This is a genomic window from Corynebacterium sp. HMSC06G04, assembly GCF_001807365.1.
Taxonomy (GTDB): Bacteria; Actinomycetota; Actinomycetes; order Mycobacteriales; family Mycobacteriaceae; genus Corynebacterium; species Corynebacterium simulans.
The window spans coordinates 171130-227259 of the sequence record NZ_KV788598.1 but is presented as its reverse complement, the minus strand read 5'-3'; the positions used below and the strand labels follow the sequence as shown (position 1 = coordinate 227259).

General features: G+C 60.3%; 56 protein-coding genes and 1 pseudogene (2 of these 57 cut by a window edge). 18 read left to right on the top strand and 39 right to left on the bottom strand.

Annotated features, from left to right (window positions below):
* Positions 1-423, bottom strand: the 5' portion of a protein-coding gene (gene nrdR / locus HMPREF3158_RS02910) for a transcriptional regulator NrdR (protein ID WP_062038664.1). The gene continues 36 nt to the left of window position 1, outside the view; 423 of the gene's 459 nt are visible here — the first part of the coding sequence; it begins with the start codon at positions 421-423; its stop codon lies off the left edge, out of view.
* Between the two features lie 240 nt (positions 424-663).
* Positions 664-1059: a hypothetical protein gene (locus HMPREF3158_RS02905; protein ID WP_062038661.1), complete on the bottom strand. Its 396-nt coding sequence runs from the start codon at positions 1057-1059 to the stop codon at positions 664-666.
* A gap of 292 nt (positions 1060-1351) precedes the next feature.
* Here HMPREF3158_RS02905 and lexA point away from each other — a divergent pair, with 292 nt between their 5' ends.
* Positions 1352-2071 (top strand): transcriptional repressor LexA, encoded by a 720-nt coding sequence (gene lexA, locus HMPREF3158_RS02900; RefSeq protein ID WP_062038658.1) that lies wholly within the window; start codon positions 1352-1354, stop codon positions 2069-2071.
* Positions 2072-2381: 310 nt separating this feature from the next.
* Positions 2382-3167: a DeoR/GlpR family DNA-binding transcription regulator gene (locus tag HMPREF3158_RS02895; protein ID WP_062038655.1), complete on the top strand. Its 786-nt coding sequence runs from the start codon at positions 2382-2384 to the stop codon at positions 3165-3167.
* A gap of 51 nt (positions 3168-3218) precedes the next feature.
* On the opposite strand, the gene ptsP is transcribed toward HMPREF3158_RS02895, so the two are convergent.
* Complete coding sequence (ptsP, locus tag HMPREF3158_RS02890; RefSeq protein WP_062038652.1) at positions 3219-4904, bottom strand: phosphoenolpyruvate--protein phosphotransferase; 1686 nt, start codon at positions 4902-4904, stop codon at positions 3219-3221.
* Positions 4905-5105: 201 nt separating this feature from the next.
* On the opposite strand from ptsP, the gene HMPREF3158_RS02885 reads away from it, so the two are divergent.
* From HMPREF3158_RS02885 to HMPREF3158_RS02875, 3 genes are read left to right on the top strand one after another with little or no spacing between them, the layout of a single operon-like run.
* On the top strand, positions 5106-6068 hold the full coding sequence (locus HMPREF3158_RS02885) for a 1-phosphofructokinase family hexose kinase (RefSeq protein ID WP_062038649.1): 963 nt from the start codon (positions 5106-5108) through the stop codon (positions 6066-6068).
* Positions 6069-6109: 41 nt separating this feature from the next.
* A complete protein-coding gene (locus HMPREF3158_RS02880; protein WP_070497243.1) occupies positions 6110-8215 on the top strand; it encodes a PTS fructose transporter subunit IIABC in 2106 nt (701 codons plus the stop codon).
* A 51-nt stretch (positions 8216-8266) separates the two neighbouring features.
* Positions 8267-8536 (top strand): HPr family phosphocarrier protein, encoded by a 270-nt coding sequence (locus HMPREF3158_RS02875; protein WP_061923017.1) that lies wholly within the window; start codon positions 8267-8269, stop codon positions 8534-8536.
* 89 nt (positions 8537-8625) lie between these two features.
* On the opposite strand, the gene HMPREF3158_RS02870 is transcribed toward HMPREF3158_RS02875, so the two are convergent.
* From HMPREF3158_RS02870 to hflX, 3 genes are all read right to left on the bottom strand, one after another.
* On the bottom strand, positions 8626-9624 hold the full coding sequence (locus tag HMPREF3158_RS02870) for an HNH endonuclease signature motif containing protein (RefSeq protein WP_070497241.1): 999 nt from the start codon (positions 9622-9624) through the stop codon (positions 8626-8628).
* A 114-nt stretch (positions 9625-9738) separates the two neighbouring features.
* Positions 9739-11019 (bottom strand): uracil-xanthine permease family protein, encoded by a 1281-nt coding sequence (locus HMPREF3158_RS02865; RefSeq protein ID WP_070497239.1) that lies wholly within the window; start codon positions 11017-11019, stop codon positions 9739-9741.
* A 30-nt stretch (positions 11020-11049) separates the two neighbouring features.
* Positions 11050-12504, bottom strand: coding sequence for a GTPase HflX (gene hflX / locus HMPREF3158_RS02860; protein ID WP_062038634.1), 1455 nt, complete (start codon positions 12502-12504; stop codon positions 11050-11052).
* A gap of 79 nt (positions 12505-12583) precedes the next feature.
* Here hflX and HMPREF3158_RS02855 point away from each other — a divergent pair, with 79 nt between their 5' ends.
* Positions 12584-13360, top strand: a complete 777-nt coding sequence (locus tag HMPREF3158_RS02855; protein WP_062038631.1) for a hypothetical protein — start codon at positions 12584-12586, stop codon at positions 13358-13360.
* 22 nt (positions 13361-13382) lie between these two features.
* Entirely contained in the window at positions 13383-13898 is a 516-nt protein-coding gene (locus tag HMPREF3158_RS02850; protein ID WP_062038628.1) for a hypothetical protein, read from the top strand.
* Here the strand turns inward: HMPREF3158_RS02850 and dapF are convergent.
* Genes dapF through HMPREF3158_RS02835 form a run of 3 tightly spaced genes read right to left on the bottom strand, consistent with a single transcriptional unit; the run spans position 13895 to position 16223 of the window.
* A complete protein-coding gene (gene dapF, locus HMPREF3158_RS02845; RefSeq protein ID WP_061923034.1) occupies positions 13895-14725 on the bottom strand; it encodes a diaminopimelate epimerase in 831 nt (276 codons plus the stop codon). The genes HMPREF3158_RS02850 and dapF overlap by 4 nt on opposite strands.
* On the bottom strand, positions 14722-15624 hold the full coding sequence (gene miaA / locus HMPREF3158_RS02840) for a tRNA (adenosine(37)-N6)-dimethylallyltransferase MiaA (RefSeq protein ID WP_062038625.1): 903 nt from the start codon (positions 15622-15624) through the stop codon (positions 14722-14724). Before miaA ends, dapF begins: the two co-directional genes overlap by 4 nt.
* Positions 15618-16223: a hypothetical protein gene (locus HMPREF3158_RS02835; RefSeq protein ID WP_062038622.1), complete on the bottom strand. Its 606-nt coding sequence runs from the start codon at positions 16221-16223 to the stop codon at positions 15618-15620. The genes miaA and HMPREF3158_RS02835 overlap by 7 nt, the downstream gene beginning before the upstream one ends.
* A gap of 97 nt (positions 16224-16320) precedes the next feature.
* Here HMPREF3158_RS02835 and HMPREF3158_RS02830 point away from each other — a divergent pair, with 97 nt between their 5' ends.
* Both HMPREF3158_RS02830 and HMPREF3158_RS02825 read left to right on the top strand, forming a co-directional pair.
* Positions 16321-17628, top strand: coding sequence for a DUF349 domain-containing protein (locus HMPREF3158_RS02830; protein ID WP_062038620.1), 1308 nt, complete (start codon positions 16321-16323; stop codon positions 17626-17628).
* Positions 17618-18718: a GNAT family N-acetyltransferase gene (locus HMPREF3158_RS02825; protein ID WP_235591266.1), complete on the top strand. Its 1101-nt coding sequence runs from the start codon at positions 17618-17620 to the stop codon at positions 18716-18718. Before HMPREF3158_RS02830 ends, HMPREF3158_RS02825 begins: the two co-directional genes overlap by 11 nt.
* Positions 18719-18727: 9 nt before the next feature.
* Here HMPREF3158_RS02825 and HMPREF3158_RS02820 read toward each other — a convergent pair whose 3' ends face one another.
* From HMPREF3158_RS02820 to HMPREF3158_RS02800, 5 genes are all read right to left on the bottom strand, one after another.
* Complete coding sequence (locus tag HMPREF3158_RS02820) at positions 18728-19321, bottom strand: Rv2732c family membrane protein (RefSeq protein WP_070497237.1); 594 nt, start codon at positions 19319-19321, stop codon at positions 18728-18730.
* An 11-nt stretch (positions 19322-19332) separates the two neighbouring features.
* On the bottom strand, positions 19333-20853 hold the full coding sequence (gene miaB, locus HMPREF3158_RS02815) for a tRNA (N6-isopentenyl adenosine(37)-C2)-methylthiotransferase MiaB (RefSeq protein ID WP_082787701.1): 1521 nt from the start codon (positions 20851-20853) through the stop codon (positions 19333-19335).
* 41 nt (positions 20854-20894) lie between these two features.
* The gene (gene recX / locus HMPREF3158_RS02810) at positions 20895-21491 is read right to left on the bottom strand and encodes a recombination regulator RecX (RefSeq protein ID WP_062038613.1); all 597 of its coding nucleotides are present in this window, start codon (positions 21489-21491) and stop codon (positions 20895-20897) included.
* Positions 21492-22625, bottom strand: coding sequence for a recombinase RecA (gene recA / locus HMPREF3158_RS02805; RefSeq protein ID WP_061923051.1), 1134 nt, complete (start codon positions 22623-22625; stop codon positions 21492-21494).
* 210 nt (positions 22626-22835) lie between these two features.
* Positions 22836-23051, bottom strand: coding sequence for a DUF3046 domain-containing protein (locus tag HMPREF3158_RS02800; protein ID WP_062038610.1), 216 nt, complete (start codon positions 23049-23051; stop codon positions 22836-22838).
* Between the two features lie 117 nt (positions 23052-23168).
* Here HMPREF3158_RS02800 and HMPREF3158_RS02795 point away from each other — a divergent pair, with 117 nt between their 5' ends.
* The 3 genes from HMPREF3158_RS02795 to HMPREF3158_RS02785 are packed head-to-tail and all read left to right on the top strand — an operon-like array spanning position 23169 to position 25064.
* A complete protein-coding gene (locus HMPREF3158_RS02795; protein ID WP_062038607.1) occupies positions 23169-23741 on the top strand; it encodes a biotin transporter BioY in 573 nt (190 codons plus the stop codon).
* Positions 23742-24434 carry an energy-coupling factor ABC transporter ATP-binding protein gene (locus tag HMPREF3158_RS02790; RefSeq protein WP_062038604.1) on the top strand — a complete coding sequence of 231 codons (693 nt, stop codon included), beginning with the start codon at positions 23742-23744 and terminating at the stop codon, positions 24432-24434.
* Between the two features lie 15 nt (positions 24435-24449).
* Positions 24450-25064, top strand: coding sequence for an energy-coupling factor transporter transmembrane component T family protein (locus HMPREF3158_RS02785; RefSeq protein WP_061923066.1), 615 nt, complete (start codon positions 24450-24452; stop codon positions 25062-25064).
* A gap of 74 nt (positions 25065-25138) precedes the next feature.
* On the opposite strand, the gene HMPREF3158_RS02780 is transcribed toward HMPREF3158_RS02785, so the two are convergent.
* From HMPREF3158_RS02780 to pgsA, 4 genes are all read right to left on the bottom strand, one after another.
* Entirely contained in the window at positions 25139-26002 is an 864-nt protein-coding gene (locus HMPREF3158_RS02780; RefSeq protein ID WP_061923070.1) for a PspA/IM30 family protein, read from the bottom strand.
* 134 nt (positions 26003-26136) lie between these two features.
* Positions 26137-26496: a helix-turn-helix domain-containing protein gene (locus HMPREF3158_RS02775; RefSeq protein ID WP_061923073.1), complete on the bottom strand. Its 360-nt coding sequence runs from the start codon at positions 26494-26496 to the stop codon at positions 26137-26139.
* 44 nt (positions 26497-26540) lie between these two features.
* Positions 26541-27014, bottom strand: a complete 474-nt coding sequence (locus HMPREF3158_RS02770; RefSeq protein WP_062038601.1) for a CinA family protein — start codon at positions 27012-27014, stop codon at positions 26541-26543.
* The gene (gene pgsA / locus HMPREF3158_RS02765; RefSeq protein WP_070497235.1) at positions 27014-27595 is read right to left on the bottom strand and encodes a CDP-diacylglycerol--glycerol-3-phosphate 3-phosphatidyltransferase; all 582 of its coding nucleotides are present in this window, start codon (positions 27593-27595) and stop codon (positions 27014-27016) included. Before pgsA ends, HMPREF3158_RS02770 begins: the two co-directional genes overlap by 1 nt.
* A 67-nt stretch (positions 27596-27662) precedes the next feature.
* On the opposite strand from pgsA, the gene HMPREF3158_RS02760 reads away from it, so the two are divergent.
* Positions 27663-27956 (top strand): YciI family protein, encoded by a 294-nt coding sequence (locus tag HMPREF3158_RS02760; protein WP_062038595.1) that lies wholly within the window; start codon positions 27663-27665, stop codon positions 27954-27956.
* 3 nt (positions 27957-27959) lie between these two features.
* Here HMPREF3158_RS02760 and HMPREF3158_RS02755 read toward each other — a convergent pair whose 3' ends face one another.
* The 7 genes from HMPREF3158_RS02755 to dapB all read right to left on the bottom strand — a co-directional run bounded on the left by HMPREF3158_RS02755 (position 27960) and on the right by dapB (position 38172).
* The gene (locus tag HMPREF3158_RS02755; RefSeq protein ID WP_070497233.1) at positions 27960-29078 is read right to left on the bottom strand and encodes a TerC family protein; all 1119 of its coding nucleotides are present in this window, start codon (positions 29076-29078) and stop codon (positions 27960-27962) included.
* A gap of 219 nt (positions 29079-29297) precedes the next feature.
* Complete coding sequence (locus HMPREF3158_RS02750) at positions 29298-32687, bottom strand: FtsK/SpoIIIE family DNA translocase (RefSeq protein WP_083291029.1); 3390 nt, start codon at positions 32685-32687, stop codon at positions 29298-29300.
* Between the two features lie 133 nt (positions 32688-32820).
* Positions 32821-33459, bottom strand: coding sequence for a TIGR03085 family metal-binding protein (locus HMPREF3158_RS02745; RefSeq protein ID WP_062038586.1), 639 nt, complete (start codon positions 33457-33459; stop codon positions 32821-32823).
* A 79-nt stretch (positions 33460-33538) separates the two neighbouring features.
* The gene (locus HMPREF3158_RS02740) at positions 33539-35644 is read right to left on the bottom strand and encodes a ribonuclease J (RefSeq protein WP_083291028.1); all 2106 of its coding nucleotides are present in this window, start codon (positions 35642-35644) and stop codon (positions 33539-33541) included.
* Positions 35645-35646: 2 nt separating this feature from the next.
* Positions 35647-36555, bottom strand: coding sequence for a 4-hydroxy-tetrahydrodipicolinate synthase (dapA, locus tag HMPREF3158_RS02735; protein WP_070497231.1), 909 nt, complete (start codon positions 36553-36555; stop codon positions 35647-35649).
* An 87-nt stretch (positions 36556-36642) separates the two neighbouring features.
* On the bottom strand, positions 36643-37392 hold the full coding sequence (gene thyX, locus HMPREF3158_RS02730) for an FAD-dependent thymidylate synthase (RefSeq protein ID WP_070497230.1): 750 nt from the start codon (positions 37390-37392) through the stop codon (positions 36643-36645).
* 33 nt (positions 37393-37425) lie between these two features.
* Positions 37426-38172 (bottom strand): 4-hydroxy-tetrahydrodipicolinate reductase, encoded by a 747-nt coding sequence (gene dapB, locus HMPREF3158_RS02725; protein ID WP_070497227.1) that lies wholly within the window; start codon positions 38170-38172, stop codon positions 37426-37428.
* Positions 38173-38333: 161 nt separating this feature from the next.
* Here dapB and HMPREF3158_RS02720 point away from each other — a divergent pair, with 161 nt between their 5' ends.
* Positions 38334-38720 carry a VOC family protein gene (locus HMPREF3158_RS02720; protein WP_235597107.1) on the top strand — a complete coding sequence of 129 codons (387 nt, stop codon included), beginning with the start codon at positions 38334-38336 and terminating at the stop codon, positions 38718-38720.
* Between the two features lie 157 nt (positions 38721-38877).
* Here HMPREF3158_RS02720 and HMPREF3158_RS02715 read toward each other — a convergent pair whose 3' ends face one another.
* Positions 38878-41118, bottom strand: coding sequence for a polyribonucleotide nucleotidyltransferase (locus HMPREF3158_RS02715; protein ID WP_061923106.1), 2241 nt, complete (start codon positions 41116-41118; stop codon positions 38878-38880).
* A gap of 261 nt (positions 41119-41379) precedes the next feature.
* Between HMPREF3158_RS02715 and HMPREF3158_RS02710 the strand changes: the two genes are divergently transcribed.
* Together HMPREF3158_RS02710 and HMPREF3158_RS02705 are read left to right on the top strand one after the other, a co-directional pair.
* Positions 41380-42096, top strand: a complete 717-nt coding sequence (locus HMPREF3158_RS02710) for an ATP-binding cassette domain-containing protein (protein ID WP_049191761.1) — start codon at positions 41380-41382, stop codon at positions 42094-42096.
* Complete coding sequence (locus HMPREF3158_RS02705; protein ID WP_049191763.1) at positions 42096-42884, top strand: ABC transporter permease; 789 nt, start codon at positions 42096-42098, stop codon at positions 42882-42884. Before HMPREF3158_RS02710 ends, HMPREF3158_RS02705 begins: the two co-directional genes overlap by 1 nt.
* Before the next feature lie 195 nt (positions 42885-43079).
* Here the strand turns inward: HMPREF3158_RS02705 and HMPREF3158_RS02700 are convergent.
* Positions 43080-43280: pseudogene (locus HMPREF3158_RS02700) on the bottom strand (hypothetical protein); the annotation flags it as partial.
* Positions 43281-43436: 156 nt separating this feature from the next.
* On the opposite strand from HMPREF3158_RS02700, the gene HMPREF3158_RS02695 reads away from it, so the two are divergent.
* Entirely contained in the window at positions 43437-43949 is a 513-nt protein-coding gene (locus HMPREF3158_RS02695) for a CPBP family intramembrane glutamic endopeptidase (protein ID WP_061923112.1), read from the top strand.
* A gap of 13 nt (positions 43950-43962) precedes the next feature.
* Here HMPREF3158_RS02695 and HMPREF3158_RS02690 read toward each other — a convergent pair whose 3' ends face one another.
* The 4 genes from HMPREF3158_RS02690 to HMPREF3158_RS02675 all read right to left on the bottom strand — a co-directional run bounded on the left by HMPREF3158_RS02690 (position 43963) and on the right by HMPREF3158_RS02675 (position 46782).
* Positions 43963-44277 carry a DUF4288 domain-containing protein gene (locus HMPREF3158_RS02690; RefSeq protein WP_061923115.1) on the bottom strand — a complete coding sequence of 105 codons (315 nt, stop codon included), beginning with the start codon at positions 44275-44277 and terminating at the stop codon, positions 43963-43965.
* Between the two features lie 109 nt (positions 44278-44386).
* Complete coding sequence (gene rpsO, locus HMPREF3158_RS02685; protein ID WP_005528980.1) at positions 44387-44656, bottom strand: 30S ribosomal protein S15; 270 nt, start codon at positions 44654-44656, stop codon at positions 44387-44389.
* Positions 44657-44823: 167 nt separating this feature from the next.
* Entirely contained in the window at positions 44824-45756 is a 933-nt protein-coding gene (locus HMPREF3158_RS02680; protein ID WP_061923117.1) for a nucleoside hydrolase, read from the bottom strand.
* Positions 45757-46782 (bottom strand): bifunctional riboflavin kinase/FAD synthetase, encoded by a 1026-nt coding sequence (locus HMPREF3158_RS02675; protein WP_070497225.1) that lies wholly within the window; start codon positions 46780-46782, stop codon positions 45757-45759. It lies immediately after the preceding gene.
* Positions 46783-46819: 37 nt separating this feature from the next.
* On the opposite strand from HMPREF3158_RS02675, the gene truB reads away from it, so the two are divergent.
* A complete protein-coding gene (gene truB / locus HMPREF3158_RS02670; RefSeq protein ID WP_062038554.1) occupies positions 46820-47713 on the top strand; it encodes a tRNA pseudouridine(55) synthase TruB in 894 nt (297 codons plus the stop codon).
* Positions 47714-47757: 44 nt separating this feature from the next.
* Here the strand turns inward: truB and HMPREF3158_RS02665 are convergent, their stop codons facing one another.
* From HMPREF3158_RS02665 to nusA, 8 genes are all read right to left on the bottom strand, one after another.
* Entirely contained in the window at positions 47758-48426 is a 669-nt protein-coding gene (locus HMPREF3158_RS02665; RefSeq protein ID WP_062038550.1) for a 4'-phosphopantetheinyl transferase family protein, read from the bottom strand.
* A complete protein-coding gene (locus HMPREF3158_RS02660; RefSeq protein WP_070497224.1) occupies positions 48426-49253 on the bottom strand; it encodes a metallophosphoesterase family protein in 828 nt (275 codons plus the stop codon). Before HMPREF3158_RS02660 ends, HMPREF3158_RS02665 begins: the two co-directional genes overlap by 1 nt.
* Positions 49254-49283: 30 nt before the next feature.
* Positions 49284-50558, bottom strand: coding sequence for an MATE family efflux transporter (locus HMPREF3158_RS02655; protein WP_061923129.1), 1275 nt, complete (start codon positions 50556-50558; stop codon positions 49284-49286).
* Positions 50559-50635: 77 nt separating this feature from the next.
* On the bottom strand, positions 50636-51628 hold the full coding sequence (locus tag HMPREF3158_RS02650) for a DHH family phosphoesterase (RefSeq protein WP_061923132.1): 993 nt from the start codon (positions 51626-51628) through the stop codon (positions 50636-50638).
* 1 nt (position 51629) lies between these two features.
* Entirely contained in the window at positions 51630-52073 is a 444-nt protein-coding gene (gene rbfA / locus HMPREF3158_RS02645) for a 30S ribosome-binding factor RbfA (RefSeq protein ID WP_061923135.1), read from the bottom strand.
* Positions 52074-52419: 346 nt separating this feature from the next.
* Complete coding sequence (infB, locus tag HMPREF3158_RS02640; RefSeq protein ID WP_070497222.1) at positions 52420-55269, bottom strand: translation initiation factor IF-2; 2850 nt, start codon at positions 55267-55269, stop codon at positions 52420-52422.
* A 164-nt stretch (positions 55270-55433) separates the two neighbouring features.
* A complete protein-coding gene (locus HMPREF3158_RS12395) occupies positions 55434-55745 on the bottom strand; it encodes a YlxR family protein (RefSeq protein WP_082778614.1) in 312 nt (103 codons plus the stop codon).
* Positions 55746-55875: 130 nt separating this feature from the next.
* Positions 55876-56130, bottom strand: the final stretch of a protein-coding gene (nusA, locus tag HMPREF3158_RS02635) for a transcription termination factor NusA (RefSeq protein ID WP_061923138.1). The gene runs 762 nt beyond the window's last position; only the last 255 of its 1017 coding nucleotides appear in the window; its start codon lies off the right edge, out of view — the gene reads right to left on this strand; its stop codon occupies positions 55876-55878.

Sequence of the window (56130 nt, the reverse complement as noted above, 5' to 3'; positions counted from 1 at the left end):
AATTTCGGATTCGAAATCGTCGGCGCTTTCGAAGGACTTGTAAACGGACGCGAAGCGCAGGTAGGCCACCTCATCAAGGTCACGCAGCGGCTCGAGGATTGCAAGGCCAATGTCGTTGGCATTGACCTGGGAGGAACCGTGGCTGCGCACGGTCTCCTCTACTTCTTGGGCTAGCTTTTTCAAAGCGTCGTCGCTGACGTCGCGTCCCTGGCAAGCGCGACGGACGCCGCGGATTAGCTTGTCGCGGCTGAACGGCTCCGCCAGACCGTTGCGCTTAACCACCAAAAGAACCGCCTTTTCCATCGTGGTGAAACGGCCTTTGCAGGAGGCGCACTCGCGCCGACGGCGGATGGCGGTGCCGGCGTCGACTACACGAGAGTCGATGACTCGCGACTGTTCATAATGACAAAACGGGCAGTACACCGCACGGTTCCTTTCACTTTCACGTCATCCACCTCCCACACGTGGAAGGCAGGCGTTAAGACCGCATTTAGTGTACTGCCCAAACAACTGGGGATGCCATTTTCCGGCCGGCATCCAAGCCGAGTGATTACTTTCCCACACCAACACTGCCGCACGCCCACAGAACCGCACGCCACAAGCGCTGCCTAGCCAAACGCGCGACGGCAGCTAACGCGCGACGGGGTTAGCGTGCAGCGGCGGCTAGTGCGTAACGCCTGCCTGAACCACTTGGGCGTTCTCGGTGTGGACAGCACCAGTGTCAGCAGTCAAGCCTCCGAATACAGTTCCGATGAACACTGCTGCACCAAAGACAGCGCCCAACAGATAATTCGCACGATTCGATTGCGCACGCGAATATTCTTGCTCGCCATGACCAGCGGATTCAGAATTCGCGCAGCGGCGGATAGGGGCTCCGTATGTTCGATTATCCACGCTAAGGGTTCGAACATCGTGGGGTGTTGCGGTTACCCCAGCGCGACGGGCATCGTAGACATCCGCATCCCAAACAGAGGCTGCCGGCACGACGCGAGCGCGGTACGCGCGGCGAGCATTAGTGGAAGTAACATAGGTGGATGCGGTGTTGAGTGCGATAGCCATTGTGAGATTCTCCAGTGTTTGTGTGTTGCGATTAACTGATGGTTGCAGAGTACTTTTCTGCTGCGACATGTTCGAAAAGTTTCATCGATAATCCGTTCGAATTAGTTGCTATGTTCGATTTATAACAACTTTTCGAAAGTTTGTCCACACCTCCGGCAAATTTCTCGAACATTTGTCCCCCACGTGGTAGAAAAGAAGGGAAGCTTTTCGAAAATTCGAGCAACCCAAGTTCGAACAACCCAAGCCGCGACGGAAGCCGCGCGGCAACTTCCACCCCCGCCGAGGAGAAACTGTGCCACGCAAGCCAGCTAAAAATTCCGCTAAGCCCGACATCAACTCCCTTTCGCCGCGCCAACGCCGCATCCTCGACGTCATTCACGACGCAGTCATGCTCCGCGGCTACCCGCCAAGCATCCGCGAAATCGGCGACGCTGCCGGCCTCCAGTCCACCTCTTCTGTGGCCTATCAGCTCAAGCAACTAGAAGAAAAAGGCTTCCTGCGCCGCGACCCAAACAAGCCCCGCGCCGTCGATGTACGCCACCTCAATGAGGAAGAGCCCAAGAAGCCAGGGCGCAAGGCCTCACCCAAGGAAGAACCGCAGCAGTCTGTCGACGCCACCCCAGAGGACGCTTCCGCAGTTTCCTATATTCCGGTGGTCGGCCGCATTGCCGCAGGTTCGCCGATTACCGCCGAAGAAAACATCGACACCTACTTTCCCATGCCAGATGACGTAGTTGGCAACGGCGAACTATACATGCTCCAGGTTGTGGGAGACTCCATGCAGGACGCAGGCATCCTCAACGGTGACTGGGTCATCGTTCGTTCGCAGTCGGTGGCCGAGGAAGGCGAGTTTGTCGCCGCGCTTCTCGACGGCGAGGAAGCCACCGTCAAGGAATTCCACCGGGATTCCTCGGGTGTGTGGCTCCTGCCCCACAACGATGCTTACTCCCCAATCAAGGGTGACGATGCAGAAATCATGGGCAAGGTAGTTTCGGTGTTCCGCAAGCTCTAACCACCCACTTCCGCTGCTTCAACGCCGGCCAACGGATGCCCGAAAATACCCCCTTTTATGCGTAATTTTCCGGTTGTCCATTGGCCGGCGTTTAAAGTCACATTTTGCAAATCTGCAGCTAAAGAAAATTTCGGCGTCCGCATGCAAGATTAGCGATATGTGAAACTCTTTGTTTCGTTCCGATTCGTAGGGATTTCTGGAAAACTAGAGGCAAGCCAGTATTATTCCGGCAACAGCTTCCGCTTTACCCCCAATAGACGGAGGCTGTCTAGCCCCCACCCCGTTCCTGGGCAGATCTTTGGAGGACCCTATGTACGCAGAGGAGCGTCGCCGTCAGATCGCCTCCCTCACCGCAGTTGAGGGACGCGTCAACGTCACCGAGCTTTCCGAGCGCTTCGACGTCACCGCTGAAACCATTCGTCGCGATCTCGCGGTCCTAGACCGCGAAGGCGTTGTGCACCGCGTGCATGGCGGCGCTGTGGCCTCTCAGTCCTTCCAAACCGCAGAGCTGACCCTCGACACTCGGCAACGTTCCGCTACCGGCGCCAAGATTGCCATCGCACGCGCCGCCATGCAGTTCCTCCCAGACGCCGGCGGCAGCGTCTTCCTCGACGCGGGTACTACCACCAATGCCCTGGCAGACCTCATCGGTCAACAATTCGCCGCAGGGCAATTTTCGATAGTTTCCAATAGCTTGCCCATCTCGCTTTCCTTGGCAAGCAACGGCGTTCCCGACGTTCAGCTGCTCGGCGGCACCGTCCGCGCCATAACCCAGGCAGTCGTGGGCGATACTGCACTGCGCACCATGGCGCTCATGCGTGCCGACGTCGCCTTCATCGGCACCAATGCGCTCACCCTCGACCACGGCCTGTCTACCGCAGATTCCCAAGAGGCAGCCATCAAGTCCGCTTTTGTCACCAACGCCCACAAGGTCGTGGTCCTCTGCGATTCCTCGAAACTCGGTAACGATTATTTGGTCAGCTTCGCCTCCATCGCGGATATCGACGTCGTCATCACCGATGCCGCCGCACCAGAAAGCTTCATCGAGGCGCTTCGCGAGCGCGAAATCGAAGTAGTCATCGCCGCCGATAAGTAGCATCGGCACATACAAAGATAGCCCCGCCAAAAGCGGGGCTATCTTTATGTTTTAGAACTCGTCCAACAAAGCGAGCGCTGCCGCTCGGGCTTCGGATGGGCCCTCGGCGTTGATGGCGGCGTCGGCAAGCTTTTGGCACTGCTCGAACGTCAGCTCCGCAAGCTGTGCGCCCACGCCGGCGACAGCCGTGGAAGCCGCCGACAGGGAGTTCACGCCCAAGCCAGTCAGCACGCAGGCAAGCAGCGGATCCGCTGCCGCCTCGCCGCATACGCCAACCGGAACATTGTTATCCTGGCCCACCACGCAGGTGTGCTGGATAAGGCGCAGCACTGCCGGCTGCCATGGATCAGTAAGATATGCCAGCTGCGGGGAAAGACGATCCGCCGCCATGGTGTACTGCGTCAAGTCATTGGTACCAATGGAGACGAAGTCTAGATGCGGCATGATGGTATCGGCCATCAAAGCCGCCGCTGGAACCTCAATCATGGCGCCCGCAGTAAGGCCACGCTCGCGACAAAGACCCGCGAACCACTTCGCCTCAACGGCGGTAGCGACCATCGGCGCCATAACCCACGTCGGGGCATCGTCGCCACGGTCTGCGGAAGCCTGCGCAATGGCATCCAGCTGGCGAGTCAACAGCGCCTCGTTATCGCGTGCGATACGCAGACCACGCACGCCAAGCGCAGGGTTTTCCTCGGAAGACATGGTGGCATAAGAAATCGGCTTATCTGAACCCGCATCCAAGGTACGAACAACCACCTTGGAAGACGAGAAGGCGTTAAAGACCTTCCCATAGATGCGCGCCTGCTCATCCACCGTCGGCTCCTCGCTCGCAGAGAGGAAGGAAAGCTCAGTGCGGTAAAGACCAATGCCCTCCGCCTGGGAATCCGACGCGATACGCGCCGCGTTGCCGTCCGCGACGTTGGCCAAAAGCTGCACGCGATGGCCATCCTTAGTTTGCGCCGGGCCACGCCACTGCGCCACTCGCACAGCCTTCTCGCGGTATTCCTCTACCGCCCGCAAAGACTCCTCGCGGTCTGCACCCAAGTTCACCGCGCCAATAGAGCCGTCCACGAACACGAGCGCGCCGGCCTCAATGTCACGCAGCTCCGCGCCCACGGCCACGATGCATGGAATGTCCAGCTGGCGAGCGATAATCGCCGTGTGGCTCGTCGGGCCACCGAGCTCGGTGACCAAAGCCTTGATGTGTGCGGTGTCGAGGGTTGCGGTATCGGCGGGCGCGAGGTCATCAGCAAGCAGCACTGCTTCTCCGGTGACCATCGGCAGACCTGGCTCCTGCTCGCCACGCAGCTGCGCAATAACGCGGTCGCGCACGTCCTTTAGGTCCGTCGTGCGCTCGGCCATCACACCGCCTGCTGCTTCAAACATGGTGACAAACTTCTCAGTCGCGCTCGCGGTTGCGTACTCCGCCGGCCGGCCTGCACGGATGGACTTGCGCACCGCCTTGTGCCAGCCGCGGTCCTTGACCATGCCGGCGGTAGCGCCCAGCACCTCAGCCGCCTGGCCTTCTGCGCCGGCCGCACGCTGCTCGAGGCGGCTTGCCACGATATCGACAGCCTCTAGGAATCGGTCATACTCGCCGTCGCGCTTTTCTTCATCGATTAGCTCCCCAGCAGTTGGCAGTTCTGGACGAGGACGCACCCACACGGCCTCGGCGTATGCGACACCGGCAACGACGCCAGTGCCCTTGATGGTTGATTGAGATTCGTTTTCCATCACACATTCCTTTGGGAGGGGATTTGCTCTCCCCCTAGATCATCACAGATCGGGCGAAAAAGCAACGAATACCACACTCTTTTGATTGACTTTCGGACATAACCAGACAACAATCAACAGGGAGCAGAAATCTGCGCTCGACCACCGTCCAGCTAGCTTTCTCCCAATATACGCAAACTGCGAAAGGGACGAGTCTCCACAATGATTCTCACATTGACCCCCAACCCCAGTATTGACGCCACCCTAAACCTCCAAGAAGCCATCAATCCTGGCGCAGTTCACCGCGCCAGCCTGGTTTCGCAGGTCGCAGGCGGCAAAGGCGTCAACGTCACGCACGCGGTGCACCTTGCCGGCGAGAAATCCGTCGCTCTTCTGCCCGCACGCAAGGGCGATCACTTCCTTACCTTGATGGAAGACGGCAACATTCCCTTCGATGCCGTATCTATGCCTGGTTCTGTCCGAACCAACACCACCATCACCGAGCCAGGTGGCCGCACCACCAAGGTCAACGGCCCTGGCCCTGAGCTCGACGAGACAGTCCAGTCTGCCATTTCCTCCTCACTGGCCGCGCTTTCCATCGGCGCGGAATGGGTGGTGCTTGCGGGTTCCCTGCCCAAGGGCGTTCCCACGCATTGGTACGCCACGCTTGTCGACGCCATCCGCTCCGCCGCGCCCCAAGCACGCATCGCCGTCGACACTTCCGACGCCCCGATGGTCGCCCTTGCAGAGCGCCTCAACGAGTCCGCACCGAATCTACTCAAGCCCAATGGGCTTGAACTCGGCCAGCTCACCGATACTGACGGAAATGCACTCGAGGCCGCCGCGGAACAGGGCGACTACTCAGGCGTCGTCGAAGCCGCGCGCGTAGTGGTTGGTCGTGGCGTCGATGAGGTTCTCGTCACTTTGGGCGGTGCTGGCGCAGTTCTCGTTACTGCAGATGGCGCTTGGGCTGCTACCCCACCTCCTACGGCTGTCGCATCCACCGTCGGCGCGGGTGATTCCGCACTTGCCGGCTATATTTTGGCCCGCCGCGCAGGGAAGGACTTTGCGGAAGCTTTGCGCCAATCCGTGGCCTACGGTTCTGCGGCTGCGGCTCTGCCCGGCACCCAGCTGCCAAAGCCTGCACAAGTCAATATCTCAGAAACTAAAGTTTTAAGCCTTTAACCGCGTTTAACTACAACTTTGATCATTAAAGGAGTGCCCTCATGGCATCCAATCTCATCACGACAGACTTGGTCGCGTTGGACGCCGATTTCGGCGACAGTGTCGAATCTGTCATCACTAACCTTGCCACCCTGGTGCACGAGACGGGGCGCGCGACCTCCGCCGAGGGTCTCGCCCAACCGGCCATCGACCGCGAGGCCAAGGCTGGCACCGGCGTGCCCGGAGGCGTTGCTATTCCACACTGCCGCTCTGAGGTCGTAACCGAGCCAACGCTGGCCTTCGCGCGACTTTCCCGCGGTGTCGATTTCTCCGGTCCCGACGGCGACGCCAAGTTGGTCTTCCTCATCGCTGCCCCCGCCGGTGGCGGTAAGGCACACCTAAAGATCCTTTCCAAGTTGGCCCGCGCACTGGTCAAGAAGGACTTCCTAGAGGCGCTGCGTACTGCGGCGACCAAGGATGAAATCGTCAAGCTGGTGCTGGATGTGGTCAACGCGGAAAAGCCAAAGAAGCCCGCGAATTCTGCTTCCGCGGCGTCAACTTCCGCCGCTACGGCGGCGTCCGCTACCGCAACACCAACTACCGAGAACGCAGCCACCAACATCGTCGCGGTCACCGCCTGCCCCACCGGCATTGCGCATACCTACATGGCTGCCGACGCCCTGACCCAAACCGCGGCAGAGCGCACCGACATAAACCTCACCGTCGAGACCCAAGGCTCCTCGAATAACACCTCCGTCTCGCAATCGGTGATCGACGCCGCTGACGCCGTCATTTTCGCCACCGACGTCGGAGTCCGTGAACGCGAACGCTTCGTCGGCAAGCCCGTCATCGAATCCGGCGTCAAGCGCGCCATCAACGAGCCTGGCGTCATGCTCGATGCGGCGGTCGCCGCTGCCAAGAACCCGAATGCGCGGCGCGTGGCGGGAACGGCGACATCGGAAAGCGCGTCAGGAAGCGCATCAGGCAGCGGAGAAGAAGGCGAAGCACTCGGCTGGGGCAAGCGCATCCAGCAGGCGATCATGACCGGCGTGTCCTACATGGTGCCTTTCGTGGCCGCGGGCGGCCTTTTGCTCGCCCTCGGCTTCCTCTTCGGCGGATACGACATGGCCAACGGTTGGCAGGCGATTTCCACCAACTACTCGTTGACCAACCTGCCCGGCCACCAAGTTGAGGTCGACGGCGCGATGATGACCTTCGACCGCTCCGGCTTCCTGCTCTATATCGGTGCGGTGCTCTTTGCCATCGGCCAAGCAGCCATGGGCTTTATCGTTGCGGCACTGTCGGGCTATATCGCCTTCGCTTTTGCCGGCCGCCCGGGCATCGCTCCTGGTTTCGCCGGCGGCGCCATCGCCGTCACCCTCGGCGCGGGCTTCATCGGTGGCCTGGTCACCGGTCTTATCGCGGGGCTTATCGCCATGTGGATCGGCAACTGGAAGGTCCCCCGCTGGATCGGTTCCCTGATGCCGGTTGTCATCATTCCGCTGCTGACCAGCCTTATCACCGGTCTGCTGATGTACCTGCTGCTCGGAGCTCCGCTGGCCGCAATTATGGAAGGCCTGCAGAACTGGCTTTCTTCCATGTCCGGCTCGTCTGCCGTGCTGCTGGGCATCATCCTCGGGCTGATGATGTGCTTCGACCTGGGCGGCCCCGTCAATAAGGCGGCCTACCTGTTTGCCACCGCCGGCCTTTCCACCGGCGACCAGGCCTCCATGGAGATCATGGCTGCCGTCATGGCCTCCGGCATGGTTCCGCCGATTGCGCTATCGATTGCGACCTTCCTGCGCAAGAACCTGTTTACCCCGGCGGAGCAGGAAAACGGCAAGTCCGCGTGGCTACTCGGCCTCTCCTTCGTCTCGGAGGGCGCCATCCCATTCGCTGCCGCTGACCCATTGCGCGTCATCCCAGCGATGATGCTCGGTGGCGCCACCACCGGTGCACTGTCGATGGCCCTGAGCGTCGGTTCGCGTGCCCCACACGGCGGCATCTTTGTCTTCTTTGCCATCGACCCGGCCTGGGCTTATGTCGTGGCTATCGCGGCGGGCGTCGTGGTTTCCGCGCTGGCGGTCATTGCGCTGAAGCAGTTCTGGCCGAACAAGACCGTCGAGGAAGCAGCCGCCAAGGCGGAGGCTGCCAAGGCCGAGGCATAACGCGTACACTTGTTAACACGAAATCTCACATAGTCGAAAGGACTTATCATCATGGCATCTAAGACCGTAAAGGTTGGCTCTTCCGTCGGACTGCATGCACGTCCTGCGTCCATCATCGCAGACGCTGCAGAGGCTTATGACGAAGACATTCTGCTGACCCTCGTCGGCAGCGATGACGACGAAGAAACCGACGCAGCTTCCTCCCTGATGATCATGGCCTTGGGCGCTGAGCAGGGTGACGAAGTTACCGTTACCTCCGAGAATGCAGAAGCAGTCGAGAAGATCGCCGCTCTCATCGAGCAGGACCTCGACGCTTCCTAGCGTTAGCTTTAAAAGACTCCCGAGCTTTAAAGCTTGGGAGTCCTTTTTAAGTTTTGGGCATGCCAAAGCGCCCGCGCGTGGCGGGGGCTCTAGCTCACCGGCGAAGCCCACGGCGGCAACCAGGTGATTTTTCCGCGAATGCGAGCTAGCTTTCCACGGGAAGTTTTCGGCGAACTTCCAGGCGGAGAGTCGTCATTTATTCCGTTGTGATACGCACAGCAGGTTACGAGGTTTCCGATGTTCGTATCGCCTCCCCTAGCCCAAGCGGTGAGGTGATGGGCCTGCGCACTATCCGCCGGGTGATTACAGCCCGGCCACGCGCACGTGGGATTTTCGGCCGCGGCCAGCAGGCGCTGCTTTTCATTAGCAAACCGCCGCGTGCGATAAAGATTGACCGGCCCTTCATAAGGATGCACGAGGCTGACCAATCCATGCGCGGAAAGCACGCGGGAGACGAAATCCGCGCCAGAAATGCTCGCGCCGTTGGTCATGCGAAGCAGGATTTCCTCTCCGCCGCCTTGCGCGATTTCCACGAACTCATCCAGAGTGATGACGACGTGGGAGCCCGCCACCGGCTTGTGCGCACCGGAAAAGAATCCCTCATAAAAGGATTGGACGGGCGCTTCCGGTTTTAAGGCAGAGAAGATATCGGCAATCATGTCCTGCTTGCCGGTAACGGTCAGGGACCACAGCGCTTGGCGACGCCGCGTAATCCGCACCCCTTCCTGTGGTTGCTTGGCGTATTCTTTCGCCATCGCGCGGGCTTTTGCCTTCAGCTTGTCCGCGGGAAGGGTGCTGGCGCAGAGTGCTTCCCGTACTTTCCACTTATCGCGTTGGCGTGGGATGCGGGAAATGTAGCCTTCGATCATCGTCAGCGTGGACAGGCTATGCTCTGAGCGCTGCGCGTTGCGCTGGCGGCGCGAAGAGGAGGTGGGGCCAAAATAGATGCCCGCCAGATAGATAAGCTCGCGGGCCTGTAAGTTCGACGCGCCGAGCTGCACGAGCTGTGCTTCGCTGCGCCCGTGGGCGCCGGCAAGAATGGCCATGCCTGGCGCCTGGGCTGCGAGGAAGTCTGCTAGTGCGTTCATGGTTTTTGAGCCTAAAAAGCCCTCACCAAACCCCACAAGAGGCAATTTTTTTGCCTGTGGATAACTTCGCCGAATTCACCCCGAAAAGGGGCAAGATTGGTGACGTATCCCCTTTTAGTACTTGGCGCCCTTGCCCTCACCAAGGGTTTCGTAGAGCCACTTCGCCGCAGGGTAGACCACAATGACGCCGATGGAGCCCCAAGCGATGCCCTCGAGGGAAACGGAACCCACGTTCAACGTCAGGTTGCCGATACCCGCAATCAACGCCACCGCAGCACAGGTCAGGTTCACCGGATTGTTGAAGTTGACCTTGTTATCCATCCAGATGCGGATGCCCAGCATGCCGATGAGGCCGTAAAGTACGAGGGTCGCCCCGCCCAGCACACCGGTGGGGATGGTGAAAATCAGCGCGCCGAACTTCGGGATGAAGGCCAAGCAGATGGCGAAGACCGCAGCCACCCAGTAGGCCGCCGTGGAGTACACGCGAGTCGCGGCCATAACGCCGATGTTCTCGGCATAAGTTGTGGTGCCGGAACCGCCGAAGCCGCCGGCGATGGCGGTGCCGAGGCCGTCGGCGATAAGCGCGTCGCCAGCTAGGTCATCGAGGTCGCGCTTCGTCATCTCAGACACGGCCTTAACGTGGCCAATGTTTTCTGCAATCAGCACCACCAGCACTGGCAGCGCAACGGCGATGGCGGAGAACTTAAACTCCGGCGAGTGGAACTGCGGGAAGCCAATCCAGGCAGCATCGCGGATGGTCTGCGCGGTTCCTTCCGCCAGGTTTCCGGTAAGCGCCGCAAAGACCCAGCCCACGACGACACCGATGAGGATGCCCAAGCGGGAGACCATGCCGCGCCCGCCCACGGTTGCCAGGACGATAGCAGCCAGGGTAATCGCTGCAACGAGCGGCTGGGTCTGGAAGTTCGTCGTGGCCGCCGGCGCCAAGTTCAGGCCGATGAGCGCCACGATGGAACCGGTCACGGCCGGCGGCATCACCGCGTCCAGCACACGGCGCCCCGCAGCTTTCACCACGAAACCGACGGCCATCAACACTGCACCGGTCACCAAAATGGAACCGGCCTGCGCGCTGATGCCATACTGCTGCGACGCCGTCAGCGGTGCGATGAAGGCAAAAGAAGAGCCCAGGTAGGAAGGCAGGCGATTGCGGGTAATCAACAGGAACAAAATAGTGCTGATGCCCGAGAACAGCAGCGTCGTATTAACCGGGAAACCGGTCAAGGTGGGAACCAGCAACGTGGCGCCAAACATAGCCACCACGTGCTGCATGCCGATGCCGATAGTGCGGCCCCAGCTCAAGCGTTCTTCAGGCGCTACTACCGCGCCAGGTGCAATATTCTTACCATCGCCGTGCAGGCGCCAACCAAAAGTACTCACGAGCCTTCATTATGGCCCACCAGCGGCGTTTTAGGAAACTTCTTCCGCAACGTACTCCGCCAATTCGTGGGCAATGGAGGCAGGCAGGCGGACGTCGACAAGCGTGCCCTCCCCTGTGTACTCCTCGCCCAAAACAGTGCCTTCGGCATGCACACGGGAGACAACATCGCCGCGGGTAAAAGGCACCAGCAAACGCACGTGCGCATCGCGGGAGTTGAGAAAAAGCTCAACACGCGAGGTCAGCTCATCAATGCCCTCGCCGGTGTGCGCGGATACGTAGACCACGTTCTCGCGGTCGAGCACGTGGCGAATCTCAGCAAGCACCAGCGGATCGGCCTTATCGATCTTGTTGATGACGATAATCTCCGGCGGCGCCTGCTCGCCTGTTTCCTGCACGATGTCGTAGATGACCTTGTTGACAGCCTCGATCTGTTTCAGCGGGAACGGGTCGGAGCCATCGACCACGTGCAGCATGATATCTGCAGCCAAGACCTCCTCGAGGGTGGACTTGAAGGCCTCCACCAGCTGCGTGGGCAGGTGGCGCACGAAGCCGACGGTGTCGGTGAAGACGACTTGGCGGCCGTCGGCAAGCTCTGCGCGGCGGGTGGTTGGGTCAAGGGTGGCGAAAAGCGCGTTTTCCACCAGCACGCCTGCGCCGGTCATCGCGTTGATGAGGGAAGACTTGCCCGCGTTGGTGTAGCCGGCGATGGCAATTTGCGCGATTGTCGACGCCTGACGCTTCGAGCGTTTGATATCACGTGCGGTTTTCATTCCGCGCAGCTCTTTACGCAGGCGCGCCATCTCGGAGCGGATGCGGCGCCGGTCGGACTCAATCTTGGTCTCGCCGGGGCCGCGCAAGCCGACGCCGCCGTTAGAGCCCGCGCGGCCACCCGCCTGGCGCGAGAGGTTGCCGCCCCAACCGCGGGTATGGGTATAGAGGTATTCCAGCTGTGCAAGCGAGACCTGCGCCTTACCCTCTTTGGACTTCGCGTGTTGGGCGAAGATATCCAGAATCAGCATGGTGCGGTCAATGACCTTGGTGTTGAGCTCGCGCTCTAGGGCGGAAAGCTGGCCGGGCTGCAGTTCGCCGTCGCAGATGACGGTGTCGGCGCCGGTGGCTTCGACGATTTCTTTGAGTTCCTGGACCTTGCCACGGCCGATGTAGGTGCCAGGGTCGGGCTTTTCGCGCTTTTGGTAAATCGCTTCCACGACTTCGGCGCCGGCGGTCTCGGTCAGCGCGGCAAGCTCGGCCATGGTGGCCTCTACTTCGGCGACGGTGCCTTCGGTCCATACGCCCACGAGTACGACCTGCTCGAGGCGCAGCTTGCGGTACTCCACCTCATAGCCGTCGGTGGTGTCCTCAGCGCGGATGGTGGTGGAAACGCGGCGAAAGGCATTGCGCTCGGCTAGGTCGAGGTCGCCCGTGGTGGGCTGGAATTCCTCACCAAAAGCCTGCGCGAGAAGTTCTTCGTGATTTTCGTTCATGTTGCTTTTATTCTTGCACGTCGCAGGCTTAAAACCCCAATTTTTAGTAGCTAAAGTCTGCGGAGATACAATAGCCACTATGACCGAAACTTCCCCCGCCTCCACTGCCAATACTGAGATGCAGGCAATTGGCCTGAACTTTGTGCGTTGGCAAGACGCCGTTGAGGCAGCCATTTCCACCAACCAGCTCACCGTCACCGGCGAGATCCGCGACGGTCAGCTCATCCAATTCGCGGACCCGTCCGGTGCGCAGATCAATATCCTCGCGGTCGAGCCTTTTGCCACCTACATCGGTTTCGATTCCGTAACGCAGGGCTTTGCGCATGTGTCCATGGTCAACGACGTGCTGGCTTTCATGGAAATCCTGGACCCATTCGGCACCGTTCTCGCACAGGCCACCGCTAACCTCGCGCAGGGTCCGCTGCTGGCAGACGAAGAAACCCAGCCGTGGCAGCAGGTAGGCCTTAGCGTCATGGGCTTCGGCGTGAAACGCTATGCCTCCGCCGCAGACTACGAGGCGGAGTTTGATACTTACCCGGCGGCCTTCGAGTCTGAAGGCGCAGAGATTGTCGCGAAGGGTTCCGGCGCAGCGGCGCCTACCCCGGGCTGCCGATTCGCCGCCCGCGTGATGGAATCCGAGTGGCGCGAAAACCAGCTTACCGGCGAAAAGTTCATGCACCTGGTCATGGACGGCGTCTTCCCGTTCGACCTCTGCTTACCGGCCAGCTTCGGTAAGCTTCCCGCCAAGGATGAAGTTCTGGCTGGAACTGGTATGCTGACGGCTTCAATCGAAATGCCCACCGGCGGCTGCGGCTCCGACGGCGGCTGCTCCTGCGGTTCTGGCGGATGCCACTAAATAAAACGAAGAAGGGCCAGGTATGGACTCGACAGGGCGTCATATGCTCGCCGTCACCCTCGCGGTGGTGGCAGCCGTTGCGCTCATCGTGACCCTGAAACTGCCTGGCCTTTTCATTTCGCTCTTGGTGGCAGGCGCCATATGGCTTTTCGCCTCTGCACGTCCCGACGCCTCCGAGCACGCCGCCCTGCGCACCTCCATCGATCTTTCCGCGGACGATATCCGCGACGTGATCGCTGAATTCGACGCCTTCTGCAATTCGCAAAATACCGATGCCATTGCAGACCGCACTTTGCACCGCCCCGCGCTGCTGGATCTGGATTGCACGGATCCCACCATCGAGGCCTTCCGCTACGAATTAAACGGCGCCAAGCGATTTTTAAGCCGCTTGGACATCCGCGTATACCGCACAGACATCGAAACCGACGAGCTGGAATCCCTCTTAAGGGTTACCGATGACCGCGCCACCGAGCTGCGCGAGACCTGGCTCGCCGCCCGCCGCGCGGCCCTTTCCCTCGGCACGCACTACAAAGACTAAAGCGCGGTCTCGCCAGTTGCCACGATGCGCGAAGGGCCGGTAAGACGCGAGTCTTCGTCAAAGATCTCCACTTCCACCGTGCCGCCGGGAACATGGACGCTGACGGTGCCGGTGCCGTAGCCGGCGTCGGCAAGCGCGGCGCATGCGGCCGCCACGGTGCCGGTGCCGCAAGAGCGGGTCTCTCCGACGCCGCGTTCGAAGACACGCATGGAAACGGCGCCTTCAGCAAGCTGAGTCAGCACCTCAACGTTGACTCCCTCGGGAAAGAAGGACTCATCGAAAGTCGGCTGCTCGAAGGTCATCTCGGCCAGGCCTTCTGCCGAAAGCCCCGGGATGACCGCTGCCAGGTGCGGATTGCCCACGTCGACACCGAGGCCCGCAAAGCTCTCGCCTGCCATCGACGCCGTGGAAACTCCGGTTACCCGCGCAGCACCCATCTCCACGCTAACCTGCGCCTCGAACTCATCGAAGGAATGCACCGTCACCGTTTTCGCACCGGCACGGGTGCCGACGGTGAAGGTATCGGCCTGCACCAAGCCGCGGGAGCGCACCCAGTGGGCAAAGACGCGAGTGCCGTTGCCACACATTTCGGCGACGGAACCATCGGCGTTGCGGTAGTCCATGAACCAATCCTCGTCCGCGATGCCGTCTGCGAGCGGCTCCCTCAGCGCTCCCGCGCGGACCACGCGCAGCAGGCCATCGCCGCCGATTCCGGCGCGGCGATCGCACAGGCGCTGCACGCGCTCGGGGCTAAGCTCTAGCTGGCCGTCATGGTCTTCGATAATGACGAAATCGTTTTCCGTACCGTGTCCCTTGGCAAATTTCATGCCTCAATAATACGCAGCGCCTGCCCACGAGTATCGGCGGCCGCATTCAGCCAGTTGATGCGCTTGTCGCGGTTAAACCAAGAGCGTTGGCGGCGCACGTAGCGCCGCGTTCCGGTAATCGTGCGCTCTATGGCTTCGTCCCAGGTCAGTTCTCCTCGCTGAGCTTGGAATACCTGCGCATAGCCGATGGCGCGGCCGGCAGTGGAATCTTCTACGAGGCCTTGTGTTTGCAGGCGCTCGACCTCCGTTACGAGCCCGCGTTCGAACATGCGTCGGCTGCGCAGCTCGATGCGCGGGTTGAGCCAATCTGCTTGCGTGCGCAGGCCCAGCAGCAGCATGTTCCAGCGCGGCGGCGCGTCCTTCGGCGGCTGGCTGGCCTTGAAGGGTTTGCCGGTTAGCTCGATGACCTCCAGCGCACGGACGGTGCGCCGCGGGTCTTTGTCCTCGATGATGGCGGCCGCGGCCGGATCTACTTCTGCAAGCTCCGCGTGCAGCTTATCGACGCCGATTTCCACCCTCCGCTGCTCATACTTCGCGCGAACTGCAGGGTCGGTGGGTGGAAACTGCCAGTCGTCGACGAGCGCCTGGACATAGAGCATCGAGCCACCCACGAGGATGGGCGTTTTGCCGCGGGCCATGATCGCCTCGACGTCGGCAATGGCGTCTGCCTGATAGCGCGCGACGGAGGCCTTCTCCGTGACCTCCCAGACGTCAAGCTGGTGGTGCGGGATGCCCTCGCGTTCTTCCATCGTGAGCTTCGCCGTGCCGATGTCCATGCCGCGGTAGAGCTGCATGGAATCGACGTTGACAACCTCGCCGTCTAGCTCATGCGCGAGCTGCACGCCCAAGTCACTTTTACCCGAACCCGTAGGCCCTACGACTGCGATTGGTCTTAGCATTGCCACCCCGCCACGTATCGTCCAACGCCCAGCGTCGAATCCGCCGCGCGCAGTTCCGCTTTTACCGGCCGCAGCGCCGCGAGCTCTGCCCACAGAGCAGTCTCTTCGACGCCGGCGGCCCGCAGCTTTTCTTCATCGCAGCTTTCGTCCGCGCCCGCTAGCAGGGATTCGCACCACTGGGCGGCCGCAGGGGCGGCGTCGATAAGCGCGAGCGGCGCGCGTTGGGTAAGCCCGGCACTGCCGTCTACGCACACTATGGTGAGAACGCCCGCGCGTGGGGTGCCCAGGTGCTCGCGGACCTCGCCCACGCGATAATCCGGACCGCCTGCAAGCATGTAGCGCGCCATAAGCTCCGGCAGGTAATTGCCCTCGCCCAGCTGCACGCTCGGGGCACCCCACGCGCGCAGGGAACCTGTATGTGCCGTATGCCAGCGTGCATCCCTGGAGCCAACGATGTCTAACACCAGCTCCTCATTGGCCGACGCGTATTCGCGGACCAGCTGCCGAGCTGCGCCTAATAGCGCGCGGCTAGGGGCATCTGCGGGAGATAATTCCTCCGCCAAGGCCGGCGAGGAAGGCATAATCAAAAGATTTAACATTGCTCAACTCATCCTAATGCAGGAGAAGGTACTGTTAGGGAGAACACTCTAGGCAGCCGTGACGCGCGGCGCGACTTTCATAAAGGCGGTTTCAACCATGTCTATCCCAACCCCAGGTGCAATGCCCAAGAAGGGTGCTCGTCCAGGCCCTCGCCCGGGCGCACAGCCGGCGGCTAAGGTCGCAAAGAATGATCCGGCCAAATGGGGCCGCGTGGAGGAAGACGGTTCCGTCTTCGTCAATGCTCCCGAAGGCGAGCGCAAGATTGGCGAGTGGCAGGCCGGCACCCCGGCTGAGGGCTTGGCGCACTATGGTGCCCGCTACGATGACCTTTCCACCGAGATTGAGCTGCTGGAAACACGTTTGAAGGCGCACCCGGGCGAGGCGGAAACCATCAAGGCCACCGCCGCGGAGCTGCGGGAGTCTTTGCCTACCGCTGCCGTTATCGGCGATATTGCGGCCTTGGACAAGCGTTTGGGCGCTGTCATCGAGCACTCCGTAAGCGCCGGCGAGCAGGCGCAGGCCGATAAAGCGCGCCGCCGCACGGAAGGCATCGCGGCCAAGGAGAAGCTCGCGGCAGAGGCCGAGGACATCGCAGCGAACTCCACCGAGTGGAAGGCCGCGGGAGATCGCATCCGCGCCATCCTCGAGGAGTGGAAGCAGATTCGCGGAATCGACCGCAAGACTGACGACGCCCTCTGGAAGCGCTACTCGCGAGCACGCGACTCCTTTAATAGGCGTCGTGGAGCGCACTTCGCGGAGCTAGACCGCAATCGCGCGGCGGCCCGCAAGCGCAAGGAAGAGCTCGTCGAGCGCGCCGTGGCGCTGCAGGATTCCACCGACTGGGCAGCCACCGCGCGCGCCTACCGTGACCTGATGACCGAGTGGAAGGCCGCCGGCCGCGCCCCGCGCGAGGCCGATGACAAGCTGTGGGCTCAGTTCCGCGCTGCGCAGGACCACTTCTTCTCCGCTCGCAACGCCGTCAACGACGAGCGCGATAAGGAATTCGCCGCCAACGCGCAGGCGAAGGACGCCCTGATTGCGGAATACGACTCACAGATCGATCCTTCCAAGTCCATCGAGGCCGCTAAGGCGAAGCTGCGCGAGCTGCAAGAAAAGTGGGAGGAAATTGGATTCGTCCCACGCAACCAGGTCCGTGAATACGAGGCCAAGATTGAGGCCCTGGAAAAGCGCGTTTCCGCCGCGGAGGATTCCGAGTGGCGTCGTACCGACCCCGAAGCTCAGGCACGCGTGGCGCAGTTCCAGTCCAAGGTCGACGATCTAAACGCGCAAGCCGACGCCGCCGCTGCCAAGGGCAACGCCAAGAAGGAGCAGGACCTGCGCGCCCAGGCCGCGCAGTGGCAGGAGTTCGCGGACGCAGCGGCAGCTGCTGTAAATGACAAATAATTTGCTCGTCCAGATTGTCCCCGGCCGCGGAGAGCCAGCAGATTGCGTCCGTAGCTTCGTCTTCGACGCGAACCTGTATGCGCAGGAGGCCAGCGGTGACCCAGCCGCATCTTCTGCGCCTTCGCGGGTGGTCCAGCGCCTGCAGGGCTCGAACGAGTCGCAGACCTATCTCTTTGGGCTAACTTCTCCTACCCCACTGGAGGTGGGCGCGCTGGGCTTGCCCACTATTTCCGCGGTGGAGCCCAGCCCGGAGTTGGATTTCGACGGCTTCATCCATATCTCGCTGCCTCTTCTTGAAGAAACACAGAATGCGGAAATCGAGTGCGTTCTCGCGGCGGGCCTGCTGCCCATGCCCGGCGAGGAGCTGTCCGCGGAAGCGTACGGGGTAGCCGAGCAGCTTGTCGACGCCGCCCTCGACCTGGCCCATAGGCTCGGCCGCAGCGTCGCACAGGTAGGCATGCTCTACCCTGCCGATGCGGACTACTCTTATGACCCGTTCTCGGGCCCGTATATCGCGCGGGGCTTTGCACAAAAGCACGCCGAGCACCAGATGTTCGTGGAGTTTCCGGATACGCCGGCGCGGCCTTTCCCGGTGGCCTCGCGTAAATTTCACGTCTTTGCCGACTATGACATCCCCGCTGAGTATCTGGATGACATCCTGGAGCTTTTGACCGTGGCCTCCACGGATGCGGTCTACGGCGATTTGAGCACCGAGCCTATTTATTGGACCGCGCAGCGTTTGGAGGAGGCGCATCGCAGGCTGCGGGCACGGCGCTCGCATACTCTTCTGGTTGCGGTCGAGGAAGCCGGGCGTATCGTGGCGCTGACGGAGCTTTCCCGGCACGCGGATGCGGACCCGGAGGTCTGTGAGTGGACGCTGACGGTCACCGCCCGCGATAGGCGTCGACGCGGACTGGCCACGGCTGCGAAACTGCACGCACTGCACGAGGTCGCGCGGTGGTGGCCGGACGCGCGCCGGGCATATTGCTCGGTAGCGGATGAGGACCCGGCGATGAACCGCATCTATAAGCACCTAGGTGCGAAGGTTATTTCCACGTCCTCAGCCTGGGAGCTGCATCTCCGGAGTTAAATTCGGGGCTTAACGCTTGTGCGCTCGGCGGCGCCGGTCGTCGATAAGCAGCGGATTCTCCTCCGGAGGAAGTGTGGTCGCGGCCTCCGTCTGCAGGACGCCGACTTGATCGAGGCAGCTGGCTGCGGCGCGGGCCTTTTCGGCCGCTGCAATTTGCTCGGGGCTGCGCCTAAAGGCCACGCGGCAGTACGCCAAGAATGCAATCAGGCTAGCGAGCACGCCGACCCACATGCCGATGGAGGCACCGTCCGCGGTCGAGCCGCGGTACCAGAAGCCCCAGAGGTTAAGAAACAGCGAGATTGCCACCAGCATCCATGCAGCAAGACCGAAGTTTAAGCGGCGGGTGATGGCGGTGAGGCTGGTCAGCACGCCGATGCCCAGCAGGGCACACCACCCCGAGATGCTCTCCATGATGGATATTTTCACACTCGTGCTGCCCAGACCAAGAACCTCCCAGCCCTGAGCGGAGCCGGCATAAGGCAGAACCAGGTACGCCACCCACGCGACAACCGCTACGATGAGCGCGGTTTTGTAGCCTCCCAGTTCCATCTTCTGGGCGGCAGCGCGCTCGGCGGCGTGGGCGGTGTCGTACTGATTGCTCATGAAATACTCCTTTAGCAGCCGCAGGAATCTTGGGTGGCGGGGGCGCCAACCTGCGGTAGCCCCAAACCTACGCCGATAGGCGCGGTGGTTGGGGTCTGCCCCGCTGCGGACATGTCGCCGGCCTTAGTGCGGCGGTGCTCGGTAACGCCGGAGTCAGCCACGAGGAAGAAGGAACCGGAATCGGTAACGGTGGTATGCACGACGTCGCCTGGGCGGATATCTGCGCTGATGTCGGTCCCGGCGGCGTCGATAGGCGCAAAGTGCACGAGGCGGCCGTCGCGGGAACGTCCGGTCAGGCGGTGAGTTTTGTCAGCCTTGCGGCCGCCCTCGGCCTGCACCAGCAGCTCAACGTCGGTGCCAACCAGCTTCGCATTCTCCTCGGCCTGGATGGAGTCTTGCAGCGCGACGAGGCGCTCGAAGCGCTCCTGCACGATGTGCTTCGGGACCTGCTTTTCCATCTCCGCCGCCGGGGTACCCGGGCGCGGCGAATACTGGAAGGTAAAAGCGGAGGCAAAACGGGCGCGTTTTACCACTTCCATGGTGGCCTCGAAGTCCTCTTCGGTCTCGCCTGGGAAGCCGACGATGATGTCGGTGGTGATGGCCGCATGCGGCATCTTCTCGCGGACTTCATCCAGGATGGCGAGGAACTTCTTCGAACGATAAGACCGGCGCATCTCCTTCAAGATGCGGTCGGAGCCAGACTGCAGCGGCATGTGCAGCTGCGGGCACACGGCTGGGGTCTCGGCCATGGCGTCGATGACGTCGGAAGTAAATTCTGCCGGGTGCGGCGAGGTAAAGCGCAAACGCTCCAAGCCCTCGATCTTTCCCACCTCGCGCAGCAGCTTCGAGAACGCGAACTTATCGCGCGGCAGGTCAGGGTCTGCAAAATTCACGCCATAAGCGTTGACGTTTTGGCCCAGCAGCGTGACCTCGGAGACGCCTTGGTCTACCAGCGCCTTGACTTCGGCCAGGATGTCGCCTGGGCGGCGGTCCTCTTCCTTACCACGCAGGGAAGGAACGATGCAGAAAGTACAGGTGTTGTTACAGCCCACCGAGACCGAGACCCAGCCGGCGTAGGCAGACTCACGCTTTGCAGGGAGCACGGAAGGGAAAGCCTCGAGGGAATCAACGATTTCCACCTGGGCCTCGTCATTGTGGCGCGCGCGTTCGAGCAGCGTAGGAAGGGCACCCATGTTGTGGGTACCAAAGACCGCATCGACCCATGGCGCGTTATCGAGGACGGTGTCTTTGTCCTTTTGCGCCAAGCAGCCGCCCACGGCAATCTGCATGCCGGGGTGGTTCTCCTTGGTCTTCTTCAATGCGCCCAGGGTGCCGTATAGGCGCTTATCTGCGTTCTCACGCACCGCGCAGGTGTTAAAGACGATGAGGTCGGGCTCGTCGCCGGAGTCGACTGCGCAGTAGCCTGCCTCCTCCAGCAAGCCGGAGATGCGCTCGGAATCGTGCACGTTCATCTGGCAGCCAAAAGTACGCACTTCGTAGGTGCGGGGCGCCTCAGTCTGGGGATTACTCACGTCGGGTCATTCTATCGGCCAAAGCAGCCAACTCATAAACCCTAGGATTCCAGCTCCGCGATGCGCGCATCCAGCGCCGCAATGGCAATCCGCATGGACATGCCTTGGTTGAAACCGCGCCGCGCCAGCACGCCTACGATGCGGCGCAAGTATTTATCACGCTCCGCCCGATCCGTCGGCGCCGTTTTCACAGAGCGCGCCTTCTTTACCGCCAAGGCCTGGGCAATGGACTCCTCAGATTCCTCCGTCACCTGCTCCAAGGCCTCACCCCGCAGGGCTTGGGACACACCCTTTTCCTGCAGCTCGCGGTCTAGCACGCGCGCGGATTTACCTCTGCGGGCATGGCGCTGGCGCACCCACTCTTTGGCAAAGGTGGCGTCGTCAAGCAGGCCCACGTGCGTTAGGTCATCGAGGACCATCTCCACTACCTCGGCGTCGAATTCGAGGGCAAGGAGGCGATCACTTAATTCCTTACGCGAACGCGCGCGCTGATCCAGCAGCAACAGCGCGCGGGAGCGCACCTTGGCTTTGGCTTCTTCTGCTTCGGCATCAAAAAGCCCGCCTCCAGCGGCGCCGGATTCATATTCGGCAAGCGCCTGGCGAAGCTTTTCGAGCTTTTCTGGGGCGGGCTTTGACATTTAGTCGTCGTCGAAGTCGACGTTCGGAACCAAATCGACGGCGTCATCCGTCAAGGAATCGTCCGCACCGGGCACGTCCATGTGGACTTCCTCTCCCGTCGCGGCCGCGGCGCCGATGCCCAGCTTGGTGAAGATCTTCTTCTCGATCTCATCAGCCAGGTCCTTGTTTTCCTTCAGGAAGTTACGGGCCTTCTCCTTACCCTGCCCCAGCTGGTCACCCTCGTAGGTAAACCAGGAACCGGACTTCTTGATAAAGCCGTGCTCCACGCCAAGGTCGATGATGGAGGACTCACGCGAAATACCCTCGCCGTACATGATGTCGAACTCGGCGATCTTGAAAGGCGGGGAAACTTTGTTCTTCACAATCTTGATCTTGGTGCGGTTACCAATCGCATCCTGGCCATCCTTAAGCGTCTGGATGCGGCGGATATCGCAGCGCACGGAAGCGTAGAACTTCAGCGCCTTACCACCGGTGGTGGTCTCCGGGGAGCCGAACATGACGCCGATCTTCTCGCGCAACTGGTTGATGAAGATGGCGGTGGTGCCGGAGTTGTACAGCGCGCCGGTCATCTTGCGCAGCGCCTGGGACATCAGGCGGGCCTGCAGGCCGACGTGGGAGTCACCCATCTCACCTTCGATTTCCGCCTTCGGGGTAAGGGCCGCGACGGAGTCGATAACGATGATGTCGATAGCACCGGAACGCACGAGCATGTCGGCGATTTCCAGCGCCTGCTCACCGGTATCCGGCTGAGAAACCAGCAGGTTATCCGTATCCACGCCCAAAAGGCGAGCGTACTCAGGGTCGAGGGCGTGCTCGGCGTCGATAAACGCAGCGATGCCGCCTTCCTTCTGCGCAGACGCAATCGCGTGCAGCGCAACGGTGGTCTTACCCGAGGACTCCGGGCCGTAAATCTCCACGATGCGCCCGCGCGGGAATCCGCCGATGCCCAGTGCGATGTCGATGGCGGTGTTACCGGAGGAAATCGCGCGGATTGGGGGACGCTCGTCGTCACCAAGGCGCATAACAGCACCCTTACCGAAATCCTTCTCAATCATCGCCATCGCGGCGTCGAGCGCCTTCTGGCGGTCATCTCCCTTGCCCGCCGCAGCGGTGGACTTCTTCTTCGTTGCCATTTTTAATTCCTAACGTTGATTTACCTGCGCATCCCACAGGCTCATTGATTTAGACTGCCAAACCGCACCTACGGTTCCGCAACAAAAGCTAAGCTAGCGCCGACGCCCGACACCCCAAACCACCTTACACACAAGTGTTCGAAACTAAAATACAAACCCTGCGTGTCCGCCCGGTTTTTAACTCACAAGTCTTCGAATGCGTTCGAACAACTAGAGCGTGGGATAGTCCACGCCCAGGCGGCGGTTTTCCGGAACACCAAAATCATCGCACAGGCCTTCCCACACCTCGCCTGGGTCTACCCCGCGTTCGATGAGCTCGTCGGCGGTTTCACCGTATTTAGCCAGCACGTGGGAGTGGCTTATCCACTTGCCTTCGGATTCACCGAATTCATCGACTATCAGTTGGTGATACTCCGTCAATCGCATGCCCGCTATCCTACAGGCCGAACTTCCAAGCCCCAGTCCCTGCTCAACACACCCGCCTGAACGCCGTTCAAAAGGCGAGTTTCCCAGCCGCAATGCCAGGCGTGTAATCTGCCCAACATGAAGAAGAACTCTGTCGCGGGCGACATCGCTTACGTTGCCGTCTTTACCGCTCTCATTATTGTCTTCGCGTTTGTTTCGATCCCCAGCCCGGTCTCCGGCGTTCCGATCGTTTTGCAGAACGCCGTCATCACCCTTGCCGGCCTGATTTTGGGCGGGCGCCGTGGCTTCTACGTAGGCCTACTTTTCATCGTTCTAGGCCTCGTTGGCCTACCGGTCCTGGCAGGCGGCCGCAGCGTTTTGAGCGCACTGGCCGGGCCTACTGTGGGCTACATCGCGGGCTATGTCATCTCCCCTGCCGTAGGCGGCGCGATTGCTTACCGCGCCCCGCGCAACAAGGCCGGCATGTCCATCGTCATTGCGCTCGCGGGCATCGTCAGCCTGCTCGTGCAATACACCTGCGGCACCATCGGCATGGCCTTGCGCGCGGGCATGGGCTGGGGCGAGGCCGCACTCGCACAGATTCCATTCCTGGGCCCTGACGCACTAAAGCTAGCGGTCATGGTCGTTATCGCGATTGGCGTGCACGCGGCGTTTCCGGATCTGATGGGACGCAAGCCCAAGAAGGCATAAATGTCCACCATCGAGTTCCAGAACGTCAGCGTCGCTTTCGACGAGGAAGAGGTTTTAAGCGATATAAACCTCACGCTTTCTGAGCAGCGCATTGCCATCATCGGCGCGAACGGCGGAGGTAAGTCCACGCTCACCCGCCTCATCAATGGCCTAGGCGAGCCCACCTCGGGCACCGTGCTTGTCGACGGCGCGGATGTCGCCCGCCACGGAAAAGAAATCCGCCGCAAGGTCGGTTTTGTATTCTCCGATGCGGAGAACCAAATTGTGATGCCGAACGTGCGTGACGACGTCGCCTTTTCGCTGCGTCGGCTAAAGCTCAGCAAGGCCGAGCGGAACGCGCGCGTGGATGCTGCGCTGGAGCGCTTTGGGCTACGCGAGCTGGCAGACCAGTCGCCGCATACGCTTTCTGGCGGGCAAAAGCAGCTGCTGGCTTTGGCCGCGGTCCTCGTGATGGAGCCGGTGCTTATCATCGCCGACGAACCCACCACTCTTTTGGACCTGCGCAACCGCGACCGCATCCGCCGCGAGTTTGCGCGCCTGGAGCAGCAGCTTATCGTGGTCACGCACGACTTGGATTTCATCCACGATTTCGACCGAGTCATTTGCATCGATGAGCACCGCATTGCTGCCGACGGCGCGCCCGCTGAGGTCATCGAGTTCTATCGCTCCCTGATGGCCTCCCGCCCGCTGTAGAAAAGGGAGACATTCGTGCCACAGAATATTCCGCTTGGGTTTTATGTCGATGCCGATACCTTCATCCACCGCTTGCCGGCGTGGGTGAAATTTGTGGTGCTCATCGCTTTCATCATCAGCACCACGATTTTTGCAAAGACCATTCCCGTAGCCGTGGGTTGCGCGGTAGTCGCGCTTGCGGTCTACCCGCTCGCGCGTATCCCTGCGCGCGTGGCCTGGAACCAGCTTTATCCCCCGCTCTATTTGCTCGTAGCGCTGGCGGCGCTGCAATGGTGGCAGCAAGACCTTGAAACGGCGGTGACTACTTTCTTTAGCATTTATGCCGCCATCGTCGCGGCAGTGCTCCTCACGCTGACTACTAAGGTCTCGGAGATGATGGAGTCTTTTGAGAAGGCGCTCGCGCCTCTTGGCAAGCTGGGGCTGCCGGTGGAAAACATCAGCCTGGCGATGTCACTTACGATCCGCCTCCTGCCGCTGATGCTCGGCACGGTTCAAGAGGTCATGGACGCCCGCAAGGCCCGCGGTGCGGGCACTTCCCTGCTGGCTTTCGGTACTCCGGTGGTCATCCGTTCGATACGCCGCGCCCGAGCCATGGGCGAGGCACTCCAAGCCCGCGGCGTGGGCGACTAGATACAGACTAGATACCGTCTAGATCCACAAAGACCCTCGAAAGAAGTTCTCGAGGGTCTTCTTAAAACTAGAGGCTACTGCTCGCCGCGCAGTTCGCGCAGGCGGGCCTGGACGGCGTCATCAGCAGCGGCGTTTGGCTGCGCCGCCTGGTCCGCTGCAGAACCAGCGGTGCGGTTGCCCTCGATTGCCTGCTGGGAGTTGCCCTCAACGGCCTTGGAGGAACCCATCTCTGCACGGATCTGCTCCAGACGGGAGTGGCCAGCCAGCTGCACGCCTGCCTGCTCCACCTCGTGCATGCGGTTAGCCACGGAGTTCTCCGCCAGCTCCGCCTGGCCCAGGGCCTTGGTGTAGCGGCGCTCAATCTTGTCACGGACGGAATCCAAAGACGGAGTGTTGCCGTTAGCAGTCATCTCGTTCATGGAGTTGAGAGACTCGGAGACCTTCTCCTGCATCTTCGCCTGCTCGAGCTGGGAAAGCAGCTTGGAACGCTCGTTGACCTTTTCACGCAGGGCCATGCCATTGCGCTCGACGGCCTTCTTGGCCTGCTCTGCCTGCTGAAGGGCTTGATCGTGGAGCTTCTTGGTGTCTTCCACAGACTGCTCTGCGGTAACCAGCTGTGCGGCGAAGGCCTCTGCGGCGTTCTCGTACTCGGTGGCCTTGGTGTTATCGCCTGCAGCGCGAGCCTTATCAGCAAGCTCCAGCGCCTGGCGGGTATTGCCCTGCAGCTTCTCAATCTCATTCAGGCGGCGGTTGAGCTGCATCTCCAGCTGACGCTGGTTACCGATGACAGCAGCTGCCTGCTGCGAAAGCTCCTGGTGCTGGCGCTGTGCGTCCTCGATGGCCTGCTCGATCTGTACCTTGGGATCAGCGTTTTCTTCGATCTTGGAATCGAAGAGTGCCATCAGGTACTTCCATGCCTTGGAAAATGGATTCGCCATTAGTGTGTTTAAGCCTTCCTAAGTTGCGTTTAACGCGTGACTAAAAGTGTTTCGTTACCCCACCAATACTAACGAAATCCGCGCCCCACTGTGGTGCCCGAAGGCATAAAGTTCACTGTGAGACGCGGAGAGTTTTAAAGCTCCGAAGCAGCAGGTGCGGTGGTTGCCAGTTCCTCGTCCATGGACGGCAGCGCCATGAAACCTGCAGCCTCAATCAAGACGTCAGAAACGCTGACCTCTAGAGCGTGGCAGACGGAGGCCAAAAGCTCGGAGGAAACTTCCTTGCGGCCGCGCTCGAGCTCCGAAAGGTAGCCTGGGGAAACACGCGCGACGCTAGCAAGTTCGCGCAGGGTCACGCCCTTGTCGGCGCGGAATGCGCGAAGGGTCAGCCCCAGAGCCTCACGCAGCAGCGGCTCCGGCGCGCGTTTGGGAGCCTCAACAGCACCTGCCGAGGCGTTGAAAGGCTTTTCAAGAAGTGCAGTAGTAGTGTTCATCAATCTGTACAACGGCGCTGCGGCCGGCTTTGTTCCCGAGAATCTTAATTTTCATTCAAAGTTGATAGAAGCAGGCTCAAGACCTCTTCCACAGCGGCTTCACGGATCGCGTTACGGCTGCCCGATAGCTGCTCCAGTTGTATGCCACGGGCAGGAACCCCGGGGCCAACGATGCCCACGAAGACCGTTCCCGCGGATTTGCCCTCTTGCGGGTCAGGTCCTGCCACGCCTGTCAGCGATAGCCCCCAGTCCGCGCCGGTCTCACGCACCGCAGCCTCGGCCATCGCCTGCGCAGTTTTGGCAGAGACCACTCCCTGGGCTTCCAGCTCCTCGACCGGAACCGACAAGAAGTGAGACTTCACCTCAGTGGCATAAGTTACTAATCCACCGCGCAAGACTGCCGACGCCCCCGGCACCGCAGCGAGCGTGGCCGCCGCTAGGCCCGCAGTCAAGGACTCGCAGAAGGATACGGTCTGGTGGCGGTTGCGCAGGGCATCGACAAGCGCGGGCGCAGACATCAGGAGTTCTGCTTCCTACCGTCGATGAGGTACTGCACGCCCGTTACCACGGTGACCACGACGGCGATAAGCATGACCACGAAGGAAGGAATGTCCATCCAGCTCGGCAGCGGGCACAGGTACATCGCCACGGCAAGAGACTGCAGGACGGTCTTGAGCTTGCCACCTTTAGACGCTGGGACAACCTTGCCCTGGCGCAGAAGGCCCATGCGCCAGAAGGTGATGCCGAATTCGCGGACAAGGATGACCACGGTGACCCATACCGGCAAAACGCCGATGATGTTAAGGCAGACGAAGGCCGCGGTCATTAAGGCTTTGTCTGCGATAGGGTCGGCGATTTTGCCGAAGTCGGTGATGAGGCCACGGGAACGGGCGATGTCGCCATCGAGTTTGTCCGTAATCATCAACGCGGCGAATACACCAAACGCCCACCAGTCGTGGCCGGCCAGCACCAACCAGACGAATACGGGGATGAATAAGATGCGCAAGCTCGTCAGGATATTGGGTAGATTCCAGTTGGAAACGTGGGGATTTACATCCGACGCCGCCGCCGTTTTCTGCCGAGCCCTAGAGTGATTCACGGACTTTATCCTACCTGTCCTATTAAAGCCGCTGCGGCAAACTCCCCCATCTCTTTAAGATAAGTTCATGAAATACTTCGCAGTCAGCTACGAATACAACCCGCAAAATCCAGCCATCGCGGAAAACCGCCCAGCGCACCGCGAATTCATCGGTGGCCTAAATGAAAAAGGCATCATTTTAGGCTCCGGCCCCTTTACTGATTCCAAGGGCGGTGCGCTCATCGTTTTACAATTTGCCGATGAGGCCACCGAGGTTGCCGAAGCCATCAAAATTATGGACCAAGATCCATTCTTTGTCTGCGGCGCTGTTACCGCGCGCGCATTCCGGGAGTGGAACCCGGTGATTAACTCTTTTGCTTAAAGGTTAGGGCAGTTCGGTCTCTGGCAGATCGGCTGCCTTACCGACGAACTCGCCCGACTTGGTGCGGACGATCTTGTTGCCCTCTTCGTCCCAGTCATAGTGGTTGTGGGACACGGTGATGCCGCCCTGCGCTTCGTCGCGCTTGTTCTTAAGGACAGAAGCCGCGACGGTAAGCCCCAGCACGCCGACGATGACGAGCAGGGAGACCAAGGTCGGAATCTCTGGAATGCCGCCGACGTTTTCACCGCCATTCACGAACGGCAGGTTGTTCTCGTGCAGCGCGTGGAAGAGCAGCTTCACGCCGATGAAGCCCAGGATGATACCCAAGCCATAAGGCAGGTAAACCAAGCGCTCGAGCAGGCCATCGATGAGGAAGAACATCTGACGCAGGCCCATTAGCGCGAAGGCGTTGGTACTAAAGACCAGGAACGGCTCCGAAGTAATGCCGTAGATGGCTGGGATGGAGTCGAAGGCGAACATGACGTCGATAAGCCCGATGGCGACCAGTGCCACGAACAAAGGCGTCAGAGCCAGCTTGCCCTTCTTCGGGCCGGACTCCTCGCGGTGAGTGAGCTTGTCACCGTGGTAGCGCGGGGTGACGTGGATGACCTTGCGCAGCCACTTGATGATCAGCATGTCATTCGGGTCAGTCTCTTCGGCATCGGTGACCTCGTCCACGATGAGCTTGACCGCGGTGTAGATGAGGAAGATTGCGAACAGATAGAACACGTCGGACCACGCCTGGATGATCGCAGCACCGAGCATGATGAAGATGAGGCGGAATAGCAGCGCCAACACGATGCCGATGAGCAGCACCTTCTGCTGGAAGCGGCGCGGAATCTTGAACGCGCCCATGATCAGTGCGAACACGAAGAGGTTATCCACGCTCAACGCCTGTTCGGTTATCCAACCGGTAAAGAACTGGATGGCGTGCTCATGATCCCACAACGCCCACACGATACCACCAAAGATGACGGCCATGCCCATGTAGAACAAGGTCCAGAAGCCGGATTCCTTCATGGAGGGCTCGTGCGGCGAACGCACGTGGCTCAAGAAGTCAAAGATGAAAAAGCCGAGGATGACGGCGATGGTTAGTATCCAAATCCACAAAGGGACATGCATATAGAAATATCCTCCGGTCGAGTAAGAAAAGATTTGACCGGAGGTCTCCCCCAACTCGTCTACTGCGAGCCAGCGAGACCGGGAACTCATTTCCCTGCGGAGTTGCCGTGTTGACGATCATCGCTGTGGAACGGGGTACTCCCCTCCAAGACTTGTACTATCTTACACAAAAGTTAATGCCCCACCGCAATGGCTGCGGTGGGGCGAGAAACTTATTGCCTAGAAGGCGCCGGAGGACGGGTTATACGTCACTTGGACAGTGCGCGTGTCCTCGCCACTTGGGGCGGAGGCATCGTCGGCGGAAGAATCTTCCGCCGATTCAGACTGCGCCATCTCGTCCTGGATTTCCTTCGGTGCCTCTGCTGGGTCGGCGCCCTTGATCATCCAGATGATGGTGTCGAGTTCTTCCGGCTTGACCAGCACCTCACGGGCCTTGGAGCCCTCGGATGGGCCCACGACACCGCGGGATTCCATGAGATCCATGAGGCGGCCCGCCTTGGCGAAACCGATGCGCAGCTTGCGCTGGAGCATCGAGGTCGAACCCAGCTGGGAGGTGACAACCAGCTCGACTGCCTCGAGCAGATCGTCCATGTCCTTGCCGATATCGTCGTCGATTTCCTTCTTCGCCTCGGACTTCTTTTCTTCCGTGACGCCTTCAGTGTAGTTCGGCTGACCTTGTGCCTTCGCGGCATCGACAACCGCTTGCACCTCTTCGTCGGAGACGAAAGCACCCTGCATACGCACCGGACGGCCGCCCTGCGGAATGAAGAGGCCGTCACCCATGCCGATGAGCTTTTCTGCACCGCCTTGGTCCAAAATGACGCGGGAGTCCGTAAGGGACGAGGTGGCAAATGCCAATCGGGAAGGAACGTTGGTCTTGATAAGACCGGTGACCACGTCCACGGAAGGTCGCTGGGTTGCAAGCACCAAGTGGATGCCGGCCGCACGCGCCTTCTGGGTGATGCGCACGATGGATTCCTCGATTTCCTTCGGCGCGGTCATCATGAGGTCGGCCAACTCGTCCACGACACAGACGATGTACGGGTACGGGCGCATCTCGCGCTCGGAGCCGAGCGGCGCCTGGTGCGCGCCGGAGATGACCTTGCGGTTATAGTCCTCGATCTTACGCACGCGGGCAGCCTTCATGTCCATGTAGCGCTGCTCCATCTCCTCGACGAGCCACTGCAGGGCCGCCGCCGCCTTCTTTGGCTGGGTGATAATAGGCGTAATAAGGTGCGGGATGCCCTCGTAAGGAGTCAGCTCCACCATCTTCGGGTCAACGAGGATGAGGCGGACCTGCTCCGGGGTCGCGCGCGTCAGGAGGGAAACCAGCATCGAGTTCACGAAGGCCGACTTACCGGAACCGGTGGCACCGGCGACGAGCAGGTGCGGCATCTTCTGCACGGAATAGGACGAGTACTCGCCCTCGATGTCTTTACCCAGGCCGATGAGCATCGGGTCCTCATCACTTGCGATGGCCGGGGAATCCAGAACGTCACGCAGGCGCACCATCTCACGGTCCGCATTCGGAACCTCGATACCCACCGCAGACTTGCCCGGGATTGGGGTCAGCAGGCGCAGGTTGTCCGTCGCCACGGCATAGGCCAGGTTGGACTGCAGGTTCGTAATCTTGGAGACCTTCACGCCTGGTCCCAGCTCGATTTCGTAGCGGGTGACTGTCGGGCCACGGCTAAAGCCGGTGACCTGCGCGTTGACCTTGAACTCCTCGAAGACATCGGTAATCGCCTCGATGATGCGGTCGTTGGCCTCGGTGCGCGCCTTGGTGGGCTTACCCGCGGTCAACAATGCGGTGGTAGGCAGGTCGTAGTCGGAGTCGTTGCCCATCGCGCCAACCTGTGCGGCGGCCGGTTGCTGCGCTGCAGGGGCCTGCGCGGCCTGTTGCTGCGCAGCAGGCTCCTCCACGGACTTGCCCGTCGCCGCATCGCGGCCGGAGCGCTGCTGGAATAGGCGCACTGCCTCCGCGTGTGCGGAAGAGACGACGTCGGAAGCAGCGTCCATTGCGGCCGCACCAGCAGCGCCGGCAGCGGCGGCACCGGCAGCGCTTGGCGACGCCTTCTTGGCTACAGGCTGAGCCGCAGGTTGTGCGGCTGACTGCTGGACCGGCTGCTGAGTCGGCTGTGCAGATTCTTGACGCTGCGGTGCAGAAGGCAAAACGGTGGTCTGCTCTTCATCACGCACGGCCGGGAACTCGTCGGTGTCCTCGATGTTGCGGGAGCCAGCGAAGTCTGGGCGGCCGTGCTGGACCGGCGCGGCGTTAGAAAAGACTTCGGTGGGCTGGCCGGCCTCGTCAAGCAATGCTTGCTCTTGTTCTTGGGCAGCCGGCTTGGCGTTCGCGGAATCGAAGGACACGGTGGGCTGGTTGACCGATTGGTTATCTGCCGGGTAGTTATCCATCGGCGTCGCCAAGCGGCGTGGGGCCTGGCGCCGCGCGCGACGTGGCTGCGACTGCTGGCGCTTGTCACGCGGGGTGCGCTCGCGGCCTTCGGCAATGTCTTCGATGTCATCGTCGACGTGGCCATAGGCATCGTCGTCGATGTCCTCGTCATAGTCGCCATAACGCTCGGCCTTCTTCTCGCGCAGGCCCGCCATCAGGTCGTTGAAGAGCGCAGAGAGGTAGTCGAAGGCCTGGCGCAAGGTGATGCCCGTGACGTTCAAAGCGCCGTAGATGATGAGCAGGATAAGCAGCGGCACGGCGACGTAGGCGGAAAATGCTGCCTCCAAAAGCTGGCCTACGGCAAAGCCGATGGCACCGCCGGCGTCCCCAGCCGCGTTATCATGCCAGGAAAGCTTGGGCAGACCGGCGAAGATGTGAATTAGGCCCAGCATCGAGACAATGATGAGGCCGATGCCGCCCATCACGCGGGGCTGCAGACGGCCAGCTACGCCGGAAACTCCCATCATCAGCGCCATGGCGAGCGCGATCAGGGCGACCGGCAAGACGTAAGCGCCCGCGCCGATGACATAGCGCACGGCGTCGGTGAGATAGGCGCCGATAACGCCAACGATGTCGAACCAAACCGCGCATGCCAAGACGATGGCTACGCCGATGAGTGTTAAGGCAACGGCATCCGGGTTGGAAATCTGGATGGTGCGCTCTTCGCGCGCGATTGCATCAGGAGCAGTTGGCGAATGCTCATCGAGCTCATGCTCGCGCGCTGCGCGATCTTCTGTGGCCTTTGCGCGGGTCACCTTGTTTTTCTTTTGTTTGCCGCGAGTAGAAATTTCCTCTGGCTCCCTTGCGTCGTCGTATGCGAATTCTTCATAGCCTTCTGCCCCGCCGTCACTCGGACGCAGATTGCCAAAACCGCGGCTAACGCCGCGCGTCATATCACCCATGCCACGCGCGGTGGCACCGAATGCGGCACTTAGGCCACGCCCGACAGCACGAAATGCGCTGCCGGTCCGCTCATAAGAGGGATCAGCAGCGCGGTTGGCGGAAGTAAGCGTCAGATTCTCTGCCGCATTCCGCGACGTGGACTTGGCCGCTCCAGACCGCCCCGAGGGGCGCGATCGATTCGCAGGACGGGCCGCCCCCTTGCCGGAGCGGCCGCGATGCGAGGCGCGTGACGGTGCGTTTTTGACAGACATGCCAGCCACTCTAGTAGCCCACACCCCACTAATCACATACGCCACACGGGTTTCGAGGAAGTATTTTCCTTAGTTAATGATGCGTCTGCGGGCCTGCAGGGCTGCCCGCAAGACGTACGTGGCTATATCTAGTCTAGAGGGTTGACCTAACGACGGCGCTTACGTCGCCCTCAATTTTCAGCGAGCAAGCATCGCGGCCAAAGACCCACAGCACGAGCTCTGGAACGGGCCCCATCACGCGGACGACGTCATCGCCGCGATCGGCAACCTTCCTATCGTCCGCGACGACGATCCGGCCAAAGTTCTCCGGATACAACACGACCGGCTTGGAAGACTTTTTCAGCATGCGTGGCGCGAGCATTTTCAGAGCCTTATGCAGCTCGCCCAAAACCACCGCGGAGAACTCGCGTTGCTCATTCATGCCATTGGCGCGGCGCACGTCCTCGTGGTGGACAAAGTGCTCGGTGAGATTGACCTTGGAGTCAACAAGACGCATTGGGTTGGCGCGTCCGGCTCCCCTCCCCCAGTCATCGACGAGCTCGGTGAAGTCGCGGGCAGCCGCCTGCTCCATCGCGGCGTCGAGACGGCCGGCAAGCTGTGGGACCAGCATGCCCGCCGCAGCGTCGGGACGGTTCTCACGCACCCACAGGTGGGCAGCTAGATCGCGGGTGCTCCAGCCTTGACAGAGGGTGGGAGCGTCTGGTCCGAGCTTATGAAATAGCGTCACCAGCTTGGCGCGCTCAGCAGAAGAAAACGACATGTGCCCCAGCATAGACTGCTGGGGCACACGCCGTCAGGCGAACAAGGCGGCTCGATACGCGCTGCCAAACCTAAAGGATTCTAAAAAGATTCTAAAGGGACTCGCGGGAAGCCTCTACCTCATCGTCGTCTGCAAGCAACGGACCAGAGTTGGTCGGAATGATGGTCGGCAAGATGACCGGCTCACGCTTGTACTTGGAATCCATGAGCTTGGTGACCTTGCGGCGGACCTTCTGGACCATGCGGTAAGTATCGTTCTCACCTTCGGCAGCGAGATCGTTCATGGTGTTTTCCACGATCTCGGCAACCTCTGGCACGATTCCACGGTCGTCGTCGGAGAAGCCCGTGGTGGAAACCGCGGGCTTTTCGAGCAGACGCGAGGTGCGGTTGTCGATGACACAGGTGATGGAGACAACGCCGCCAGCACCCAGGTTGGTGCGGTCTGCCAAGGTATCGGCATCGACGTCACCCATGGAAACACCATCGACGTAGAGGTTGCCCACCGTGATCTGGCCAACGACCTCGGCGCGACCCTTGCGCAGGTCTACAACGACGCCGTTTTGGGCGAGAACCACTCGGTCACGGGCGACGCCAGTAGAGACAGCCAGTTCCTTGTTCGCACGCAGATGGCGCCACTCGCCGTGGACCGGCATAGCGTTCTTCGGACGTGCAGCGTTGTAGAGGAACAAAAGCTCGCCGCCGTAGCCGTGGCCGGAAGCGTGAACCTTAGCCTCCTTGTTGGTGACAACCTCGGCACCAATCTGGGAGAGCATGTTCATCACACCGTAGACGGCCTCTTCGTTACCCGGAATCAGGGAGGAAGAGAAGATGATCAGATCGCCATCGCGAACGGTGATCTGGCGGTGCTCGCGACGCGCCATGCGCGACAGTGCCGCCATCGGCTCGCCCTGGGTACCGGTGGTAATCAAAAGGACCTTGTGCGGTGCCATCTTGGCAGCCTCATCGATCGGGACGATAGTGCCGCGCGGAACCTTAAGGAAGCCCATCTTCTCGGCGATTTCCATGTTGCGCATCATGGAACGGCCATTGAACGCGACCTTGCGGCCAGCGTAAACGGCGGCGTCGATAGCCGCCTGCACGCGGTAGACGTTCGAGGCGAAGGACGCAATAATGACGCGCTGCTTGGCATTGGAGACCAAGCGGCGGAAGGTAGCCGGGATATCGCCCTCAGACGCGGAAACGCCTGGGATGTTCGCGTTGGTGGAATCGCAGAGCATGAGGTCGACGCCCTCGTCGCCGTAGCGAGACAGCGCCGGAAGGTCGGTCGGACGGTTATCCAGCGGGGTCTGGTCCAGCTTGATGTCACCAGTGTGGATAATGTTGCCAGCCGGGGTGCCCAGCATGATGCCCAGCGCATCCGGCACGGAGTGATTAACTGCCCAGAAGCGCAGACGGAACGGACCGTAGTTCACATCGGACTTCTCGTTGACCTCAACGAACTTCGGCTTCTGGCGGTGCTCCTTACACTTCGCCGCAATCAGGGCGATGGTAAAGCGCGATGCCACAATTGGGATATCCGGGCGCAGCTTGAGAAGCCACGGGATAGCACCAATGTGGTCCTCGTGAGCGTGGGTAACCACGAGCGCCTTGACCTTGTCGATCTTCTTTTCGATCGGGCCAAAGTCCGGCAAGATAAGGTCCACGCCCGGCTCCCCGGAGGACGGGAAGAGCACGCCACAGTCAATGATGAGCAGCTCGTCCTGGTACTCAAAGACGGTCATGTTACGACCGATCTCTGAAATACCGCCCAGAGCGTAGATGCGCAGGGCATCCTTCGGCTGCTTCGGCGGCTGCGGCAGGCGCTTGGTCAGATCCGCGCCCTGCATGGACTTCGGAACGTTGCGGCGGCCGCGGTTGTTGTTGCGGTTGCCACGGCCACCATTGTTGTTGCCGTTATTGCCGTTGTCGTTATTTCCGTTGTTCTCGGCGTTGTTGCCGCCGCGGCCGCGACCGCGACCACCGCGGGAGCCACGGGAACGCGAGCGGCGGTTGCCGCCGTTCGAGTTCTCGGAATTGCCGTTGTTATTGGATTTCTTGTCGCCGGATTCCTGCTTTGGCTCCGAGTTGCTCGGTGCCTGAAAAACCGGCGAAGCCGCCTCGTTGGAGGCGGACTCGGTTTCCGCTGGTGGGCCCGCCTTGCGGGTAACCTTGCGGGAACGGTTACGGGGTTCAGTCATTCTTAAAGGACTCCAGCCTTTTCCATATCACGGCGAAGTTCCTCAATCTCCTGCTCGCTTGCTGCGACAACAGGCAGACGAGGATCTCCGACTTCGATGCCCTGCAGGCGCAGGGCAGCCTTTGCGAGTGTTGCTCCTCCCAAGCGTGCTTGAGCTTGGATGAGCGGGGTCAAAGTTTGTGCATTGATCTCCCTTGCGCGTGCAAGATCGCCTTCTTCGAAGGCATCCAGAAGATCTGCGAGACCGCGCGGTGCTGCATGGCCAACCACGGAGATGACGCCAGATGCGCCCAAGGTCAGCCAAGGCAGGTTTAGCGGGTCATCGCCGGAGTACCAGGCGAGGCCGGTCTCCTGAATAAGTGGGGTGGCTGCACCAAGGTTGCCTTTGGCGTCCTTGATGGCCTGAATAGTCGGCAATTCCGCGAGGCGACGGATGGTATCCGTCGCAATCGGAATGCCCGAGCGGCCAGGAATGTCATAGAGACAAATTGGGGTATCAGTTGCCTGAGCAATCGCTGCGAAGTGCGCATACACGCCTTCCTGCGAAGGCTTGGAGTAGTAAGGGGTCACGACGAGCAGGCTGTCTGCTCCCGCTTTTGCGGAAGCCTTTGCCATCTCAATCGAGGTGGCGGTGTTGTTGGTACCTGCTCCAGCGCAGATCTTTGCGCGGTCCCCTACTTCTTCCTTGACGGCCTTGAGCAGCGTTAGCTTTTCATCCAGCGTTGTCGTCGGCGATTCACCGGTGGTACCGCCCAGAATCAAAGAGTCGATACCGTTGTCAACGAGGTGAGCTGCCAGCCGGCGTCCCGCAGCGACATCGAGTTTGCCATCCCCGTCAAACGGGGTGACCATGGCTACTCCGACACGTCCGAAGGTTTCTACGCCTGTCTTTGCTGTCATACCTGTGCTCATAGCCGTCAAGATTACCCGCTTCCCGCGAAATTTTGTTCATCGGGGTCGCGTGGCGGAACAAGCTATGGCCACCGCCACGGACTTGAGCTAGGCGTATGGGCTCGATGCCATTTCGGTGCCGTCGGCAAGCTGGGTGATGTGGAAGTCATCGAATACCACCGGCGACTGCTCCCGCAACAGCTTTAGGCAGGCAATAGCTAACTCGCGCATCTCGGTATCCGCCTGCTCTGTGGCACGCGCGCCGATGAAGTGACGCCAAGCGCGGTAGTTTCCGGTAACCACGATGCGGCTTTCCGTGAGATTGGGCAACACCGCACGTGCCGCCTGCCGAGCCTGCTTCTTGCGCAGCAGTGCGTTGGGCTCATCTTCTAACTTGCTCTCCAGCGCGCTGAGCAGCTCGTTATAGACAAAGCGAGTTTCATCAACGGCCTGCATAGTAAGCCGCGTCAGCTGCTCGTCTTCAGCAATGAGCTTGGGCAGCACCACCTGAGTTTCCTCCGGGTGGACATAGCGCTGCGAGAGCTGGGAGAAGGAAAAGTGGCGGTGGCGCACCAGCTCATGACTGGCAGAGCGCGACAGGCCGCGGATATACAACGTAGCCGTGGCGTGCTCCAGCAATGCGTCGTGGCCGACCTCCAGAATGTGGCGCAGGTAGGCCGAGTTTGTCGCGGTGCGCGGGTTCGGCTTATCGAAGGACTCGTAGCAAGCCCGGCCGGCAAATTCGACGAGAGCCTCGCCATCGGAGGCTGCCTGTTCCCTCTCCCACTCGATGCCCTGCGGCGGGTGGAACTGCGTTGCCGCGATGAGCTGGACGTCCAGTTCGCTAATGCGTGCCATATCTAGTGCCTTATGTCTCCCTGATAGTCCGACTTATAGGCCCAAGTACTTCTCAAGACCCACGGTCAGCCCTGGGTGCTCTGCAATCTGGCGAACGCCAACCAGCACGCCCGGGGTGAAGGAAGAACGATCATAGGAATCCTGGCGGATGGTCAAGGACTGCCCCTGGGCGCCAAAGATGACCTCCTCGTGGGCAACCATGCCGCGGGTACGCACGGCGTGGACTGGGACACCGTCGACGTCGGCGCCGCGTGCGCCTTCGAGAGCTTGCTCGGTAGCGTCCGGCATCTGACCTAGGCCTGCTTCCTTGCGGGCGGCCGCAATGCCCTGCGCTGTGTGGATGGCGGTGCCAGAAGGCGCATCCAGCTTGGTTGGGTGGTGGTACTCCACAACCTCGGCGGTCTCGAAGTACTTCGCAGCCTGTGCTGCGAAAAACATGGTCAGCACGGCGGAGATGGCAAAGTTTGGTGCAATCAGGACGTTGCCTGCGCCATCTTGCTTGGTCCACTCCTCGACCTGTGCCAGGCGGTCTGCGTCGAAACCGGTGGTGCCCACGACGCAGTGAATGCCGTTGCCAATGCAGAACTCGAGGTTTGCCATGACCGAAGATGGCTGGGTGAAGTCAACGATAACCTCGGCGTGGTTATCCACCAGCACCTGCAGGTCAGTATCGCGGTCAACCTCAGCGACCAGCTCGAGGTCATCTGCCGCATTAACGCCTTCTACAATCGCCTGGCCCACGCGGCCCTTCGCGCCCAAGACGCCAACTTTGATAGCCATAAATGCTCCTTTGCCCTGTTCAATGTTCAATGTTCGATGTTCAATCTAAATTTAAATACGTATAAGCACGCTACATCTAGCGCAGGCCTTATTGCCTGCCCCAACGCCGACCAGTCTAACGCGCCAGTTGGCAACGCAGACTTTGTGCCATGCGTATCTAGATTGCTTCCGTGCTTTTCGACGACGTCGCTCGCGCCCACGATTCCTACGTCAACACCTTGGGATTCAAGGTTAAAGACGATGTCACGCACGGCGACTTCCGTTGGCTCACTGTCACCAACGCCTCCGATCTAGCCGACGGCAGCGACATCGAACTCCTGCTAGAGCCCAAGGGCCATCCAGCAGCAGCTCCTTTTACCGAGGCTCTTAAAAAGGATGGCATTCCGCTCACCCAATTCATGAGCGAGGACGTGCAGGCCGAGTACGAAAAGCTCAGCGCAAAGGGCGTCGAGTTCACCATGGAGCCAACCGACGTCGGCCCTTCCATCATTGCCATCTTCGACGACACAGTGGGCAACCTGATTCAGCTAGTCCAGCTCAAGCATTAAAGCCTTTCAAAACTAACAAGACACAAAAATCTCCTCCCTCAACATTTCACGCCGCAATAGCAGCGCCAGCTTAAACTTTAAGCAGATGTTGAGCGGAGGAGATTTTCTATTTTGGAATGCTCAAGGCTTTAGGTCATAAGGCCTAAAGCCTGAAGCCTTAAGCCTCTTCGACTGGAACCAAGGAGATCTTTCCGCGGTTGTCGATGTCTGCGATTTCGACCTGAATCTTATCGCCGACGTTGACGACGTCCTCGACCTTCTCGATGCGCTCGTCGCCGCCGAGCTTCGAGATGTGGATGAGGCCATCGCGGCCTGGGGTCAGGGAGACAAACGCGCCGAAGGCTACGGTCTTAACGACGGTGCCCAAGAAGCGCTCGCCGACCTTCGGCAGCTGCGGGTTAGCGATGGAGTTAACCTTCTCGATCGCGGCGTCGGCAGCCTCGCCCGTGGCAGCAGAGATGTAGACGGTGCCATCTTCCTCAATGGAGACCTCAGCACCGGTCTCCTCGGTAATCGAGTTGATGGTCTTGCCCTTCGGACCGATGAGCTCGCCGATCTTGTTGATCGGAATCTTCACGGAAGTGATCTTCGGAGCCAGACCAGACATCTCGTCTGGTCCTTCGATGACCTCAGCCATGGTCTCCAGGATGGTGGCGCGGGCGTCGCGAGCCTGCTCCAGTGCCTTAGCCAGGACCTTGGACGGGATGCCATCGAGCTTGGTGTCCAGCTGCAGCGCGGTGATGAACTCGGAGGTACCTGCGACCTTGAAGTCCATGTCACCGAATGCATCCTCGGCGCCCAGGATGTCAGTCAGAGCGACGAACTTCTCCTTGCCGTCTACCTCACCGGAAACCAGGCCCATTGCGATACCTGCAACCGGGGCCTTCAGCGGCACACCAGCGTTGTACAGGGACAGCGTGGAAGCACAAACGGAGCCCATGGAAGTAGAACCGTTGGAGCCTAGCGCCTCAGAAACCTGACGGATGGCGTACGGGAAGTCCTCACGGGAAGGGATGACCGGCAGCAGGGCACGCTCGGCAAGAGCACCGTGGCCGATCTCGCGGCGCTTCGGGGAGCCAACGCGGCCGGTCTCACCGGTGGAGTACGGCGGGAAGTTGTAGTGGTGCATGTAGCGCTTGCCCGTGACCGGAGTCAGGGAATCGATCTGCTGCTCCATCTTGAGCATGTCCAGGGTGGTAACGCCCAGGATCTGGGTCTCACCGCGCTCGAAAAGGGAGGAACCGTGTGCGCGTGGGATGAGGTCAACCTCAACGCCCAAGTCACGGATGTCGGTGACGCCACGGCCGTCGATACGGAAGCCCTCGGTGAGGATCTTCTTGCGCACGATGGCCTTCATGACAGCGTTATACGCAGCGCGGATCTGCTTGGAGGCATCCTCATCCTCAAACTTCTCGAGGAGATCCGCCTCGACCTGCTCCATGTACTCGTTGGTAGCGTCGTCACGGTCCTGCTTGCCGGGGATGGTCATCAGCTTCTCCAGCTTCTTGGAGGCTGCCTTTTCCACGGCGTCAAATACGTCATCGGTGTATGGCGGGAAGAGCGGGAACTCCTGGGTTTCCTTAGCAGCGCGCTCAGCCAGACCTGCCTGCGCCTCGCAAAGGGTCTTGATGAATGGCTTTGCTGCTTCAAGGCCTGCGGCAACGGTGGATTCCTGCGGTGCCGGTGCGCCTTCCTTGATGCGCTCTGCAACATTGATGCCGGCGCCTGCCTCGACCATCATGATGGCAACGTCTTCCTTGCGGCCCTTCTTCACAATGCGGCCGGCGACGACCATCTCGAACAGCGCACGCTCGTGCTGCTCGTGGTTCGGGAACGCAACCCACTGGCCTTCTGGATGCTTGTCATCAGCGATAAGCGCCATGCGCACGCCGCCGACGGCGCCGGATACCGGCAGGCCGGAAAGCTGGGTGGAAGCAGATGCACCGTTGATGGCGATGACGTCGTAGTACTCCTCCGGCGCCATGGAAAGCACCGTGACAACGACCTGCACCTCGTTGCGCAGGCCCTTGACAAAGGTCGGGCGCAGTGGACGGTCGATCAGGCGGCAGGCCAGGATGGCTTCGGTGGAGGGACGGCCTTCGCGGCGGAAGAAGGAGCCCGGAATCTTGCCGGCTGCGTACATGCGCTCCTCGACGTCCACGGTCAGCGGGAAGAAGTCGAACCCCTCACGCGGCTGGTTGGAGGCGGTGGTGGTGGACAGGAGCATGGTGTCCTCGTCCAGGTAAGTGGTGACAGAGCCGCCCGCCTGACGAGCCAGCTGGCCAGTCTCAAAACGGATGGTGCGGGTGCCAAAATCGCCATTGTCAAGAGTGGCGATTGCTTCGGTGATACCGAATTCTTCATCAATGTTGAACTCAACGGCGTTCTTAGCGCTCATTAAAGTCGTTCTCCTTTGGAGGTTTCTTTGGCGATCATCGGTGCCGCCTTCTCAAAAATTTGTCTATGACAACGTTGCACAATCCTAGCAGATATCCTGCGCTTTTGCCGCGACTACGCTCGTCTACAAAGCGGGTGAAACAAGCTTTCAAGAGCCGTAGGGTTTGTCCGCGGCTGTTAGATAGCACTCACCAATTAGATTGAACTGTGCTGGCTACCAGTAGATGGTAATCCTTATTAGAAAAACTATTTAAGGAGAAAAATGGCTTGCTCACTCGTAGCCAAGAATCTACAAATATCCCGAGGGAAAACAGTTGTCGTCGATAACTTCTCTGCAGAACTCAAATCCGGCGAAATTGTCGCCATGGTAGGACGAAATGGCGCCGGAAAGTCCACAATCATGTCGGTTCTTACTGGAAATCTCGTCGCCGCTTCCGGCACTGTTTCGATAGCGTCTAATAATGATCCGAAAACTGACAACGCAGCGTCATCGGTAGCTTTTGTCTCTCAAGGCCGTCCGCTTTACACCGGGATTACGGTCAAACAACATGTTCAATTGGCAAAAGACTTAAACGAAAACTTCAAGCTCGACTGGGCAACTGAAAAAATCACCTCGCTTCGGATTCCGATGAACGCAAAGATTTCGCAGCTGTCAGGTGGTCAACACACCCAAGTGGCATTGATTATTGCGTTAGCTCGCGGGAAAAGATTTATGGTTCTCGACGAACCGATGGCAGATCTCGACCCAGTCGTAAAGATTTGGGTTCGTAAGCTTCTCGAATACGCAGCGAAAGAAGAAAACGTTGGAATTCTTGTTTCTTCACACACCGTTTCTGACCTATCCCCTGTTCTTTCGCATCTTTGGGTTATTGAACATGGAGAGCTCTTAGTTTCGGTTCCCCGAGAAACAATTGAAAATGAGGAGCACGGCGATTTTGAGAAGTTCGTTTTGGACCACCTCACGAAAGAAGGAATCTAATGCTTAAGGTAGCTACGCACTATTTTCGTATCGACAGAACTGCTTGGCTAGCTTGCGCCGGAATCCTAGTTCTACTGGGCCTTCTAGCGGCTTATGAAGTGAAATTTAAGCCTTATTTGGGCATGACCGAAATGCTGGCCGGAATCGTGCCCATGTTCGCAGGCATTGTTTGGGCGGTCGCGCTCTTTTCCCGCGAGTTCGAATCAAAGTCAATAGTTTGGGCATTGGGTCAGGATTTTTCACCTTCCAAATTGTTCATTTGCAGGATGATCAGCCCACTTACCTCAACTGTGATCTTTGGATTACTCGTATGGGGAATCGTCGAAGTCAGCCAGCTTCGAGCGAATGGTTTGGGACCTCATGAAAATATGATGAGCTACTCCTACATCGCTGGTCATGGCATCTACCCCACCTTAGCTACGCTTGTGCTCGTATCTGTTGCTGCATTAGCCGGCATCTTGTTTAAGAAGTCGATCCCTAGCGTCGCTATTACCTTCGCGTTAGGATTGGTGATCGGCACAACGGGTGCTTCTTGGCTAAACCCTTTGTTGCCCGTCGAGCGCAGCGAAGTGAATCAAGCTGGCATGGATGAGTCTTTCAACTTAGTTCCGGGCAACACCATCTCTTCGACCCCGCTTGATAGCGGAAAGGCGCTCCTCGAATTCTATCCAAATACTGCTTTCTGGACCGCTCAAGGCTTTTACGCGCTCCTTTGGGTGGTAACTGCCCTTATTCTCTTGTGTCTAACCCATTACTTCTTCAAGCGCTCCGCACGGAACGTGGCCTAATCAGAAATAAACAAGCTCCGACACATGAATTTTGTGCCGGAGCTTAGTTTTAAGTCGGCACTCACCAAATCTGACCGGTCCAACTAACGCAAAAATCCTCAGCCCAGGAACTGGACTGAGGATTTATCTCTACTCTAAGCTGCGCTCCTCGACGTCCACGGTCAGCGGGAAGAAGCCGAAGCCCTCACGCGGCTAGTTGGAATCGGTGGTGGTGGACAGGAGCATGGTGTCCTCGTCCAGGTAAGTGGTGACAGAGCCGCCCGCCTGACGAGCCAGCTGGCCAGTCTCAAAACGGATGGTGCGGGTGCCAAAATCGCCATTGTCAAGAGTGGCGATTGCTTCGGTGATACCGAATTCTTCATCAATGTTGAACTCAACAGCGTTTCTAGCGCTCATTAAAGTCGTTCTCCTTTGGAGTTTTCTTTGGTGATCATCGGTGCCGCCGGTTAAAAATGGTTAGGTTTCTACAACGAGTAGCGATTTCAGCAGCTTTCCTGGGATTATGTCGAACATCACGCTCCCCGAATCGCGGTACAGACTTAGACTTAAACCATGGTCATGTTGTTGCTGTGGTCGCTTCCCACACTCATCTACCTTCTCCTCCGCCGCCAGCCGGCAGTCGCCGTCTGCGGACTGGGACGTCCATGGGCGCGCGGGTGGGCGTGGGCAGCGGTGATGCTGCTCGTATTGCTGGTGCTGAGCTACCTCGCTTTGTTGCCTGCGCCGGCGGAGGTTGTCGCGCAGACCACGACTGCAACAACGGCAATGGGATTCCTTGCGATGGCGCTGCGCGCGGTGGGCGAAGAAATCTTCTTCCGCGGTTTTCTACAAGGAATTATCACCCAGCGCTGGAATGCCGGCGCGGGAATTACAGTGCAGGGCCTCCTCTTCGGCCTCATCCACCTACCGCTGGCCATGCTGGATATCAGCCTCATCCCGCTCTTTGTTTTGCAGATTGCCACCGGCTTCGCCATGGGTTGGCTGCGCGAGAAAAGTGCTTCTCTATGGCCCGGCGCCGCCGTGCACGCTACCATCAACATCCTCACGGCAGTGCTCCTCGTGTAGCCCACGCTCGGGACTAGGCGAACGGGTCGCGCCCTCCCAGCATCATTTCAAAGCGCGCATAGTCCTCAAGCGACGCAAAGTGGCGCGCGTAGAGGTCCACGTCTCCCTCGACCGTGCCGTCGAGTGCGGGCGCGACATCCACGATGTGGCGCATCACGCTCGTGGGATGCTCTGCCGATTCTTGGCTACGCGCCAGCGCCTCGACCTTCGCGCGCGCCTCATCGTCGTCTGTGGCACGGACGAGGACAAAATCTTCCCGGAAATACGACGGCTCACTGGGCTCTACCGATTCAAGTTCAAAAACGACAATGCCGATATAAGGTTCCATGGTGCCAAGCTACCGTCTCTGGGGCCGCGATACCTGATGCGTGATCGAGACGGCCTCAAAAACGCAACAAACCCCGTCCGAAGACGGGGTTTGAAAGCAACCGAAAGGCTTAGCGGCGCAGGCCCAGGCGGGAGATGAGGTCACGGTAACGATCGATGTCGTTAGCTGCGAGGTACTTCAGCAGGCCGCGGCGACGACCGACCATCAGCAGCAGACCACGACGGGAGTGGTGATCGTGCTTGTGGAACTTCAGGTGCTCGGTCAGGGTGTTGATACGGGAGGTCAGCAGAGCGATCTGTGCCTCTGGGGAGCCGGTGTCGGTCTCGTGCAGGCCGTACTCCTTGAGGATCTCTGCCTTCTTCTCAGTGCTCAAAGCCATGTTGGATTTCTCCTATTGTATTTCAGTCCGCATGAAATTCTTAGCGCCTTTAACTGCTGCGGACCGCAGTCACAAAGCCAAGGGATAACTCTAACAGCTTTTCTGCCCCAAACCCAAACTGCGGCTTCTTGGCACAATCCGCAGGAAGGCACGCCACTTTCTGCACGTTAATGCTGTTGCAGAAGCGAATCGAGCTTGTCCATCAGCTCGGCCACAAAACGCGGGGCATCCACATCTACTGCCACGTGGGCAGCCTTGTGTAGTTCTTGCATCCTGGCAACGTCGCCGATGGTGCGGCCAGGGGTCGTGCCAGTAGTTTCGCAGGCCAGGTTGGTATCGAAGCAGGTGACCAGGCTAGGGTCTGCCGCCACGGCCACCGCGAGCGGATCATGCAGGCCACAACCGCCCAGGTCCGGTTCGATGGCGGCGTAGGCGCGGATGTAATAGTCGAGCATGTCCGCATAAACGCGTCCGGCCCGCGTACCGAGCCCACGCCACTGCCGTGTCTCCGCAGTGGTCAGAAGCGTTTGCAGCGTAACATCCAAGCCCACCATCGTGACATCGCGTGCAGTGCGGAAGAGGAAGTCCGTGGCAGCGGGGTCCTGCGCCACATTGGCCTCAGACCAGGTGGTGACGTTGCCCGGCACGGTCAGGGCGCCGCCCATCATGACGATGCGAGTATCCGCGAGTGCCGGTTCAGCTTTCAGCGCCGCCGCAATCGTGGTGGACGGCCCAGTCGGGATAATCACCAGGTCTTCGCCATGTTCACGCGCCGCCCGGCACAGAAACTCCACCGCGGATTTTTGCTGTACCTGCCCGCGCGGCGGCGGAAGCAGGACGTCGCCAATGCCATTGCGGCCATGGATGAATGCGGAAATGGGCTTGACCTGGAATCCCGCCGGCTGCGCACCGGCAAAGACCGGGACGTCGCCCGCGCCGAGCAGTTCCAGCAGCACCAAGGTATTGCGCACGCCCAGTTCCACAGGTACGTTGCCATAAGTCACTGTCACGCCGATGAGCTCGAGGTCTGGGTGCGCCAGCGCATAGGCCAGCGCCAGAGCATCGTCGATCCCGGTATCAAGATCCAAAATGACCTTCATTTAGCCCTCCTGCAGAAAGTACTCGTCCTTCTCCCAACCGCATGCCTTAGCATCCTCGGCGAGGACCTCACGCGCCTTGGCCACATCTGCAGCCATCGCGTCCAGCAACTCTTCTACCGAGTTGAACTTCACCATGTCGCGCAGATGATCCACGAACTTTACCGTGGCCACGTGCCCATAGAGATCGGCATCGCGATCCAGCACGAAGGACTCGATGGAACGTTCTTCGTCGCCGAAGGTCGGGTTCGTGCCCACGGAGATCGCCGCCGCATAAGCCACGCCGTGGTCCATGTTGCCCTCGACGGGCGCCTCAGCCGGCTCCAGGATGAACCAGCCCGCATAGACGCCATCGGCCGGAATAGCCACGCTATCCGGGAAGTACTGATTGGCGGTGGGAAAACCGAGCTCCTTGCCGCCGCGCCCGGCACCGCGCACCACCGGGCCAGTCACTGAGAAGTGGCGGCCAAGAGCCCAGTTAGCCTTGGAAATCTCACCTTTCGCCAGGTTGGCGCGGATATTTGTGGAGCAGATTCGCACCCCGGCGTCGTCAAGCAACGGCACCACGTCGACGCTAAAGCCATGGGTTTTACCGAACTCCACCATCGCGTCCGCCGTGCCGCTCGCGCCCGCACCGAACGTGAAATTCTCCCCCACGACCACGTGACGCGCATGCAGCTTTCCCACAATCAGGTCTTCGACGTAGTGCTGCGGAGTCGTGCCCACAAGCTCCTTGGTGAAGTCGATGACGAGCACCGCATCGATGCCCATCTCTTCCGCCAGCTGCAGGCGGCGCTCAAACGTCACCACGGACAGCGGCGCGCGCTCCGGGAGGAAGACCGCGACGGGGTGCGGATCAAAAGTCACCATCACCGTGCGCAATTCCTTTGCGCGCGCGAAGCTCACCGCATTATTGATCAGCTGCTGATGGCCGCGGTGTACGCCGTCAAAGACACCGATGGTCACCGCAGTCGGGCCAAAGTCACCGGGGATGCTGTCGATTCCGTACCAAATATCCACGGCCACCATGCTAATGCACGGCGAGGCGTGGAATAGACTGCAGGGCATGACTGATGCGCTCGCAAATTCTGGCCTGGTGGTAGTGGACAAGCCGCAAGGCATGACCTCACACGATGTGGTGGGCCGCCTCCGCCGCATATTTCACACCCGCAAGGTGGGCCACGCAGGCACCCTCGACCCGATGGCCACCGGCGTTTTGGTGGTCGGTTTGGAACGCGGCACCAAGTTCCTCGCGCACATGGTCGCGTCAACCAAGTCCTACGACGCCACCATTCGCCTTGGCATGGCGACGCATACTGACGACGCCGAGGGCGAGCGCACCTGGGGCGAGCCTGCAAGCGAACTCGATATGGAGCAGGTCAATAAAGAGGTCACAGCTCTCACCGGTGACATCATGCAGCGCCCCGCTGCGGTCTCTGCAATCAAGATCGACGGAAAGCGCGCCCACGAGCGCGTGCGCGAGGGCGAAGAGGTAGAAATCCCCGCCCGCCCGGTTACGGTCGGCCGCTTCGACATCCTCGCCCACCGCATCGAAGGTGAGTACCTGGACCTCGACGTCACCGTTGATTGCTCGTCTGGCACCTATATTCGCTCCCTCGCCCGCGACTTAGGTGAGGCGCTCGGCGTGGGCGGTCACCTCACCGCCCTGCGCCGCACGGAGGTGGGGCCATTTAAGCTTGACGACGCCCGCACCCTCGACGAGCTCGCTGACGCTCCGGCCCTATCGCTTAGCCTCGACGAGGCGCTCGCCCGCTCCTACCCTGTCCTTCAGGTCACCGAAGACGAGGCAAAGGCGCTCGCCATGGGCAAATGGCTCGAGCCGCGCCGGCTAAAGGGCACCTATGCGGCGGTAGATCCTGATGGTCGCTCGATTGCGCTCATCAAGGAAAAAGGAAAGCGCCTGGCCACGATCTTCGTGGCCCGCCCGTCGACGCTTTAAGCGTAAAGGTGGGCTATTAAAGGTGGGCTATTAAAAGCCCACCACTAAAAGCCCACCGCGGGAACGACCGTGGAGACGATGACGAAGCCATCGCGGATAATCCAGCGGCCACTAATCAGCGGCACGGGGGTCGGCCGGGCCAAGATATAGGAGATCAAGGTGCCATCGAGGCGCAGGTCGATCTCTGCCTGGTCGAAGTCCAGCCAGCGATGTGTCATGGGAAACCACGCCTTGTATGTGGCTTCCTTGGCGCAGAACAAGAGGCGATCGGGGCAGGCGATTCCGGCGTCGGCAAGCTGCGTTAACTGCGCCATCTCCCCTGCGCGCGCAATCATGGTCAGCACGTGATCGGGCAATGGCTCGGCGGGTTCGGCATCGAGGCCCATGGAGCGCACATGTTTAATCGGAGCCGCTACCGCCGCGCGCAGCCCCTCTGTATGCGTCATGGAACCGGTATAGCCGTGTGGCCACAGCGGCATGCCCCGCTCGCCGCGCATGATGGGCTCCTGACTTGCACAGCCCAGCTCCTGCAAAGCGCGATGCGCGCACCAGCGGGCGTCTCCGAATTCCGCCTTGCGCACGTCAACTGCCTGGGAGACCAAGGATTGCTCCTCCGGATCCAGCTGCGTGTAATTCACCAAATCCGTAAGCGCAGCGTCGGTGCGCACGTAGCAGTAGCGGGCGGTATCTGGGAACAGGTGTGGTTCCAGCATTAGCGCACCTCCTCAAGCGCCGAGGACGCAGGCTCATCACTGTGTAGGACCGGATAGGGCCACTGCTGGAGATGTCCGTGCGCCTCCCACTCGCGGGGATAGCCCAGTGAGACCTCGATGTGGTCTACCCCATCGACGTTGGTGCGGCCGGGCAGATGCAGGTGACCGTAGATGACCGCCTGCGCGTTATAGCGCCGCGCCCACGAGTGGGTATGGCGAGTGCCGCACCACAGGGCGATTTCCGGCCACGCCATGCGCAGAGTGGGTTCTTGAACCAGCGGCCAGTGATTGACCAACACCGTAGGCCCACTTACCCGGGAAAGGCGCTTGATGGAATAGGCAAGGCGATCCCAGCACCAGGCGCGAACGTCGACGAAGGGAGCGATGGCGAAGTCATCGGTCATGACAATCTGGCGTTCACGGGCGCGTTCTAGGGCACCCTCGACGGTGGTGCCGGGTGGGCGGAAGCTGTAATCATAAAGGGTAAACAGCGGCACGATGGTCACCCCGCCGAAGACGGGATATGGGTCTTCCGGAGTCACCACGCCGATTTCGCGGCAGCCCTCCACCAGCTCGTCATACTTGACGCGGCCCTGGCACCTATCTTGGGAACGCGAGAAGAGCTCGTGGTTTCCCGGCACCCAGATCACCTTGGCATAGCGCCGCGAAAGCTTAGTGAGGATGCGCAGTACGAGTTCGGTGCGCTCGGCCACGTCACCGGCCACGATGAGCCAATCGGCAGGATCTTCCGGGTAAAGCTCATCGATGCGGCTGGAATTAGCGCGCACTGCCGCGTGGAGATCTGACACCGCCCATAAGGTGGCCATGGCGTGCTCCTTTCTTCGTTCTCCTTCAGGTTAGACCACAGCCCAGCGCATCGAGCGGAAGCGATAGACCACGCCGAGGAAACGGATGAAAACAAACAGCGCAAGGCCGCACCACACGCCGGGCAGGCCCGCGCCCAAGGCGTAGGCCGCCCACACGCCGGGCAGGAATCCGCAGAGCACCGAAACGACGGTCAGCGTGCGTAGGAAGGCGGCATCGCTGGCGCCGAGCAGGACGCCGTCGAGTGCAAAGACCACGCCTCCCAGAACCACCATGGCAATCATGATGAGCCACGGCAGCCGGATGACCTCGAGCACCACTGCATCGGTGGTGAACAGTGAAGGAATGATGCCGATGCCCAGGGCTAGGACTACGCCGAGCCCGAGCGCAAAGGCTGTGGAGTAGAAAGTGACCTTGGTTCCGACGCTGCGCGCATGTTTGGCCGAGCCCGCGCCGAGCGCCGCACCGGTCAGCGCCTGGGCGGCGATGGCCAGAGAATCCAGCACAAGCGACAGGAAGTTCCACAGCTGAATCATGATCTGATGCGCGGCAAGCTGGGCCGTTCCGAAGCGGGAGGCCACGGCGGCGGCCGAAAGGAAGGCCACCTGGAAGCTGGCAGAGCGCACGATGAGATCGCGGCCCAACACGAGCTGGCGCTTGACGACGCCCCACTGCAGCCGCCAGGAGCCCACGTGCTCACGGTGAAGTTCCCACAGGAAGAGCGAGGCCATGATCGCCATGCCCAGCACCGTGGCCCAGGCGGAGCCGGCAAGGCCCCACTGGTGGACGAATACTGGCACAGCAATGGCGCCAGGAATGAGGCCGGCCAGGGTAAAAAGCAGCGGTTTTACAGTGTTTTGGACGCCGCGCATCCAACCGTTGCCTGCCATCTCGATGAGATTGAGCGGGATAGCGAAGGCGGCGATGCGCAGCCACAACGCGGTGTCCTGGGCAGTTTCTGGATTGCCGGTTAGCCAGCGCGCAAAGTGCCCTGCGCCCAACCACATGATGACCGCCAGGGTCATGCCCACGCCGATGGCCACGTAGGTAGCCTGCACGCCCTCGGCTACGGCCTCGTCCTTTTTACCGGCGCCGAAAAGCCGCGAGGCGCGTGAGGTTGTGCCATAGGAAAGGAAGGTCAGCTGGGTGGTGACAACCGTGTGGATGGTCGCCGCAGCGCCAAGTGCGGCCAGCTGATGCGCGCCCAAGCGGCCCACCACGGCCGTATCCAGCAATAGGTAGAGCGGCATGGCAGCGAGCACGCCGAGCGCCGGAAACGCGAGGCGAAATACCTCACCAGCGCTCACGCGGGTGACTGCCTTACCTGGCTTCGAAGTATCTTCTGCTTCTGCCGAAGCATTGTCCTGTTCGCGCCGCGTGATGGTTACTCCCCTACAGCATTTTCTTCGTCGTAATTGGCAAGTGCGTCGACGAGATGAGCAATGATTTCTTCTGGCTTACCCAGGGCCGTATAGCCGGCCGCCGGGATGTGCCCGCCGCCGTCGAACATGAGCGCCACCTGCGCGCAGTTAACGGTGGAAGAACGCAGCGATACCGCCCAGACTCCCGCGCGTTGCTCTTTGAACACCACGCCCATGTCGGTGCCTTTGAGCGCGCGAACGAAGTCCACCATGGATTCCACGGCGGAATCGGAGTGCGACTGTACTTCCTCAACGGGCACAATAAGCGTGCCGAGGCGGTGCTCGCCGGCCTCGATGATGCGCAGACCAGACAGCACGCGGCCGACCATCTGCACGTCGTCGGCAGTATTGGAGTCCATCAGATCCACTGCGATCTGTTTGGTATCGAGCCCATAGAACATCAGGCGGGCAGCGATGTCGTGCATGACTGGCCGACCCCAGCGGAAGCTGCCGGTGTCGGTAACCAGACCGGCATAAAGGCAATGCGCAATCCCACGATCGATCTGCACGGAGAGCATATCGAGGACGTCGAGAAGCACCACAGTGGTGGACTCGCACTCCGGATCAATCAGATTGATGGAACCGAAACCGCGGTTCGATGCGTGGTGGTCGATGCACAGTACCCGGCCGGTGCCCGCCATCTTCTCCAACTCCCCCATGAGAGCGCCGGTGCGGTCGATGGAACCACAGTCCACCGTGACATAAAGGTCATAGCCTTTTGGCAGGGTGTTGACGAGCTCAATCTCGTCGGCGGCAGGGATGGTGAAGAGATTGTTCGAAAACGGGCGTTCCTGGCCGATGACGGTGCGGGTCTGCTTGCCCCGCTGGCGCAACGCCAGGTTCAACGCGGCGGCAGAGCCGATAGCATCCGCATCGGGGCGCAGGTGCGTAATGATGCAGATGCTGCTCGCTTCTATCAAGGCGTCGGCGGCGCCTTGATAATCAGCGCGGCGCACCCTAGGCCTCTTCCCGATCGGAATCCTTGTATGGGTTTGCGTCTCCAGCCGGCTTCGCGTTGGCCTTCAGCTTGGCAAGTTCGGCATCGCGGGCGCGGGCACGCTCCAGCAAATCCTCCATGTGGGCGGAAGCTTCCGGAACGGTATCGACCTCGAAGGCGAGCGTCGGGGTAAAGCGCACGGAGAGCTGATCGCCCACAATCTTGCGCAGCTGGCCCTTCGCGCGGTTGAGTGCCTCTGCTGCCTTGTCGAAGTCTGGCTCGGAGTCGATGTCCTTGCCGCGCACGGTGTAGTAAACGGTGGCATCATGGAGATCACCCGTGACGCGAGTATCGGTGATGGTCACCATCTCGAGGCGACGATCCTTGATCTCGCGTTCGATAGCACTCGCCACGATTTCCTGAATACGCTTGGCCATTCGTGCAGCACGAGCGTGGTCAACCATGGTGCAACTCCTTCTCCGTCGAACTAGCGATCTCTACCAAGATCTATAAAATCGTGTTCATCTTACATTACTCCGCATACATGTCCTGCAGCAGAAAGAGGAAGCGTCATGCCCCATCCTTTAAATGAGTTTCATGCCGATGCTCCGAACAAAGCAGCAAGCTGCCTCGAAAGGGCTGAACTCACGCAAGCTTCTCTGCTAAACAAGGCACGCATTAGCAAACCCAACTTGTCTTAAACCGGTCTGGATAGTTGAAACACTAAGGTTCAGCAGAAGCTACAAATAAAATCGCCAGGGCTTCCCCAGCGGGGAAACACCTGGCGATTTTATTTACACTGCTTGCGGACTAGGTACGCGGAACCTCGACCTCTTCGTAGGCCTGAATCTGGTCGCCCACCTGGATGTCTGGGTAGGACAGGACCATACCGCACTCGTAGCCGGCGTTGATCTCGTTTGCGTCGTCCTTTTCGTGGCGCAAGGACTCGATCTTGGCGTCGGAAGTGATGACGTTGCCATCGCGAACGAGGCGGACCTTGCCGTTGCGCTTGACCTTGCCCTCGGTGACCATGCAGCCCGCGATGGTGCCGACAGCGGAGGACTTGAACAGCGCGCGGATTTCCGCAGCACCGGTGTCGCGCTCCTCGTAGATTGGCTTAAGCATACCCTTGAGAGCAGCCTCGACCTCTTCGATGGCGCGGTAGATAATCGTGTAGTAGCGGATATCCACGCCCTCGGCGTTAGCTTCCTCAGTTGCCTTACCCTCAGCGCGAACGTTGAAGGCGATGATGATTGCGTCGGAAGCCGCTGCCAGGGAGACGTTGGTCTGGGTTACAGCACCAACGCCACGGTCGATGATGTTGAGCTGTACCTCGTCGTCGATCTCGATGTCCAACAACGCATCTTCCAGGGCTTCCACCGAACCGGCGTTGTCGCCCTTGAGGATGAGGTTGAGGGTCGAGGTCTCCTTGAGAACTGCATCCAGATCCTCGAGAGAAACGCGCTTGCGAGCCTTTGCCTGCAGAGCGGAACGCTTACGAGCATCACGCTGTGCAGCAATCTGGCGTGCCACGCGGTCATCTTCCACCACGAGCAGGTTGTCGCCGGCACCCGGAACACCGTTGAGGCCCTGGACCTGAACCGGTCGGGACGGACCAGCCTCTTCGACGTCGTTACCGAACTCGTCGAGCATGCGGCGGACACGGCCGTGAGCGTCACCGACGACGATGGAGTCACCAATGCGGAGGGTACCGCGCTGGACGATGACGGTGGCAACCGGGCCGCGGCCACGGTCGAGGTGAGACTCGATGGCAACGCCCTGTGCGTCCATCTCTGGGTTAGCAGTCAGCTCAAGCGCTGCATCAGCAGTCAGGATGACTGCCTCAAGCAGGCTATCGATGTGCAGATCCTGCTTTGCAGAGATGTCGACGAACATGGTGTCGCCGCCGTACTCCTCCGGCACCAGGCCGTACTCGGTGAGCTGGCCACGGATCTTGTCTGGGGAAGCCTCTGGCTTATCGATCTTGTTGACTGCAACCACAACTGGGATGTCCGCAGCCTTGGCGTGGTTGATTGCCTCAACGGTCTGCGGCATAACGCCGTCATCTGCTGCGACAACCAGGATTGCCAAGTCGGTGGACTTCGCACCACGTGCACGCATAGCGGTAAACGCCTCGTGACCCGGGGTATCCAGGAAGGTGATGGTGCGCTCGCCATCTTCCAGTTCAACGGTGGTCTGGTATGCACCGATGCCCTGGGTGATGCCGCCGGCCTCGCCCTCGCGCTCGTTGGTCTTACGGATGGAGTCCAAAAGGCGGGTCTTACCGTGGTCAACGTGACCCATGACGGTAACGACTGGAGGACGGTTCTCCAGCGCCTCTTCGCCACCTTCGTCCTCACCGAACTTCAGATCGAAGGACTCGAGCAGCTCACGGTCCTCGTCCTCTGGGGAGACGACCTGAACGTCGTAGTGAATCTCAGCGCCGAGCAGCTGCAGTGTTTCTTCGGAAACGGAAGCGGTTGCGGTAACCATCTCGCCCAAGTTGAACAGTGCCTGCACCAATGCTGCTGGATCTGCACCAATCTTCTCTGCGAAGTCAGCCAAGGAAGCACCGCGGCGCAGACGAATGGTCTTGCCCTTGCCGTCAGGCAGGCGTACGCCGCCTACCTCATGCTTCTGCTGCTCTTCAAACTCATGGCGCTTCTGACGCTTCGACTTCTTGCCGCGACGCGGTGCGCCACCTGGACGACCGAATGCACCTGCGGTACCGCCGCGACGTCCGCCGCGTCCGCCACCGCGGAAGCCGCCTGGGCCACCTGGACCGCCTGGTCCACCCTGGCCACGCCCACCGCGGCCGCGGCCACCGCCGCCACCGTTGGAGGACTTAGACGGCATGGCTGCCGGGTTTGGATGCGAAGGCATCATGGCCGGCGATGGACGACGACCGCCGCCCTGCCCCTGACGCTGGTTGCCCTCGCCCTGGCCCGAGCGTCCGCCGCCCTTGCCGCCGCGGTTATCGCCTGGCTTACCGCCAGGACGCTGCCCCTTGGAGCCGCCCGGACGTGGTCCTGGACGGCCGCCCTCGCCACCACCCGTGGAGAACGGGTTGTTGGCCACGCGGCGGGTGCCGCCCGGCTTCGGCATTGGACGAGGCATAGCGTTGCCTGGGTTTGGACGTTCTGCGCCCGGCTTCGGGGCAGACTTAGAAGCGGACTTGTCCGCGCCGTTTGCCTGTGGCTTCTGACCACCCTTCGGGCCCGGCTTGGCAGCACCTGGCTTCGGGGCGCCTGGCTTGGCAGCGGACTTCTGCTCTGCCTGTGCGGAAGCGGAATCCTTTGCGGCAGGCTTTGCACCTGGCTTAGCAGCTCCCGGCTTCGGGACGCCTGGCTTCGGTGCGCCTGGCTTTGGCGCGTTAGCTGCAGGCTTTTCTGCCTTGGCAGCGCCTGCAGCCTTAGCTGACTTAGCGTCCTTGGCAGCCTTGTTTGCGGCAGGCTTTTTCTCTGCCGACTTCTCACCGGCCAGCTTCTCGCCGCCGGACTGCGCCTCGTAGTGGGCGCGCATCTTCTTTACCACTGGAGGTTCAATGGTAGAAGAAGCAGTCTTGACGAATTCGCCCTGCTCCTTGAGCGTGGCGAGTAGTTCCTTGCTGGTTACTCCGAGCTGCTTTGCGAGCTCGTGAACACGTAGCTTTCCGGGCACTTGTCTCCTTGTGATCGTTACTAGGAGTCAAGGCCTGGAAGTGGCCTGACCCCTAGTTAATGGCTATGGACTTTCATCGCTGATGCTTCATCGTCGTGCGCTCATCAGTGTTCGGTCTTCCTTTAACTCTGGCTCGTGAAGACGCGGTGCCTTCACGAATGCACCTATGATTCGCCGGCTTTCGCCAGCTTCTCCAGGTACTCACGTACGTGACCTGTATCCACGTCAGTGGATAACCGAAGCGCGCGCCGAAATGCTCGGGTGCGCTCCGCCAGCTCTAATGCAGAAAGTTCCGGGCTAATCCAGGCTCCCCTTCCGGGAAGGCGGCGCCGCGGATCCGCCACGACACGCCGGCCGCTTGGGTCATCGCGGTCAACGACAACACGCAATAGCTGCGTATCGGGAAAGCGGCGGCGCGTAGCAATACAGGTACGAATACGTACGTGAGGGTCTGACTGTGGTTGTCTCAGTGACATCCAACTCCCTTACGTTTTCGTGCTTACCTGAAAAACGCCACAGCTTTTTCTGCATGTGGGCCGTTATCTAGCTTACGCGAAAACCTGGCAGAACCTTAATTAGTACCTTTATCCCAGTGCAGCCCGACTACTAGTTGGATTTTGCATCGGAGTGGATGTCGATCTTCCACCCGGTAAGACGCGCCGCCAGGCGAGCGTTCTGGCCTTCCTTACCAATTGCCAAAGACAGCTGGTAATCCGGAACGGTCACGCGCGCAACCTGTGCTTCGTGGTCAATGACCTCAACGCGGACAACCTTGGACGGTGCCAGGGAGTTGCCCACGTAGACGCTTGGGTCCTCGCTGTAGTCGATGATGTCGATCTTCTCGCCGCCGAGCTCACGCAT

Excerpts from the sequence above, each read along its gene's own strand:
- HMPREF3158_RS02665 (WP_062038550.1), bottom strand. The coding sequence starts at position 48,426 with ATGCTGGAACCACACCTGTTCCCAGATACCGCCCGCTACTGCTACGTG.
- HMPREF3158_RS02825 (WP_235591266.1), top strand. The coding sequence starts at position 17,618 with ATGACAAATAATTTGCTCGTCCAGATTGTCCCCGGCCGCGGAGAGCCA.
- HMPREF3158_RS02870 (WP_070497241.1), bottom strand. The coding sequence starts at position 9,624 with ATGAACGCACTAGCAGACTTCCTCGCAGCCCAGGCGCCAGGCATGGCC.
- HMPREF3158_RS02770 (WP_062038601.1), bottom strand. The coding sequence starts at position 27,014 with ATGTCTGCGCCCGCGCTTGTCGATGCCCTGCGCAACCGCCACCAGACC.
- thyX (WP_070497230.1), bottom strand. The coding sequence starts at position 37,392 with ATGGCACGCATTAGCGAACTGGACGTCCAGCTCATCGCGGCAACGCAG.
- HMPREF3158_RS02780 (WP_061923070.1), bottom strand. The coding sequence starts at position 26,002 with ATGGCGAATCCATTTTCCAAGGCATGGAAGTACCTGATGGCACTCTTC.
- HMPREF3158_RS02835 (WP_062038622.1), bottom strand. The coding sequence starts at position 16,223 with ATGTTAAATCTTTTGATTATGCCTTCCTCGCCGGCCTTGGCGGAGGAA.
- truB (WP_062038554.1), top strand. The coding sequence starts at position 46,820 with ATGACTGATGCGCTCGCAAATTCTGGCCTGGTGGTAGTGGACAAGCCG.
- miaA (WP_062038625.1), bottom strand. The coding sequence starts at position 15,624 with ATGCTAAGACCAATCGCAGTCGTAGGGCCTACGGGTTCGGGTAAAAGT.
- HMPREF3158_RS02895 (WP_062038655.1), top strand. The coding sequence starts at position 2,382 with ATGTACGCAGAGGAGCGTCGCCGTCAGATCGCCTCCCTCACCGCAGTT.
- HMPREF3158_RS12395 (WP_082778614.1), bottom strand. The coding sequence starts at position 55,745 with ATGTCACTGAGACAACCACAGTCAGACCCTCACGTACGTATTCGTACC.
- HMPREF3158_RS02690 (WP_061923115.1), bottom strand. The coding sequence starts at position 44,277 with ATGGAACCTTATATCGGCATTGTCGTTTTTGAACTTGAATCGGTAGAG.
- HMPREF3158_RS02710 (WP_049191761.1), top strand. The coding sequence starts at position 41,380 with ATGGCTTGCTCACTCGTAGCCAAGAATCTACAAATATCCCGAGGGAAA.
- ptsP (WP_062038652.1), bottom strand. The coding sequence starts at position 4,904 with ATGGAAAACGAATCTCAATCAACCATCAAGGGCACTGGCGTCGTTGCC.
- rpsO (WP_005528980.1), bottom strand. The coding sequence starts at position 44,656 with ATGGCTTTGAGCACTGAGAAGAAGGCAGAGATCCTCAAGGAGTACGGC.
- dapF (WP_061923034.1), bottom strand. The coding sequence starts at position 14,725 with ATGAAATTTGCCAAGGGACACGGTACGGAAAACGATTTCGTCATTATC.
- HMPREF3158_RS02905 (WP_062038661.1), bottom strand. The coding sequence starts at position 1,059 with ATGGCTATCGCACTCAACACCGCATCCACCTATGTTACTTCCACTAAT.
- HMPREF3158_RS02790 (WP_062038604.1), top strand. The coding sequence starts at position 23,742 with ATGTCCACCATCGAGTTCCAGAACGTCAGCGTCGCTTTCGACGAGGAA.
- rbfA (WP_061923135.1), bottom strand. The coding sequence starts at position 52,073 with ATGGTTGACCACGCTCGTGCTGCACGAATGGCCAAGCGTATTCAGGAA.
- HMPREF3158_RS02885 (WP_062038649.1), top strand. The coding sequence starts at position 5,106 with ATGATTCTCACATTGACCCCCAACCCCAGTATTGACGCCACCCTAAAC.
- HMPREF3158_RS02875 (WP_061923017.1), top strand. The coding sequence starts at position 8,267 with ATGGCATCTAAGACCGTAAAGGTTGGCTCTTCCGTCGGACTGCATGCA.
- HMPREF3158_RS02750 (WP_083291029.1), bottom strand. The coding sequence starts at position 32,687 with ATGTCTGTCAAAAACGCACCGTCACGCGCCTCGCATCGCGGCCGCTCC.
- HMPREF3158_RS02795 (WP_062038607.1), top strand. The coding sequence starts at position 23,169 with ATGAAGAAGAACTCTGTCGCGGGCGACATCGCTTACGTTGCCGTCTTT.
- hflX (WP_062038634.1), bottom strand. The coding sequence starts at position 12,504 with ATGAACGAAAATCACGAAGAACTTCTCGCGCAGGCTTTTGGTGAGGAA.
- HMPREF3158_RS02705 (WP_049191763.1), top strand. The coding sequence starts at position 42,096 with ATGCTTAAGGTAGCTACGCACTATTTTCGTATCGACAGAACTGCTTGG.
- HMPREF3158_RS02660 (WP_070497224.1), bottom strand. The coding sequence starts at position 49,253 with ATGGCCACCTTATGGGCGGTGTCAGATCTCCACGCGGCAGTGCGCGCT.
- HMPREF3158_RS02695 (WP_061923112.1), top strand. The coding sequence starts at position 43,437 with ATGGTCATGTTGTTGCTGTGGTCGCTTCCCACACTCATCTACCTTCTC.
- HMPREF3158_RS02680 (WP_061923117.1), bottom strand. The coding sequence starts at position 45,756 with ATGAAGGTCATTTTGGATCTTGATACCGGGATCGACGATGCTCTGGCG.
- HMPREF3158_RS02745 (WP_062038586.1), bottom strand. The coding sequence starts at position 33,459 with ATGCTGGGGCACATGTCGTTTTCTTCTGCTGAGCGCGCCAAGCTGGTG.
- dapA (WP_070497231.1), bottom strand. The coding sequence starts at position 36,555 with ATGAGCACAGGTATGACAGCAAAGACAGGCGTAGAAACCTTCGGACGT.
- HMPREF3158_RS02715 (WP_061923106.1), bottom strand. The coding sequence starts at position 41,118 with ATGAGCGCTAAGAACGCCGTTGAGTTCAACATTGATGAAGAATTCGGT.
- HMPREF3158_RS02850 (WP_062038628.1), top strand. The coding sequence starts at position 13,383 with ATGGACTCGACAGGGCGTCATATGCTCGCCGTCACCCTCGCGGTGGTG.
- recX (WP_062038613.1), bottom strand. The coding sequence starts at position 21,491 with ATGTCAAAGCCCGCCCCAGAAAAGCTCGAAAAGCTTCGCCAGGCGCTT.
- HMPREF3158_RS02755 (WP_070497233.1), bottom strand. The coding sequence starts at position 29,078 with ATGCATGTCCCTTTGTGGATTTGGATACTAACCATCGCCGTCATCCTC.
- HMPREF3158_RS02830 (WP_062038620.1), top strand. The coding sequence starts at position 16,321 with ATGTCTATCCCAACCCCAGGTGCAATGCCCAAGAAGGGTGCTCGTCCA.
- HMPREF3158_RS02800 (WP_062038610.1), bottom strand. The coding sequence starts at position 23,051 with ATGCGATTGACGGAGTATCACCAACTGATAGTCGATGAATTCGGTGAA.
- HMPREF3158_RS02675 (WP_070497225.1), bottom strand. The coding sequence starts at position 46,782 with ATGGTGGCCGTGGATATTTGGTACGGAATCGACAGCATCCCCGGTGAC.
- HMPREF3158_RS02740 (WP_083291028.1), bottom strand. The coding sequence starts at position 35,644 with ATGACTGAACCCCGTAACCGTTCCCGCAAGGTTACCCGCAAGGCGGGC.
- HMPREF3158_RS02855 (WP_062038631.1), top strand. The coding sequence starts at position 12,584 with ATGACCGAAACTTCCCCCGCCTCCACTGCCAATACTGAGATGCAGGCA.
- HMPREF3158_RS02760 (WP_062038595.1), top strand. The coding sequence starts at position 27,663 with ATGAAATACTTCGCAGTCAGCTACGAATACAACCCGCAAAATCCAGCC.
- HMPREF3158_RS02820 (WP_070497237.1), bottom strand. The coding sequence starts at position 19,321 with ATGAGCAATCAGTACGACACCGCCCACGCCGCCGAGCGCGCTGCCGCC.
- dapB (WP_070497227.1), bottom strand. The coding sequence starts at position 38,172 with ATGGCTATCAAAGTTGGCGTCTTGGGCGCGAAGGGCCGCGTGGGCCAG.
- HMPREF3158_RS02880 (WP_070497243.1), top strand. The coding sequence starts at position 6,110 with ATGGCATCCAATCTCATCACGACAGACTTGGTCGCGTTGGACGCCGAT.
- HMPREF3158_RS02775 (WP_061923073.1), bottom strand. The coding sequence starts at position 26,496 with ATGAACACTACTACTGCACTTCTTGAAAAGCCTTTCAACGCCTCGGCA.
- recA (WP_061923051.1), bottom strand. The coding sequence starts at position 22,625 with ATGGCAACGAAGAAGAAGTCCACCGCTGCGGCGGGCAAGGGAGATGAC.